This is a genomic window from Agromyces sp. Soil535 (assembly GCF_001428255.1).
Classification (GTDB): domain Bacteria; phylum Actinomycetota; class Actinomycetes; order Actinomycetales; family Microbacteriaceae; genus Agromyces.
Window position 1 is genome coordinate 224,156 of the sequence record NZ_LMRW01000025.1, and the last position, 57,671, is coordinate 281,826.

The 57,671-nt window shown below is 69.4% G+C and carries 50 protein-coding genes and 1 pseudogene (2 of these 51 running past the window's edge); 35 read left to right on the forward strand and 16 right to left on the reverse strand.

Features of this window, described 5'->3' with window-relative positions; genetic code table 11:
* Both ASG80_RS18160 and ASG80_RS18165 read left to right on the forward strand, forming a co-directional pair.
* Positions 1-78 carry the 3' end of a hypothetical protein gene (locus ASG80_RS18160; RefSeq protein WP_156401938.1) on the forward strand. It extends 360 nt beyond the left edge of the window, so the window shows 78 of its 438 coding nt (coding positions 361-438); its start codon lies beyond the left edge, outside the window; the stop codon is at positions 76-78.
* Positions 79-153: 75 nt separating this feature from the next.
* On the forward strand, positions 154-1,341 hold the full coding sequence (locus ASG80_RS18165; protein WP_056733292.1) for a CdaR family transcriptional regulator: 1,188 nt from the start codon (positions 154-156) through the stop codon (positions 1,339-1,341).
* 124 nt (positions 1,342-1,465) lie between these two features.
* Here the strand turns inward: ASG80_RS18165 and ASG80_RS18170 are convergent, their stop codons facing one another.
* Positions 1,466-2,563: a lipocalin-like domain-containing protein gene (locus ASG80_RS18170; RefSeq protein WP_056733294.1), complete on the reverse strand. Its 1,098-nt coding sequence runs from the start codon at positions 2,561-2,563 to the stop codon at positions 1,466-1,468.
* Between the two features lie 52 nt (positions 2,564-2,615).
* On the opposite strand from ASG80_RS18170, the pseudogene ASG80_RS18175 reads away from it, so the two are divergent.
* The 7 genes and pseudogenes from ASG80_RS18175 to ASG80_RS18200 all read left to right on the forward strand — a co-directional run.
* Positions 2,616-2,901, forward strand: a pseudogene (locus ASG80_RS18175) (ribonucleotide-diphosphate reductase subunit beta); the annotation flags it as partial.
* Positions 2,902-3,281: 380 nt separating this feature from the next.
* Positions 3,282-4,862, forward strand: coding sequence for an alpha-amylase family glycosyl hydrolase (locus ASG80_RS18180; RefSeq protein ID WP_235508386.1), 1,581 nt, complete (start codon positions 3,282-3,284; stop codon positions 4,860-4,862).
* A 44-nt stretch (positions 4,863-4,906) separates the two neighbouring features.
* Complete coding sequence (locus ASG80_RS23720) at positions 4,907-5,074, forward strand: hypothetical protein (RefSeq protein ID WP_156401939.1); 168 nt, start codon at positions 4,907-4,909, stop codon at positions 5,072-5,074.
* Between the two features lie 138 nt (positions 5,075-5,212).
* Positions 5,213-6,355, forward strand: coding sequence for a 3-oxoacyl-[acyl-carrier-protein] synthase III C-terminal domain-containing protein (locus ASG80_RS18185; RefSeq protein ID WP_056733301.1), 1,143 nt, complete (start codon positions 5,213-5,215; stop codon positions 6,353-6,355).
* Positions 6,352-7,050, forward strand: coding sequence for an iron-containing redox enzyme family protein (locus ASG80_RS18190; protein ID WP_056733303.1), 699 nt, complete (start codon positions 6,352-6,354; stop codon positions 7,048-7,050). The genes ASG80_RS18185 and ASG80_RS18190 overlap by 4 nt, the downstream gene beginning before the upstream one ends.
* Position 7,051: 1 nt before the next feature.
* Positions 7,052-7,903: a hypothetical protein gene (locus tag ASG80_RS18195; protein ID WP_056733305.1), complete on the forward strand. Its 852-nt coding sequence runs from the start codon at positions 7,052-7,054 to the stop codon at positions 7,901-7,903.
* Between the two features lie 40 nt (positions 7,904-7,943).
* Entirely contained in the window at positions 7,944-8,471 is a 528-nt protein-coding gene (locus ASG80_RS18200) for a DNA alkylation repair protein (RefSeq protein ID WP_235508387.1), read from the forward strand.
* Between the two features lie 135 nt (positions 8,472-8,606).
* Here the strand turns inward: ASG80_RS18200 and ASG80_RS18205 are convergent, their stop codons facing one another.
* A complete protein-coding gene (locus tag ASG80_RS18205) occupies positions 8,607-9,278 on the reverse strand; it encodes a YdeI family protein (RefSeq protein ID WP_056733308.1) in 672 nt (223 codons plus the stop codon).
* 119 nt (positions 9,279-9,397) lie between these two features.
* Between ASG80_RS18205 and ASG80_RS18210 the strand changes: the two genes are divergently transcribed.
* The 3 genes from ASG80_RS18210 to ASG80_RS18220 all read left to right on the forward strand — a co-directional run bounded on the left by ASG80_RS18210 (position 9,398) and on the right by ASG80_RS18220 (position 12,754).
* Positions 9,398-9,679 (forward strand): hypothetical protein, encoded by a 282-nt coding sequence (locus ASG80_RS18210; protein WP_056733310.1) that lies wholly within the window; start codon positions 9,398-9,400, stop codon positions 9,677-9,679.
* 194 nt (positions 9,680-9,873) lie between these two features.
* Complete coding sequence (locus ASG80_RS18215) at positions 9,874-10,785, forward strand: lytic transglycosylase domain-containing protein (RefSeq protein ID WP_082590624.1); 912 nt, start codon at positions 9,874-9,876, stop codon at positions 10,783-10,785.
* A gap of 340 nt (positions 10,786-11,125) precedes the next feature.
* On the forward strand, positions 11,126-12,754 hold the full coding sequence (locus ASG80_RS18220) for a subtype B tannase (RefSeq protein ID WP_056733312.1): 1,629 nt from the start codon (positions 11,126-11,128) through the stop codon (positions 12,752-12,754).
* Positions 12,755-12,923: 169 nt separating this feature from the next.
* Here ASG80_RS18220 and ASG80_RS18225 read toward each other — a convergent pair whose 3' ends face one another.
* The 5 genes from ASG80_RS18225 to ASG80_RS18245 all read right to left on the reverse strand — a co-directional run bounded on the left by ASG80_RS18225 (position 12,924) and on the right by ASG80_RS18245 (position 17,150).
* A complete protein-coding gene (locus ASG80_RS18225) occupies positions 12,924-13,766 on the reverse strand; it encodes an ABC transporter ATP-binding protein (protein ID WP_056733313.1) in 843 nt (280 codons plus the stop codon).
* The gene (locus ASG80_RS18230; protein WP_056733315.1) at positions 13,756-14,529 is read right to left on the reverse strand and encodes an ABC transporter permease; all 774 of its coding nucleotides are present in this window, start codon (positions 14,527-14,529) and stop codon (positions 13,756-13,758) included. Before ASG80_RS18230 ends, ASG80_RS18225 begins: the two co-directional genes overlap by 11 nt.
* A complete protein-coding gene (locus ASG80_RS18235) occupies positions 14,526-15,371 on the reverse strand; it encodes an ABC transporter permease (RefSeq protein ID WP_369816281.1) in 846 nt (281 codons plus the stop codon). Before ASG80_RS18235 ends, ASG80_RS18230 begins: the two co-directional genes overlap by 4 nt.
* Positions 15,368-16,342, reverse strand: a complete 975-nt coding sequence (locus ASG80_RS18240) for an ABC transporter substrate-binding protein (RefSeq protein WP_056733317.1) — start codon at positions 16,340-16,342, stop codon at positions 15,368-15,370. Before ASG80_RS18240 ends, ASG80_RS18235 begins: the two co-directional genes overlap by 4 nt.
* Positions 16,343-16,493: 151 nt before the next feature.
* The gene (locus tag ASG80_RS18245; RefSeq protein WP_235508388.1) at positions 16,494-17,150 is read right to left on the reverse strand and encodes a GntR family transcriptional regulator; all 657 of its coding nucleotides are present in this window, start codon (positions 17,148-17,150) and stop codon (positions 16,494-16,496) included.
* A 175-nt stretch (positions 17,151-17,325) separates the two neighbouring features.
* Between ASG80_RS18245 and ASG80_RS18250 the strand changes: the two genes are divergently transcribed.
* The 11 genes from ASG80_RS18250 (at position 17,326) to ASG80_RS18300 (ending at position 31,661) form a co-directional block, all read left to right on the forward strand.
* Positions 17,326-18,057: a PIG-L deacetylase family protein gene (locus ASG80_RS18250; RefSeq protein WP_056733319.1), complete on the forward strand. Its 732-nt coding sequence runs from the start codon at positions 17,326-17,328 to the stop codon at positions 18,055-18,057.
* 3 nt (positions 18,058-18,060) lie between these two features.
* Positions 18,061-18,765: a 4-carboxy-4-hydroxy-2-oxoadipate aldolase/oxaloacetate decarboxylase gene (locus tag ASG80_RS18255; protein ID WP_056733321.1), complete on the forward strand. Its 705-nt coding sequence runs from the start codon at positions 18,061-18,063 to the stop codon at positions 18,763-18,765.
* Positions 18,762-19,559, forward strand: coding sequence for a DUF1932 domain-containing protein (locus tag ASG80_RS18260; RefSeq protein WP_056733323.1), 798 nt, complete (start codon positions 18,762-18,764; stop codon positions 19,557-19,559). The genes ASG80_RS18255 and ASG80_RS18260 overlap by 4 nt, the downstream gene beginning before the upstream one ends.
* The gene (locus ASG80_RS18265; RefSeq protein ID WP_235508389.1) at positions 19,556-20,653 is read left to right on the forward strand and encodes a 4-oxalomesaconate tautomerase; all 1,098 of its coding nucleotides are present in this window, start codon (positions 19,556-19,558) and stop codon (positions 20,651-20,653) included. Before ASG80_RS18260 ends, ASG80_RS18265 begins: the two co-directional genes overlap by 4 nt.
* A complete protein-coding gene (locus ASG80_RS18270; protein ID WP_235508390.1) occupies positions 20,650-21,630 on the forward strand; it encodes a VOC family protein in 981 nt (326 codons plus the stop codon). The genes ASG80_RS18265 and ASG80_RS18270 overlap by 4 nt, the downstream gene beginning before the upstream one ends.
* Positions 21,631-21,780: 150 nt before the next feature.
* The gene (locus ASG80_RS18275; RefSeq protein ID WP_056733325.1) at positions 21,781-24,270 is read left to right on the forward strand and encodes an FAD-dependent oxidoreductase; all 2,490 of its coding nucleotides are present in this window, start codon (positions 21,781-21,783) and stop codon (positions 24,268-24,270) included.
* A gap of 207 nt (positions 24,271-24,477) precedes the next feature.
* Positions 24,478-29,079, forward strand: coding sequence for a family 43 glycosylhydrolase (locus ASG80_RS18280; protein WP_056733328.1), 4,602 nt, complete (start codon positions 24,478-24,480; stop codon positions 29,077-29,079).
* 115 nt (positions 29,080-29,194) lie between these two features.
* Complete coding sequence (locus ASG80_RS18285; protein ID WP_056733329.1) at positions 29,195-29,524, forward strand: cupin domain-containing protein; 330 nt, start codon at positions 29,195-29,197, stop codon at positions 29,522-29,524.
* A 75-nt stretch (positions 29,525-29,599) separates the two neighbouring features.
* A complete protein-coding gene (locus tag ASG80_RS18290; protein ID WP_056733331.1) occupies positions 29,600-30,106 on the forward strand; it encodes a MarR family winged helix-turn-helix transcriptional regulator in 507 nt (168 codons plus the stop codon).
* 105 nt (positions 30,107-30,211) lie between these two features.
* Positions 30,212-30,718: a bifunctional nuclease family protein gene (locus ASG80_RS18295; RefSeq protein WP_056733333.1), complete on the forward strand. Its 507-nt coding sequence runs from the start codon at positions 30,212-30,214 to the stop codon at positions 30,716-30,718.
* Between the two features lie 37 nt (positions 30,719-30,755).
* Complete coding sequence (locus ASG80_RS18300) at positions 30,756-31,661, forward strand: potassium channel family protein (RefSeq protein ID WP_162256652.1); 906 nt, start codon at positions 30,756-30,758, stop codon at positions 31,659-31,661.
* A 179-nt stretch (positions 31,662-31,840) separates the two neighbouring features.
* Here ASG80_RS18300 and ASG80_RS18305 read toward each other — a convergent pair whose 3' ends face one another.
* Positions 31,841-32,425: a dihydrofolate reductase family protein gene (locus tag ASG80_RS18305; RefSeq protein ID WP_056733338.1), complete on the reverse strand. Its 585-nt coding sequence runs from the start codon at positions 32,423-32,425 to the stop codon at positions 31,841-31,843.
* Positions 32,426-32,561: 136 nt separating this feature from the next.
* On the opposite strand from ASG80_RS18305, the gene ASG80_RS18310 reads away from it, so the two are divergent.
* The 4 genes from ASG80_RS18310 to ASG80_RS18325 all read left to right on the forward strand — a co-directional run bounded on the left by ASG80_RS18310 (position 32,562) and on the right by ASG80_RS18325 (position 36,723).
* Positions 32,562-33,044 (forward strand): SRPBCC domain-containing protein, encoded by a 483-nt coding sequence (locus ASG80_RS18310; protein ID WP_056733340.1) that lies wholly within the window; start codon positions 32,562-32,564, stop codon positions 33,042-33,044.
* A gap of 88 nt (positions 33,045-33,132) precedes the next feature.
* A complete protein-coding gene (locus tag ASG80_RS18315) occupies positions 33,133-33,933 on the forward strand; it encodes an alpha/beta fold hydrolase (protein ID WP_056733456.1) in 801 nt (266 codons plus the stop codon).
* Positions 33,934-33,973: 40 nt separating this feature from the next.
* Positions 33,974-35,353 (forward strand): FAD-binding oxidoreductase, encoded by a 1,380-nt coding sequence (locus ASG80_RS18320; protein WP_056733342.1) that lies wholly within the window; start codon positions 33,974-33,976, stop codon positions 35,351-35,353.
* Positions 35,350-36,723, forward strand: coding sequence for a class I SAM-dependent methyltransferase (locus ASG80_RS18325; RefSeq protein WP_082590628.1), 1,374 nt, complete (start codon positions 35,350-35,352; stop codon positions 36,721-36,723). The genes ASG80_RS18320 and ASG80_RS18325 overlap by 4 nt, the downstream gene beginning before the upstream one ends.
* 38 nt (positions 36,724-36,761) lie before the next feature.
* On the opposite strand, the gene ASG80_RS23725 is transcribed toward ASG80_RS18325, so the two are convergent.
* Positions 36,762-36,917 (reverse strand): hypothetical protein, encoded by a 156-nt coding sequence (locus tag ASG80_RS23725; RefSeq protein ID WP_156401940.1) that lies wholly within the window; start codon positions 36,915-36,917, stop codon positions 36,762-36,764.
* 20 nt (positions 36,918-36,937) lie between these two features.
* Positions 36,938-37,786: an NAD(P)H-binding protein gene (locus ASG80_RS18330; protein ID WP_056733343.1), complete on the reverse strand. Its 849-nt coding sequence runs from the start codon at positions 37,784-37,786 to the stop codon at positions 36,938-36,940.
* Positions 37,787-37,866: 80 nt separating this feature from the next.
* Between ASG80_RS18330 and ASG80_RS18335 the strand changes: the two genes are divergently transcribed.
* A complete protein-coding gene (locus tag ASG80_RS18335) occupies positions 37,867-38,760 on the forward strand; it encodes an AraC family transcriptional regulator (protein ID WP_056733345.1) in 894 nt (297 codons plus the stop codon).
* Between the two features lie 12 nt (positions 38,761-38,772).
* Here the strand turns inward: ASG80_RS18335 and ASG80_RS18340 are convergent, their stop codons facing one another.
* Positions 38,773-39,783, reverse strand: a complete 1,011-nt coding sequence (locus ASG80_RS18340; protein WP_056733347.1) for a LacI family DNA-binding transcriptional regulator — start codon at positions 39,781-39,783, stop codon at positions 38,773-38,775.
* Between the two features lie 147 nt (positions 39,784-39,930).
* Here ASG80_RS18340 and ASG80_RS18345 point away from each other — a divergent pair, with 147 nt between their 5' ends.
* Genes ASG80_RS18345 through ASG80_RS18365 form a run of 4 tightly spaced genes read left to right on the forward strand, consistent with a single transcriptional unit; the run spans position 39,931 to position 48,845 of the window.
* Entirely contained in the window at positions 39,931-41,274 is a 1,344-nt protein-coding gene (locus ASG80_RS18345) for an MFS transporter (RefSeq protein WP_082590630.1), read from the forward strand.
* Positions 41,275-41,333: 59 nt separating this feature from the next.
* A complete protein-coding gene (locus ASG80_RS24605) occupies positions 41,334-46,475 on the forward strand; it encodes a family 78 glycoside hydrolase catalytic domain (RefSeq protein ID WP_235508391.1) in 5,142 nt (1,713 codons plus the stop codon).
* A 7-nt stretch (positions 46,476-46,482) separates the two neighbouring features.
* A complete protein-coding gene (locus ASG80_RS18360) occupies positions 46,483-47,358 on the forward strand; it encodes an alpha/beta hydrolase (RefSeq protein ID WP_056733349.1) in 876 nt (291 codons plus the stop codon).
* 50 nt (positions 47,359-47,408) lie between these two features.
* Complete coding sequence (locus ASG80_RS18365; protein ID WP_082590632.1) at positions 47,409-48,845, forward strand: NAD(P)-dependent oxidoreductase; 1,437 nt, start codon at positions 47,409-47,411, stop codon at positions 48,843-48,845.
* Between the two features lie 109 nt (positions 48,846-48,954).
* Here ASG80_RS18365 and ASG80_RS18370 read toward each other — a convergent pair whose 3' ends face one another.
* The 5 genes from ASG80_RS18370 to ASG80_RS18390 form a co-directional block, all read right to left on the reverse strand.
* Positions 48,955-49,485 carry a YdcF family protein gene (locus ASG80_RS18370; RefSeq protein WP_156401941.1) on the reverse strand — a complete coding sequence of 177 codons (531 nt, stop codon included), beginning with the start codon at positions 49,483-49,485 and terminating at the stop codon, positions 48,955-48,957.
* Positions 49,486-49,638: 153 nt separating this feature from the next.
* Entirely contained in the window at positions 49,639-50,001 is a 363-nt protein-coding gene (locus ASG80_RS18375) for a CHY zinc finger protein (RefSeq protein WP_056733356.1), read from the reverse strand.
* A gap of 75 nt (positions 50,002-50,076) precedes the next feature.
* Positions 50,077-51,852 carry a tannase/feruloyl esterase family alpha/beta hydrolase gene (locus ASG80_RS18380; protein ID WP_056733357.1) on the reverse strand — a complete coding sequence of 592 codons (1,776 nt, stop codon included), beginning with the start codon at positions 51,850-51,852 and terminating at the stop codon, positions 50,077-50,079.
* 207 nt (positions 51,853-52,059) lie between these two features.
* Positions 52,060-52,767 carry a MarR family winged helix-turn-helix transcriptional regulator gene (locus ASG80_RS24610; protein ID WP_235508392.1) on the reverse strand — a complete coding sequence of 236 codons (708 nt, stop codon included), beginning with the start codon at positions 52,765-52,767 and terminating at the stop codon, positions 52,060-52,062.
* 211 nt (positions 52,768-52,978) lie between these two features.
* A complete protein-coding gene (locus tag ASG80_RS18390; protein ID WP_056733358.1) occupies positions 52,979-53,998 on the reverse strand; it encodes a LacI family DNA-binding transcriptional regulator in 1,020 nt (339 codons plus the stop codon).
* 152 nt (positions 53,999-54,150) lie between these two features.
* Here ASG80_RS18390 and ASG80_RS18395 point away from each other — a divergent pair, with 152 nt between their 5' ends.
* The 3 genes in view from ASG80_RS18395 to ASG80_RS18405 are tightly spaced (each overlapping or abutting the next) and all read left to right on the forward strand, a layout consistent with a single transcriptional unit that may run on beyond the window.
* Positions 54,151-56,184, forward strand: coding sequence for a beta-galactosidase (locus ASG80_RS18395; protein ID WP_056733361.1), 2,034 nt, complete (start codon positions 54,151-54,153; stop codon positions 56,182-56,184).
* Positions 56,181-57,098: a carbohydrate ABC transporter permease gene (locus ASG80_RS18400; protein ID WP_056733363.1), complete on the forward strand. Its 918-nt coding sequence runs from the start codon at positions 56,181-56,183 to the stop codon at positions 57,096-57,098. The genes ASG80_RS18395 and ASG80_RS18400 overlap by 4 nt, the downstream gene beginning before the upstream one ends.
* Positions 57,095-57,671, forward strand: the 5' portion of a protein-coding gene (locus tag ASG80_RS18405; protein ID WP_369816282.1) for a carbohydrate ABC transporter permease. 344 nt of this gene lie beyond the right edge of the window; 577 of the gene's 921 nt are visible here — the first part of the coding sequence; its start codon is at positions 57,095-57,097; its stop codon lies beyond the right edge, outside the window. The genes ASG80_RS18400 and ASG80_RS18405 overlap by 4 nt, the downstream gene beginning before the upstream one ends.

A 57,671-nucleotide genomic window follows, 5' to 3' on the forward strand; every position in this document is an offset into this window, starting at 1 on the left:
GCACTTCAGGAGGCGGAGTACGCCATTCTCGACGCCGCCTATGCGAGGGACGAAGCCAACCGGCTGCAGAAGGGCTGACACGACGACGGGTGGGCGTGCCAAGCTTTGAGGTATGTCCACCCGTCCATGCCCGCTTTGAGGTTCGTGCCGGCCATGACCGAATCCGGGCATCTGCCCGACCGGCTGCTCCCGACGTTGGCGTCGTCGCTGTTGCGCGCTTCGGCCGACCTGCCCAGGCAACTTGCCGATTCGATCAAACACAACGTGCCCGAGTATCGGCCGCCGTCGCCGGTTACCGACCAGGAGCTGCACGAATCGTGCGTCGCCCACATCGAGTTCGTCTCTGCCCTCGGCCTGCACGATGCCGAACGCGACGAGCGGACGCGAACCATTGGCGGCATGCGGGCTCGAGCGGGTCTGCCGTTGCCGGCCATGCTCGATGCGATCCGGGTGGGCTCGGAGTTCATTTGGAGCGCGATCCTCGAATACGCGCGCTCGTCGGAGGCGGCCGGCGATGCCGAGCTCGTGGCCGTGGCCGGCCAGGTCTGGCGGATGAACGATGCGTTCGTGAGGCTCATGAGCGAGGGGTACCACCACGAAGAGCAGCTCCGCATCATCGACGGGCAACGTGAACGATTCGCCCTCATCGACACGGTGCTCAGTGGAAGAGATCAGCCCAACGTATCGCTCTGGCAGGCGATCGACCGGATCGGCATTCCTCGCGACCGCCCGTTCGTCGTCGTCGCCGTGGACACGCAGGGGGCGGCGCGCCTCTCCACACCGCGTATCGACCAGCTGCTGCTCGAGGAGCATATGGAGTCGGCCTGGCTCCTGCGTGCCGACGTCGAGCTCGGCATCGTCTCCTGCTTTCACGAGCAAGTGCGCTTCGTCCGCAGCGCACTGGAGCACTACCAAGTCCGCGCCGGGATCAGTCCGGTGACCGACGACTTCAGTCACATGCCCCAAGCCGTGAGACTCGCACGAACATCGCTCGCTGCCGCAGCTCGCGGGCAGGTGAACAGCTTCTCGGACTCCGCGATCGACACCGTCGCCGCGGGTGCACCCGATGTGGCGTCCGAGCTCTCCATGATCGTGCTCCATCCCGTCCTCGACCTACCCGAAGTCGAGCGCGACGTCATGCTCGACACGGCGCAGACCTGGTTCGACACAGGCGGCTCAGTCGCCAAGACGGCGCGGGTGATGTTCGTACACCCGAACACCGTCCGCAACCGCTTGCGCCGCCTCGAGGCCCTCACACTGCGAAGCCTCTCCAACCCTCGCCAAGCGGCCGAGATCTATCTCGCCGTCGTCACGCTCGCCCAGCATCGCCTCAATAGATGAGAAGGCGACCGTCGCTCGTCCTGCGATGCCAGCATGTCGATCTTGGTCATGCGGCGCAGGGGCTCAGGACTGGGACTTCTCGCAGAAGGGCGGCTGTTCGCCGACATCTGGTCCTCGAACGGATTCAGGATGTGGCAGGCGCGCGCGCGTGCCCGAAGTACATCAGCTCCCAGATGGCGTCGTCGGAGAACTCCTCGATCTGCTCGCCCGACCGGAACACCGTCACGGTCATCGAGCCGGCGAAGCGCAGGTACGCGCCGTCGAACCGTGCCAGCCTCGCGAAGAGGCGTTTCACGCGCGGCAATCCGTCGACCATGAGGGCCCGCGTGAGGTCGCGCTTCCGGGTGAATGTGACCACCACCTGCTCGTCGCCCTGCTCGTAGAAATAGCGGACGACGGATGCCACGGGCTTGCCGGTGACGTCGTCGGTGTGGACGCCGTCGGTCTCGAACCGCACGAGCGATGCGTCATCCGCCACGATCTCACCATCGCGCGCAAGCATGAAGACCGGGATCGCCTGGTGGCCGAACTTCTCGACGGCCGTGATGTACGACGCGATGACACTGTACGGGCCGGCCTGGCCACGCGCCCAGTACCAGTCGTGGATGATCTTCAGAAGGCTCACGTTGCCCCAGTTGTGGTCGTGATAGCCGACGCCGGTGACCTGCGTCGTGGCGCCGGCGACGGTGTAACTGCCGGTCACCGCGCCCTGCGGCACCGCGGGCAGCCATGCGAAGTCGAGCTCGCGGTTCGCACCGAAGAGGAAATGCCCCGTCGCCGGCCGCCATGGTCGGATCTGGCCTGTGAGCGTCACGTCGACCGACACCTCTTCGGCCGTCGCCGTGATGCGGTAGGTGTGCAGGTCGCCCTCGAATCGGTTGTCGGCGAGCCGCACGTCGGCCCGGTCGGTCGCGGCAGCCCATGATCCGGCTGGCAGGTTCAGCACCTTCTCGAACGACCGTCCGTCGGGCAGGTCGAGGTTGAGCCGCAGCAGCGGCGACAGGGGTTGGTTCGGGTTGACGGCGTCCTTGTTCTGGAACACCACCACGAGCTTGGCTCCGTCATTGAGGTGCGCGTCGAAGTACCACCATTCGTAGGTGCCCGGACGGTTGTCGGTGCGGGCACCGTCCTCCCACCGTGCGATGGTGCCCGGGTCAATCCCGAAGCGTGCATAGTCGGCGGGGCTGTCGGCCACGGATGCCAGTGTCGTGTCGCTGGCCATGGGGACTCCTTCGTGGGGCGCGGATGCTGTGCGATCGGATGTTTTCACTGTGCTCCTCTACGAGCTCTACGACAATGAGGTGCAGTACACGCAGGGACCTCTACGACGGCGTCGGCCTCACGGAAGACGTCAAGGGGTTCCTGCACTACAACGCGAACAAGGCCCTCATGAACCTCGGCTACGAGCCGATGTTCCCGAAGACCGTCACCGACGTGAACCCGGCGATCCTCTCCGCTCTCGCCGAACGCCGACGAGAACCACGACTTCCTCTCGGGGTCGGGCTCGTCGTACGTGATCAGCAAGGCGGTCAACACCGAGATGAGAACTGGGACTTCTGATCCCTGAGCCATTCGGAGATATCCAGGCTTTGTGCGTCGAGTACTCGTATGTCGCTGAAGTGCTGCGGTTCGTGGAGCGTACCCGCGTTCATTCGTGCGAGGAACGCGAGCGAACCGGTACACGCATCAACAGAGCTCCGCGCGCCTCGGTTCGAGATGTATTGATCATCCCGTCAGCCAAGATTCAGCTGGTAACCGCAACCACCGACCGCGCCTTCGAGCTCGCGGCGCCGCACGTCGGTATCCGGATCTGGCGCTCCTGACTCCACCTCCTCAGCCCACCCTTGCCGTGAGGCCGGCACTGTCCAACTGAGGTCGTCTGGTGCCATGGTTGGGAGTACCTGCAGAGGTCGAGTCCGACGCATGGAGGGAGCCGAGCCGTGGCGTGGTGGCATGATGCGGTGATCTACCAGGTATACGTCCGCAGCTTCGCCGATTCGACCGGCGACGGGGTGGGAGATCTCCGTGGGATCATCGCGAAGCTGCCCTACCTCGCGCAGCTCGGGGTCGACGCGGTCTGGCTGAACCCGTTCTACCCGTCGCCGCAGAAGGATGCCGGCTACGACGTCTCGGACTACCGAGACGTGGAGCCGCTGTTCGGGGATCTGTCGGACTTCGACAACCTGATGGGCGCCGCGCACAGGTTGGGGCTCAGGGTGGTCATCGATCTCGTTCCCAACCACACGTCGTCGGAGCATCCGTGGTTCCGCGCTGCTCTCGCAGCCCCACCGAACAGTCGCGAGCGGGCGCGGTACCTGTTCCGGGACGGACGCGGCGAGTCGGGCGAACTCCCGCCCAACGACTGGCAGTCGATCTTCGGCGGATCGGCGTGGACGCGAGTCGGTGATGGCCAGTGGTACCTCCACCTGTTCGCTCCGGAACAGCCCGACCTCGACTGGACCGATCAGGGCGTCGTCGCGGAGTTCGACGACATCCTGAGGTTCTGGCTCGACCGTGGGGTCGACGGGTTCCGGATCGACGTGGCGCACGGGCTGGCGAAGGACCCGGCCCTCGTCGACATGCCCGACCACCTCGATCCCGATATCCCGCCGTGGGTCGCGCAGTCGCGGCATCCGTTCTGGGATCGAGACGAGGTGCACGAGGTGTACCGCCGATGGCGCAGCATCTTGGATTCCTACCCGGGCGATCGGGTGACCGTCGCGGAAGCCTGGGTGTACGACCCGACACGATTCGCCCGGTACCTGCGTCGCGATGAGCTGCATACGGCGTTCAACTTCACGTTCCTGATGGCGCCATGGGATGCGTCGGCGCTGCGAGGAGCGATCGACGACACGCTCGAGGGCCTGCGGGATGTCGGGGCGCCAGCGACGTGGGTGCTCGCGAATCACGACGTGGCGCGGGAGGTCAGTCGGTACGGCGATGGCGCGATCGGGCTGCGTCGCGCGCGGGCGGCGTGCCTGCTCATGTTGTCGCTGCCCGGAAGCGCCTACATCTACCAGGGCGAGGAACTCGGGCTCGAGGAGGTTCGCGACATCCCGCCCGAGCTGCGACAGGATCCGCTCTACTCCCGGAGCGGTGGCGCAGATCCGGGGCGCGACGGATGCCGCGTTCCCATGCCTTGGACAGGCGACGCTCCGCCATTCGGCTTCAGCTCGAGTCCGAGCCCATGGCTGCCACAGCCGCCGACCTGGGCGGCGAAGACCGCCGAGGCGCAGGAGCGGGACCCGGCGTCGATGCTTTCCCTGTATCGCAACGCGCTGCGAATCCGGAGTTCCCGCGAAGACCTGCGGGCCGGTGGGTTGCAGTGGCTCGATACGGATGCCTCGGTGCTGGCGTTCACCCGAGGCACTGGATTCGCGTGCGTGGTGAACACCGGCCCGGAGCCCGTGCCGCTGCCGGCCGGGCTGGCGTCAGCCCGCGTCCGGCTCGCCAGCGACCCCCTCGGGCGCGGTGGGGATCTGCCCGGCGACACCGCGGTCTGGGTCGAGCTTCCCGCGTGAGGACGCCGGCGGCACCGTGAGGACCTGGTGGGCGAAGCCGATCGGTGCGACTCGGAGCGCCGACGCTCGACCGCACGATCAGCCTCGCCCGCCCCGCGGACGTCGCGCCGACCGCGGCGGTCGAGGTCATGCGGCACACGATCACCGCCAGCGCCACCGCGTTCGCGACCAGGGCGGGGGCGACCATGCGGCTCGCTGATGCGAGCCCGTGACGGTCGGGGAGCGGCCGCGGTGAGGTCGGAGCTCATCGGCAACGCGCCCGTACCCCGAACTCGTCGTGGCTCGGGGCGCGAAATGTGCCGTACACAGGTGCCAGACTGCGGGCGTCCGCGTGCCCTACTGTCATCACCATGGCCACGACCGCGACTGCCTATCTCACGGGCTTCGGCCGCTACCTTCCGGGAGAGCCGGTCGACAACGAGGGGATCGCGGCGCGGCTCGGCGGGAACGATCCGGTCACCGAGCGCATCCGCCGCCGTGTCCTCGAGGCCAACGGCATCCGGCAGCGGCACTACGCACTCGACGAGCACGGCGAGCCGACCGAGCTCAACGAGGAGCTCGCGGTCAAGGCTGTTCGCGCGGCGCTCGACGATCGCGGAGTCGGCGCGGATGAGGTGCGGATGCTGGCCTGCGCGACGACGATGGGCGACGTGCTCGTGCCGGGTTTCGCGTCGATGGTGCACGGTCGCCTCGGCGGCGGACCGATGCAACTGCTGTCCGCATCGGGCGTGTGCGCATCCGGCCTGGCCGCCCTCGATGCGGCGGTGAGCAAGATCAGGCTCGGCGACCATCCGCGCGCCGTGGTCGTCGGTTCGGAACTGGCGAGCCGCAGCCTCCGGCAGCGCCGTTTCGACGGCATCCGCGCCGGCATGGACTCCCACTTCCTCCGCTGGATGCTGTCCGACGGCGCCGGTGCCGTCGTCGTCGAGTTCCAGCCGCACCCCAGCCGGCCGTCGCTGCGGGTCGACTGGGTGCGACATGTCTCCCTCGCCCACGAGCACGACGTGTGCATGCGTGCCGGCATGGACGGCATCGAGCCGAGCGTGGGTCGCACCTGGCAGGATGCGGGCATCGCCGACGCCGAGGCGGCGGGCATGTTCGTGCTGCGGCAGGATGTCAGCGTGCTCGACGAGCTCGCCGAGGCAGGGCTTCGGCAGTTCGAGGAACTCGTCGATATCGGGCTCGTCGACGTCATGCACCTCGACCACGTCGTCTGCCACTACAGCACGAACGTATTCCGCGACCTGGCGTTCGACGGCCTCCGCCGCCGCATCCCGACCCTCGACACCGACCGGTGGTTCTCGAACCTCGAGACCCGCGGCAACACCGGCGCGGCCAGCATCTTCATCGCCCTCGAGGAGGCGTGGAGCTCGGGCCGTTTCGCCCCCGGCGAGACGGTGTTGCTCGCGGTCCCCGAGTCGGGACGATTCTCGTTCGCCTTCGCCCACCTCACCGTGGTCGCCCCACCGAATCAGCAAGGAGCACACACATGACGACCGACACCATGACCGCCGCGGAGGTGCCGCCCGCAGGCGCCGAGACGCTCGCCGACCGGCTCGCGGACGTGTGGATCGAACTCGAGGAGCGCCTCGACGACGTACCCGTGCTGCGCAGGCTCGCCGACGGCACCGTGACCATCGACGACTACCGGCGGCTGCTCTTCAACCTCCGCCAGCAGGTCGTCGACGGATCGCCGTGGATCTCGCGCGCGGCATCCAGCTTCGACATCGACCACTTCGAGCTGCGGTCGGCGGCCATCCGCCACGCCGAGGAGGAGCACCGCGACTACCTCATGATCGAACGCGACTACGTCGCGATCGGGGGCTCGCTCGTCGAACTGCGCAGCGGCCGCAAGAACCTCGGCTCCGAAGCCCTCTCCGGGTACATGTTCCACTACGCCGACCAGCCGAACCCGGTGGGCCTGCTCGGTGCGATGTTCATCATCGAAGGTCTCGGAGCGAAGCGCGCCGCCGGATGGGCCGAGCGGTTCCAGGAGGTGCTCGGGCTCGCCGACAACCAGGTGCACTTCATGCAGTACCACCAGGAGGCGGACGGCGAGCACACCGGCAACCTCGAGGCGATCCTGACCTCGGGGATCATCGACGACGCGGCCGCCGATCAGATCGTCCGCTGCGCGCAGGTCGTGGCCCGGCTCTACGCGCTGCAGCTCGAAGAACTGGACCGCTGAGGTGGCGGAGTTCGTCCGTTCCGACCCGAGCATGTGGGAGGCGGTCTACGCCGACCCGTCCGTGCCGCTCGACCGCGCCCTGGTGCGGCAGATCATCAATGACCAGCGGCGCCTGTCGCGGCGCTGGCTCTACCCGATCGTGCGCGTGATCTCCCGCATCCTGGTCGCGCTCATCTCGATCGTGAAGCGCGTGCTGCCGTTCCGGTGGATGCCGCTCCGAACCATGGACGTGCTGTGCGTGTGGTTCCTGCGACGGTTCGTCTCGCCCGACGCCGTCGACCTGCTCATCCGGCACTTCGTCGTCGAGACGAACCTCGTCAACTTCATCATCCGGAACACGCCGGTCGATATGGAGCCCGTGACGCTGCGACCCGAAGCCCTCACCGGGCTCGGCGACCATGCCGTGGTCGAGCACGACGTCAACGTCTACGACGTACTCATCGCCCTCGACACGGTGCCGCTCACCAGACCCGACAGGCTCGACTTCACGCAGCTCGACATCCCGCCCCTCGACGCCGAGCGACAGCGCCGTCGGTTCTTCCGCCTCGACATCCAGACTGCCCTGTGCTTCATGAACATCCCGTTCTCGATGGCGCTCACGGTCGAGGAGTACCGCCGTGCGGTGCACTCCATCCGGTTCGACGACTCGTTCCTCGAGATCCTCGCGATCGTCTGCGACGACGACACCTTCCGGCACTGGAAGGTGGGCGGACTGAGCCTCTGGATGGACTCCAACGTGGATGTGCCGCAAATGGTCTACCGTCACGCGCTCGTGTGCGAGTACGCCCACGCCCGCCTCGTGAAGCTGGCCCGCGGAGCCTATCCGCGCCAGACCAGCGTCGAATTCGACTGACGGGTTCGTTCGTCGCGGTCACTCGCGACCCAGCCCGGCGATGGGCGTCATCCGCCCCTCGCTCGTCAGCGCGGTGACGCAGAATCGAATGGTGATGTCGCCGGCCGCCGAGTTCATCGACCATACGCTCCAGGTTGAGGGCTCCGGGGCGCGGGCAGCGTCGGACGCGGACCGGATCGGCGGAGGGCTGGGCTTCTACGGCGCCTCGATCGGGGCGGTGCGCGGCACGGTCCGAGACGCGCAGCGGCGGTATCCCGGGATGACGCACGACGAGGTCACGACGCTCGCATCGGAGTTGTGGTCGGAGCCGGTGTACGAGCGCAGGCTCGCCGCGATCGTCCTCCTCCAGCGCCACGTGACGATGCTGCGCGGCAATGACCTCACCCGGGTCGAGCAGTTCCTCCGCGACGCGCGCGTGCCCGAACTCGTTGACCCGCTCGCTGCAGACGTCGTCCGTCCCCTCCTGGTGCGACTGGAGGGCGACGAGGCGACGCGAGGACGACGGATCATCGATCGGTGGGCGGCCGAGGCGGATCCGAACCTGCGCCGGGCTGCCTCATTCCTGTGAACGTCGATGAACGGGAGACTGCGCTGGTGAAGGGGATCGGGCTGGCGCGCATCGCAGGCCGCACCGGGCGTCAACGCACTCAGGCGTCGTCACGCGCGGACCAGCAGGTTAGACCCCAGACGCGACGCGCCGGCGTCACGTACCGGAAGCGGCTGCGCGGGCGGCCGCCGCGGCTCGCTCCACCCACTTCGGCGTCTCGCCGTAGCGCTGGAAGGACACGAGCCGACCCGCCGCGCTGGCTTCGATGAGCTGGGCGAGCCGTCGTTCACGCGTGGACTCCTGCTTGGCGGAGAGCACCCAGTAGATGACCTGGCGGCGGTAGGCCGCGGTTGCGGCGTCCCAGAATGCGGATGCCGCGGCATCCGCTGCCAACCGGGCAGCTGCCTCGGGCGGCAGCTCGCTGTCGGGATTCTCGTGGGAGTACACGCCCGACCGGTCTTCGCGCCGTCGCTCGAAGGCGGTGATGCCGGCGGGGTGCATGCGCCCCTCGGCGGTGAGTTTCTCGACGAGCGCGATGTTCACGCTCGACCAGATGCTCGAGGGCTTGCGCGGGGTCCAACGCTGACGGCGCGCATCCTCGTCGATGCGCTGGGACACCGAGTCGATCCATCCGAAGCACAGCGCTTCGGGCACGGCCTGCTCCCAGGTCAGCCCACGGTCGGGCACGTGCCTCTTGAACAGGCCCATCCACAGTTCGGTTTCGGTGGCGTGGTTCGCCTCGAGCCAGGCGCGGAACTCCTCGGGCGCGGAGAAGAAGATGGCGGGCCGCTCGGATGTGCCACCCGGAGTGCCGATCCTCGTCGTCATGACACGAGTCTGCCAGCAGCCACCGTCCGAGCGACGTTATGCCTGACTCTCGACGGACTCGATGCAGACCTGGCCGCCGGGCGTAATGTTGACTCGGTCGAGGCAACGAAGGAGGCGTCATGTCGGATGCCGAGCTCTCCTACTTGCGGGAACGAGCCGCCCGCGGCGACGAGGACGCAGCCGCGCAGCTCGTGGAGTTGGCCGGTGAGCGGGAAGACGCGTACGAACTGCGGCTGCTTGCCGAGAACGGCAGCACGGACGCGATGGACCAGCGTGTGCAGCTCGTGACCGAAACGGGGGACGTCGACGAGCTCCGACGACTCGAGGCGGGTGGCAATCGAGATGCAGCCGAGGTGCTGGATGACCTCTACGAGGAGGATCCGACCGACGACGGCACCTGAGCCCCGACCGGCGATCTCGGTGGTGCGGCTGCCACTCCCGATGCCGGGATCACGCGGACCGAAGTCCCCGCTCCCGTTCGTCGTTGAGCGAGTAGTCTGATTGGGCGGGTCGGCGACGCGGATCTCGGACGAGAGGGCAACGGTCGACCCGGCGGGCAACCTCTGAACCAACGCCCGAACGGAGCGGCTCACCGATGTCTTGGGATGACGATTCCTACGCCGACGAGTTCGGCGAGCGTCGCCCAGCCCGAGCGAAAGCGCCTGCCACAAGGTGGCAGGTCGCACGGCGTATTGCCGGATATGCGGGCCTCGTGGCCGGGGTCGTCGCATTGGCGGCGGGAGCGGTCTTCGCGGTGAACGCCGTGGGGCTCGCGGCCAAGCCCGCCGGATTCGGGGCGCCGCCGTTGACGGGACCCAGCGTGGCGCTGCCGCCGTTGGTCTCGCAGTCCGAGGATGTCGACGGGGCGGGCGAAGCACTCGAGACGCCGCAGGACGCGACGCAGGTGGAGGAGCCGGCGGCGGTGTCGGGCTCGGGAGTTTCACCGATGTCCCAGATCGATCCCGAGTGGATGTCGCGGATTACTGCGGCCACGGGAATTCCGGCACGCGCGCTCGCCGCGTATGCGTTCGCGCACATCTCGATCGCCGAGGAGCAGCCGGAGTGCGGCGTCGGCTGGACCACGATCGCCGCGATCGGTGCGATCGAGTCGGGTCATGGCAGTCATGCCGATGCAGTGCTCGATGAGAACGGGTATGCCCATCCGGCGATCATCGGCCGGGCGCTCGACGGCGAAGGCGTGGCCAAGATCGAGGACACCGACGGCGGGGTCTTCGACGGTGACGCCACGTGGGACCGGGCGGTCGGGCCGATGCAGTTCATCCCCTCGACCTGGGCCAAGTGGGGGAGCGATGCGAACGGCGACGATGTCGCGGACCCCAACCAGATCGACGACGCCGCTCGGGCCGCCGCACGGTACCTGTGCGCGTCCGGGCCGATGACCAGCCCGGAAGGTTGGCGGGCCGCGGTGTTCTCCTACAACCACGACAACGATTACGTCGACAAGGTCGCGACAGTCGCGAACGAGTACGCGGCAGCAGCCGGGTAGGGCGCTGCAGGCAGGAGCTGTCCGAGCCTCGTCGGCGTCGGCGTCTGCGTCTGCGTCGGCGTCTGCGTGTGCGCGCTCGTGTGACCGAGCCGATGCACGGCGATGATCGTAGCGTGTTGCCAGCGATTCTGTTAACGAAATTGCTTGTGAAAATGTCAACAATCTCAGTAGGGTGCGAGACAGGCTCGGCGTTCCCGGCCGGGCGTGTTCCCCAATGGAGAGGAAGAACATGGCAGGCAATGAAGCCCGATGTGATTCGGGAGTACAGAGCCCTCCATCCGCTCATCGAGCGGCACGCGCAGTCGGTCGGGTCGCGACCGCGATCGGCGCGGCAGTGCTCATGGTCATGCTCAGCGCTTCGCCGATGGCCAGCGCCGAGGCATCCGGAAGCCGATCGGCGCCCGACGTGGAGGACGCGGAGCTCGCCTTCGACGACACCGCATACACCACGATCAACGTGACCGTCGACGGCGTGCCGACACCGGTGCGCTGGTACAAGGAGGTCTGCTACGTGGCGGACCCGATCCTGATGGCGAGTACGCAGGGCGCGAACACCATCGCCAACCCCGCCTGCGGCTACCAGAGCATGAACGTGTTCGTACCTGAGGGGGCCGTCGACGACCAGGACACGGCGATCTACTACGCCGTCAACAACGGCGGATGGTTCGCGAGCTACATCCGCGCGTCGGTGAGGGACGGCGCCTCCTACGACAGCGCGACGAGCAACGTGGGAGCGGCACTGAAGGCCGGCTTCGTCTTCATCGACGTGGCCTCTCGCTCGCGCGGCGTCGTGGCCGCCGACGGCACGTATGCGGGCAAGGCTCCCGCGCCCGTCGTCGACGCCAAGGCGGCAGTGCGGTACCTGCGACTCAACGACGACGTGATGCCCGGGAGCGCCGGGCGGATCGTGATCAACGGCACGAGCGGCGGCGGCGCGCTCGTCTCCATCCTCGGCGCATCGGGCAACAGCACCGATTACGAGCCGTACCTGGCCGAGATCGGCGCGGCCGGCATCTCGTCGAAGGGCAAGAGCACGATCGGCGACGATGTGTTCGCGGTCAACGCCTACTGCCCGATCACCGATCTCGGCAACGCCGACATCGCCTACGAGTGGCTGTACACCACGCTCGGCACGCGGGCGGCGGTCGGTTCGACGGCCGAATCCGCGACGAGTGCTGCGCTCGCGGCGCAGTACCCGGCCTACGAGCAGAGCCTCCACCTCAAGTCCGCAGCAGGGGGGCCGCTCACCGCGGAGAACATGCTCGACGAAATAGAGGCCGAGGTGATCCACTCAGCGGTCACGTACATGGGGGCCGACCCGGCGAACGTCATCCCCGACCTGGGTGAGCAGATCGTCTACACGAGCCCGGGCTCGCCCGGGTCGCCGCCGAAGTCGGGCACCTACACCAACGACTGGATCGACGTCGACAACGACGCGAACACGGTGGTGTCGGTGGACATGGAGCGCTACCTGACCTTCGTCGGGACCCAGGCGACGCTGAAGCCGGCACCGGCGTTCGACCAGACCGGGGTGAACAACCTCACCGCCGGGGAGTCGAACCTGTTCGGCACCTCGACGCAGGTGTACTCGAACTTCACCGAGTACGCCTGGGAGCACAACATCATCGCGGGCGACGGGATCGGCCTCGATGACACCGGGCTCACGTGGGTGCAGCTGACGAAGGACCCGGACACGACCGTGGACGAGCAGGTCGACCTCATCGATCCGATGCAGTACATCGGCACGCAGGCCGACACGGCTCCGTACTGGTACGTGCGGCACGGCACGCGCGACCGGGACACGGCGTTCACCATCTCGCTGAACCTCGACCGGGCGCTCGAGGCCGACCAAGACGTGCGCGACGTGAACTACCGCCTCGCCTGGGATCGGCCGCACTCCGGCAACTACGACGTGCCCGAGGCCATGCAGTGGATCGCCGACGCGCTCGCCACGGCCGACGCGGGCTGACGCCAGGCGACTGATGCGGCGAGAAGCCCCCTCCGCCTCGTGGCGGAGGGGGCTTCGTCCTGCGCGGGGATACCGATCGACGGGGGGCGCAGGCAGACGTCGATCTGCGCCGCACACGAGAACACCTCCGGGCGTGACTCGCCCGGAGGTGCTCAGGTGTCGCAGGCTGTCAGCGACCGGACCCGATGTCCGCCATCGCGCCCGTCATCGTCTTCGCGCGCTGGATCTCCTCCCAGATGCGGGTCCGCAGCACACCGAAGCGTTCGGCCGACCGCGTGGTGATCTGGTCGCGCTCGGCGGGGAGATCGATCGTCACATCGTCGAGCACGACCGTCGGCGAACTGGTGAGCACGATGACACGCTCGGCGAGGTACACCGACTCGTCGATGTCATGGGTGACGAAGAGGATCGTGACGCCGAGGGTCTTCCAGATCCGGCGGATGAGGTCCTCGAGGTCCGCGCGCGTCTGCGCGTCGACCGCGGCGAACGGCTCGTCCATGAGCAGCACCTGTGGCCGATAGGCCACGGCTCGAGCGATCGCCACCCGCTGCTGCATCCCGCCCGACAGCTGCCAGGGGTACTTGGATGCCGCGTGCGAGAGCCCGACGGCCTCGAGCGCCTCGGCGACGCGTTGCCGACGTTCGGCCTTGGGCACCCTGGCGGTCTTGAGCGGCAGTTCGACGTTGGCCTCGACGCTCATCCAGGGGAAGAGGCTGCGCCCGTACTCCTGGAAGACGACCGCCATCGTCTTGGGCGGGCCGACGATGGCCGTGCCCTGGAGCTCCAGCCGGCCGCTGGTCGGCGGCAGGAGCCCCGCGATGCACTTCAGGAGCGTGGTCTTGCCGGCTCCCGAGGGGCCGACGATGCAGACGAGCTGTCCGGTCGGCACCGTGAAGGTCAGGTTGCGCACCGCCTCCACGTCGTCGCCGGTGGGCGAGGAGTAGACCTTCCGCAGCCCGTCGACGACGAGGATCGGCGCCGCGTCGGCGCGCGAGGGTTCTTCAGGATTCACGCTGGACCTCCCTGAGTCCGTGGTACCAGCGCAGGATGCGCCGTTCGATGAGTCGGAAGACGGCGCTCAGCCCCAGGCCGATGAGGCCGAGCAGCAGGATGCCGCTCCACATCTCGGGCACGGCGAAGCTGCGCTGGAACTGCACGATGGTGAAGCCGAGGCCCGACGACGAGGCGAACATCTCGGAGATGACCATGAGGATCAGGCCGATCGACAGGGACTGCCGGACCCCTGTGAGGATCTGCGGGGCCGCCGCCGGCAGCACGAGGTAGCGCAGGCGGAAGCGACCGCCGATCTGGTAGCTGCGACTCGTCTCGCGCATGACCTCGTCGGTGGCGCGGACGCCCTCCACGGTGTTGAGCAGGATGGGCCAGATCGCGCCCGAGATGATCACCACGACCTTCATCTGGTCGTTCACCCCGATGATGAGCATGAGCAGCGGGACGAGCACGGGCGGCGGGATGGCGCGGAAGAACTCGAGCAACGGCTCGAGGATCTGGCGGATGGCGCGGAAGGATCCGATGGCCACGCCGATGACGACGCCGAGCACGATCGCCCAGAAGAGCCCGGTGAAGAGGCGCCCGAGGCTCGGCAGGACGTCCTCCCAAAAGCGCGGTCCGATCCACGTCTCGACGAACGTCTCGATCAGCTGTCCGGGAGTCGGGACGAAGAAGGAGGTGCCGCCGACGGTCGCCGCCCACCACAGGGTGACGAGGATCAGCGGGAGCCCGATGAGGTAGGCGAACGACTTCAGCGCGCTCATGCTTCGAGCTCCGATCGCACCGAGGTGTGCCAGGCGAGGGCTCGACGCTCGACGAGGCGCGCGAGCAGGTTGATGGCGACGCCGATGAGGCCCGTCGCGACCACCAGCGCGTACATCTCCACGACCGCTCCGCCCGACTGCGCGAGGGCGATCTGCTTGCCGAGGCCGGGCGTGCCGATGATGAGCTCCGACGTGATGGCGAGGATCAGGGCCACGGTGGCGGCGAGCCGGACACCGGTCATGAGGTAGGGGAGGGTCGTCGGCCAGACGACGTGTCGGATGCGGCTGAGCCGCCGCAGCCCATAGCTGCGCGCGGTGGCGTCCGCCACCGGGTCGACGTCCTGCGTGCCGTAGATCACCTGCAGGAGCACCTGCCAGAACGCGGCGTAGACGATGAGGAGCAGGCTCGACTGGATCTTCGTGCCGAAGAGCAGCACCGCGAGCGGGATGAGCGCGACCGAGGGGATCGGCCGCAGGAACTCGATGGTCGAGCGGGTCGCCCGCTCGAGGAAGCGGCTCGAGCCGATCAGGAATCCGAGGACCGACCCGGCGACGACCGCGATCGCGAGGCCGATGGCCCAACTCGTCATCGTGGCGGACACGCTGCGCCAGAACGCGAGGTCGAGGAGATCTCGTCCGAGCTGTACGAGCACCTCGCTGGCCGGAGGGAGGAAGCGGGGGTCGACGAGCCCCAGCCGGCACACCGCCTCCCAGAGCAGGAGGAATCCGATGATGCCGGCCGTGCCGAGCAGCGCGGCGCGGCGCGCGCCGGGACGGCGTGCATGACGCCGTCCCGGCACGGCCGCGGCCGCGGTGGTCTGCTGCGAGGTGGTGAGGGTCACTGGAGCAGGGAATCCAGGTCGGGCTCCTGGGTAAGCACGCCGTAGGACTGCGCCGCCTCGGCGAGCTTCTGCAGCGCGTCCTCGTCGATCGCGGTCGGCCAGGTCGGGAGAACGATCTTCGCGAGCGTCTCGGGCGGGGTCTTCGTGTAGGTCGCGATGATGTCGCGCACGGCGTCGGGGTTCTCCTGTGCGTACTCGAGGGACTGCTGCATCGCCGTCTGGAACTTCTCGACGACCTCGGGATCACCCTCGACGTAGTCGCTGGTCGCGAAGTAGGCGGCGATGTCGAGCTTCGGGTCGAAGTCCGCGTAGGCGTAGGAGATCACGCGGTCGCCCGCCTCGAGCGCCGATGTGACGAAGGGCTCGACCACGAATGCCGCGTCGACCTGGCTGTTCTCGACCGCGGCGATCGCGTCAGGGAACGGGACCTCGACGAACGAGATGGTCGACGAGTCGGCGCCCGCGTCGTCGACGAGCGTGCGCACGATCGTGTCGTTGATGTTGCCGAGGCTGTTGCTCGACACGGTCTTGCCTGCGAGGTCGGCGGGCGACTGGATGGGCGAGTCGGCCTTGACGATGATCGCGCCGAAGTCGGCGTCGGAGTCTCCCGTCGTGGCGACCGCTGGGCTGACCGTCTCGAGGCCGAGGCCCTTCTCGTTCGCCACCATCAGCGAGAGCACGTTGCTGAAGCCGAACTGGTAGTCGCCGGCGACGACGGCCGGGACGATGGCGGCGCCGCCGGTGGCGGTCTCGATGGTGAGGTCGAGGCCGGCGCCCTCGAAGAACCCCTGCGCGTCGCCGAGGTAGAGCGGCGCGGTGTCGGCGATGGGAATGACGCCGACGGTGACGGGGGTGAGCTCGGCGGCGCCCTCGCTCGCCGCGGGGCTCTCGGCGCCCGCTTCGGAGTCGGTGCATCCGGAAAGGGCCAGCAGGGCCACCGCGGCGACCCCGATCATGCTGATGCGATTCATGTCACTCCGTTGTGAGGTAGGCGGCCCGGTCAGGACACCGTGTCCGGGCGGGCTGGTTGCCGTGTCTGCGGCGACACTACGGGTGTTCAGGAATCGCTGTCAATAACGTAACCAAAATTGTTAGCAATCTCTCGTCGATCGCTGTCCTCGCTCAGCGAACCTGCGGCATCGAGCGTGCCTGGTCGTCGAGGGTGCGGAGGGTGACGATGACGCTGCCGATGTGTTCGCCCATGAGCCGGCCGGCGCGCTCGGAGTCACGGTCGCAGACGGCGTCGATGATCGCGAGATGCTCGGGGAGCGAGACGCTCGGGCGGCCGGGCACCAGTGAGAGCCGGAACTGATGCCGCACCATCTGGCCGTTGAGCTGCTCGATGATGCGGGTCGCAGTCGCGTGGCCGGCGATCTCGCGCAGCTGCGAGTGCAGCGTGGCGTTCAGGTCGGAGTAGCGCAGGAGCTCGCCCTGCTCCACGGCGAGCGTCATGCTCTCGCCGAGGGCGTGGAGTTCCTCGATCTGGGCGTCGGTCACCTGCTCGGCGGCGCGCGCCGCGACCAGGCCCTCGACGGCCCTCCGGATCTCGGTGATCTCGACCGCCTCGTCGACCGAGATCTCACGGACGCGCGCGCCCCGGTTGGGCTGCAGTTCGACGAGGCCGTCTGCAGCGAGCTGGAGCAGCGCATTTCGAATGACGAACCGGCCGGCACCGTAGCGCTCGGCGAGTTCGGCCTCGATGAGGCGCTGGCGCGGCGCGAAGTCCCCGCGCAGGATCGCATTTCGCAACTGGGCATGGACGTCCTGGAGGTCGCTCACCGACCGCCCCCTTCTCTGCATCGACATCGACGATGATGCGATTCTCTGTCACGACGGTGCGACATTCACGCAGGTTCGCCTGGTTCATTGTGTCGTCATCCGAGTCGTCAGCAAAATTGTTGACAATAACTGCCACAGTCGGCAGAGTGGTGTCGCACATCGATCTGGAGGTTCAATGTCGAATCAGTCCCCGCTTCTCGTGGTCACCGCACACCCCGGCGACTTCGTCTGGCGTGCCGGCGGCGCGATCGCCCTCGCCGCGTCGCGAGGCGAGCGCGCGGTGATCGCCTGCCTCTCCTTCGGGGAACGGGGCGAGTCCGCCAGCGCCTGGCGGTCAGGCAAGGGCCTCGCGGAGATCAAGGAGCTCCGCCGCGCGGAGGGGCAGACCGCGGCCGATGCGCTCGGCGCCGAGGTGCAGTTCTTCGACGCCGGCGACTACCCGCTCCGCGAGAGCGACGACCTCATCGCGCGGCTCATCGACCTCTATCGGGAGGTGCAGCCCGCGGTCGTGCTCACCCACGCTGCCGCCGACCCATACAACATGGACCACCCGAAAGCTGCCGAGATCGCGCTGCACGCCCGGGTGCTCGCCCAGGCGCCCGGCGTCGCCGGTCCCGGCGAGGTCATCGGCGCGCCGCCCGTGTTCGCCTTCGAGCCCCACCAGAGCGAGGTCTGCGGTTTCGTGCCGAACGTGCTGCTCGACATCAGCGAGGTGTGGGAGAAGAAGGTCGCCGCCATGAACGCACTGGGCGCCCAGGGGCACCTCGTGGAGTACTACACCGACCTCGGCAAGCGCCGTGGCGTCCAGGCCAAGCGCAACAGCGGCCCGAACCTGGGCCTGCCCGTGCACGCGTTCGCCGAGGCGTACCAGCGGTACTACCCGCAGGTCACGTCGGAACTGGCCTGAAGCATGAGCGCCCACCGCATCGTCCGCGACATCGACCGCGCACCGGTGGAGGTGATCGACCGGCTCGCCCGCGCCGGCGTCGCGAGCGTCCACGAAGCAGCAGGTCGCGTCGGTCTGGTGGGTCCCCGGGTCCAGGCCCGGCTCCAGGGGGCGGCGGTCGGCGGCTCCGCCGTGACGGTGCTCAGCCACCCGGGCGACAACCTCATGCTCCATGCCGCGGTCGAGGTGTGCCGGCCCGGCGACGTGCTCGTCGTGGCGACCACGAGCGACTCCACCGACGGCATGTTCGGCGACCTGCTCGCCACCTCGCTGCGCTCACGCGGGGTGCTCGGCCTCGTCATCGACGCGGGCGTGCGCGACATCGCCACGCTGCGCGAGATGGGATTCCCGGTGTGGTCGCGTGCGGTGCACGCCCAGGGCACGGTCAAGGCGAGTCCGGGGTCGGTCAACGTCCCGGTCGTGATCGCGGGCCGGGTGATCGCACCGGGCGACATCATCATCGCGGACGACGATGGCGTACTCGCCCTGCCGATCGGCCGCGGCGCCGAGGTGGCGGATGCCGCCGACCAGCGCCTCGCGAACGAGGAGGCCAAGCGCACCGCGCTCGCGTCGGGCACGCTCGGCGTCGACCTGTACGGACTGCGGCCGCTCCTGGCCGACCTCGGCGTGGAGTACGTCGACCGGCTTCCCGGGAACGCCCAGCGATGAGTGCCCGGATCGCGGTCCTCGGTCTCGGTGAGGCGGGAAGCACGTTCGCGAGATCGCTCGCGGTGCACACGGCCGTGACCGGGTGGGATCCATTCGCGGCCGCCGAGGTGGAGGGCGTGCGACTCGCGGCATCCGGGGAGGAGGCCGTCGCCGATGCCGACGCGGTGCTCGCATTCACGACCGCGGCCCACAGCGCCGATGCCCTCACGACCACGATCGCCGCGGCGCCGCGCGCGGCCGTGCATGCCGACTTCGCCACGGCCGCGCCCGTCGCGAAGGTGGAGCTGGCCGACCGGGCTGCGGCCGCGGGCATCCGGTTCGCCGATGCCGCGATCATGGCGCCGGTCCGCAAGGGCGCCGATCGCACCCCCGTCCTGCTGTCCGGCGACGCTGAGGCGACGGCGGACCTGCGGGCGATCCTCCGCGATGCGGGCTACCTCGTCGAGGTGCTGGACGGCCCGGCCGGGACATCCGCCGCTCGAAAGCTGCTGCGCAGCATGCTCGTGAAGGGGCTCACCGGCGTGATGGTCGAATCGCTCCGCGCCGCCGAGGCCCAGGGCCTGTCCGACTGGTTCGCCGAGCACCTCGTCGAGACGCTCGCCGGCCTCGACCGTCCGACGCTGGCGGGGCTGCTCGATGGCACGCGGCAGCACAGCGGGCGGCGGATCGAGGAGATGGAGGCGGCGGCCGAGATGGCCGAGGCGACCGGCGGTCGTGCCGACATCGCACGCGCCGTCGCCGAGGTGCTCCGCTCCGTCGCGACGGACGGCGTTCCGGACGGAGGACGTCTGTGAGCGGCGGCATCCGGTGCATGCTCATGCGCGGGGGCACCTCGAAGGGGGCCTATTTCCTGGCTGCGGACCTGCCCGACGATGCGGCCGAGCGCGACGACATGCTGCTTCGGGTGATGGGCTCGCCCGATCCCCGCCAGATCGACGGGCTCGGGGGTGCGCATCCCCTCACGAGCAAGGTCGCGGTCGTCGGCCCGTCGGCAGGTGGCGACGCCGACGTCGACTACCTCTTCCTCCAGGTGGTGCCCGACCAGCCCATCGTCAGCGACCGTCAGACGTGCGGCAACCTGCTGGCAGGCGTGGGGCCGTTCGCGATCGAGCGAGGGCTCGTGCCGGTCGGCGGCGACGAGACCCAGGTGCGCATTCGCATCGTGAACCCGACACCGACCATCGTCGTGGCCCGCGTGCAGACCCCGGGGGGCGCCGTGCGCTACTCCGGCGGGACGGAGATGGCGGGCGTCCCGTTCCCCGCGGCCGCCATCCCGCTCGACTTCCCCGGAGACGGCCGCCTCGCGTTCCCCACTGGCCGCCTCGTCGACCGGTTCGACGACACCGACGTGACGTGCGTCGACGCCGGGATGCCCGTCGTGCTCATGAGGGCGGCCGACCTCGCGCTCGAGGGCGACGAGTCGCCGGCGTTGCTCGAGGCGAACGCGCCGCTCCGCGCGCGTCTCGAGCGGATCCGCCTCGCGGCCGGCGCGGCCATGGGGCTCGGTGATGTCCGCGCCACGACGGTGCCGAAGCTCACGATCGTCTCGGCGGCGCGCGCCGGCGGCCTGGTGACCACGCGAACGTTCATCCCGCATCGCGTGCACGAGGCGATCGGCGTGCTCGGCGCGGTCTCCGTCGCGGTCGGATGCCTCGCGCAGGGCACGATCGCGACGGTCGACCACCTGGCACCGGGCCCGTACCGCGTGGAGCATCCGACCGGCTCGTTCGACGTCGACGTCGATCTGGTGGGAGCGGGGGCGGCCACGTCCGTCGCCCGCAGCACGCTCGTTCGCACCGCCCGGAAGATCATGGATGGGCAGGTCTGGCCGCGCGACCCTGAAACCCCGGAAACCCCTGAATCCCCGTCCCGTGAAGGAACCCCGTGAACGACCTTGCAGCTCCCCGCCTGACGCACGATCCCGAGACGCGCCGTGACATCGCGCACGTCGGCCCGATCGAGCTCTACACCCCGGTGCTCGAGCAGAGCCGCGACTTCTTCGTCGATCTCATGGCGATGCGCGAGGTGCACCGCGACGAGGCATCCGTGTACCTGCACGCCTGGGACGACTACCAGTCGTACACCGTGCGCCTCATTGAACGCGAGCAGGCGGGCATCGGGCGCACCTACCTGCGCGCCGCGAGCCCGCAGGCGTTGGAGCGGCTGCGCGAGCGGATCGAGGCCGCGGGCCTCGCACGAGGCACGGATGACTCGGTGCACGGGCTCGGCGAGGTACTGCGGTTCGACGACCCCGACGGGCATCCGATGGGCCTCTACTGGGACGTCGACTGGTACGAGGCCGACGCGACGGACACGCCGGCGCTCAAGAACCAGGCGGCCGCCTTCCCCGGTCGCGGCGCGAACATCCGCCGCCTCGACCACGTGAACTACCTCACGGGCGACGTGCCCGAGACGGCCGAGTTCCTCGGCGACGTCCTCGGCGCGCGCTGCACCGAGCGCATCGTGACCGACGAGGGCGACCCGGCCGCGATCTGGTTCAACCTGGGCAACAAGACCTACGACCTCGTGTACACGCAGGACTGGACCGGGTCGCACGGGCGCCTGCACCATGTCGCCTTCGCGACCGACACCCGCGAGGACATCCTTCGAGCCGCCGACGTGTTCCTCGAGGCCGGCGTCCACATCGAGACCGGCCCGCACAAGCACGCCATCCAGCAGACCTTCTTCCTCTACGTCTGGGAGCCGGGCGGCAACCGGATCGAGCTGTGCAACGCCGGCGCCCGCGTCATCCTCGCCCCCGACTGGAAGACCATCAGCTGGACCTCCGCCGAGCGGGCGAAGGGCCAGGCGTGGGGACTGAAGACGATCGACTCGTTCCATACGCATGGGACGCCGCTGGTGTGATGCGCTCACGACCTGCGGATCACCCGATCGCTGAATCGACACGTGGGGCCGGAGGTCCCTTGCCTGGCGGTTTCGGGCGCCTACCATCGGCATGCAAGCCGGCGGAGCCCGACGGGTGGCCGCATTCGTGCAGACGAGGGGAAGCCCGCCATGAAGATCGTCGTCGTCGGGGGAGTCGCAGGCGGAGCATCCGTCGCCGCACGTGCGCGCCGACTGGACGAGTTCGCCGAGATCATCGTGTTCGAGAAGGGCGACTACGTCTCGTTCGCGAACTGCGGCCTGCCGTACCACATCGGCGAGGTCATCACGGATCGCAGCCGGCTGCTGCTGCAGACCCCCGAGAGCCTGCGCGAGTCGCTCGACATCGACGTGCGGGTGGGCACCGAGGTGATCGCCCTCGACCGCGTCGGGAAGACCGTCACCGTGCGCGAGCTCGGGAGCGGGCGCGAGTACACCGAGTCGTACGACCGGCTCGCGCTGTGCCCGGGCGCCGACCCGCTCCGTCCGCCGCTGCCCGGCGTCGACCTGCCGGGCGTGCACGTGCTGCGCAACGTCCAGGACATGGACGAGATCAAGGCGCAGCTCGACGCGGCGCTCGAGCGCGCGGCATCCGCTCGGGGCCGCACGGTGCACGCGGTCGTCATCGGTGCGGGATACATCGGCGTCGAGATGGCGGAGAACCTGCGGCACCGTGGGGCCGCCGTGACCATCGTCGAGCTGTCCGACCAGATCCTGCCGCCGCTCGACAAGGAGGTCTCCATCCCGGTCGAGCAGCACCTGCGCAGTCGCGGGGTCGATCTGAACCTCTCGACGGCGGCGGCCGCGTTCGCCGAGCGCGCCGTCGGCGGCGTCACCGTCGAGCTCCAGAACAACCGCTTCCTCGATGCCGACCTCGTGATCCTGTCGGCGGGCGTGCGGCCCGCCGTCGGCCTCGCTAGGGAGGCCGGCCTCGAGATCGGCCCCCGCGGCGGCATCGTCGTCGACACGCACATGCGCACCTCCGACCCGAACATCTGGGCGGCGGGCGACGCGGTCGAGACCGCGCACACCGTGCTGCCCGGCTCGTGGCTCACCCCGCTGGCCGGTCCCGCCAACCGCGAGGCACGGGTCGCCGCCGAGAACATGTGCGGCCGCGACACCGAGTACCGCTCGTCGCAGGGCACGTCGATCGTGAAGGTGTTCGACATGGTCGCCGGCGGCACCGGCGCGACCGAGCGGCAGCTGGTCGCCGACGGCGTCGACTACCGCACGGTGCACATCCACCCGTCGGGGCACGCAGGGTACTACCCGGGCTCGGCGATGATGCACTTGAAGCTCCTGTTCGCGCCCGGCACCGGGAAGATCCTCGGTGCCCAGGTCGCCGGCTTCGACGGGGTCGACAAGCGCCTCGACGTGCTCGCCACCGTGCTCCGGCTCGGCGGCACGGTGCATGACCTCGAGCAGCTCGAGCTCGCCTACGCCCCGCCGTTCGGATCGGCGAAGGACCCGGTGAACATGGCCGGCTTCGTCGCGACCAACGTGCTGAAGGGCGACCTGACGCTCTGGTACGCCAAGGACTTCCCGGCCGCGACCGAGGGCGCGCGGCTCGTCGACGTGCGCACGCCCGAGGAGTACGGCATCTGGCACATCCCGGGCGCGGAGAACGTGCCGCTGGCCGCTCTGCGCACCGCCTGCGAGGGCTGGGACCGGTCCGTGCCCGTGCGGCTCTACTGCGCGGTCGGATTCCGGAGCTACCTCGGCTACCGCATCCTCGTCCAGCGAGGGTTCACGGATGTCGCGACGCTCTCGGGCGGCTCCAACACGTTCCGCTATTGGTACGACGTCGAGCCCGCGTCGCCGGCGGCGCCCGCGCCCGAGATCGCCTACGCCGAGGCGGTCGACCTCATCGCCGCGCTGAAGGGCACGGGGAAGTCCGTCGACCTGGACTGCACGGGGCTCGCCTGCCCCGGCCCGATCATGCGGCTGTCGAACACGATGGGCGAGCTCGCCGCCGGCGACGAGGTCGTCGTGCACGTCTCCGACCCGGGCTTCGCGAGCGACGGGCCTGCCTGGGCCGCGAGCCACGGACACGAGCTGCTCTCGATGACGCCCGAGGGTCCCGGCTACGTCGCCGCGTTCCGCAAGGGCGGCGCGGAGCCGGCGGCGACCGGCTTCGCCGTGGCGCCGAAACAGAACCAGACCTCGTTCGTCGTGTTCTCGGGCGACCTCGACAAGATGCTCGCGGCGTTCATCATCGCGAACGGCGCGCTCGCCATGGGCCAGCAGGTGTCGATGTTCTTCACGTTCTGGGGCCTGAATGCGCTCCGCCGCGCGCACGCCCCGAAGCGCGACCACTCGGCACTGGAGCGGGCGTTCGGCATGATGATGCCCTCGGGCCCCGACAAGCTCCCGCTGTCGCAGATGAACATGGCCGGCGCCGGCCCAGCGATGATCAAGCACGTGATGAAGGAGCACGACGTGCAGTCGGTCCCCGACCTCATGACCGCGGCACGCGAGGGCGGGGCGCGCCTGATCGCGTGCACGATGACGATGGACCTGCTCGGCATCGCCGAGTCCGACCTCATCGACGGCATCGAGCTCGGCGGCGTCGCGACCTTCCTCGGCGAGGCCGAGAAGTCGGGAACGACGCTCTTCATCTGACCCCGCTGTCACCGCCGAGCTGCTCCGCAGGTGACACCGAGTGTGAGGGTTCACATCCGCACGCCCGCAAGGCTGCACCGCAGCACGTCAGCGCGCAGACACCAAGCTTCGACACTTGTGAAATTCCGATTGTGAGCGATAACATCACCCGCAGTCACTTACTGCGATCCCGGCCGTGATGCCGGGGCACGTCCGAAGGATTGCGCAATGAAGCACAACGTCGTTCGACGAACACTGGCGGGGCTGACCGCCGCCCTCCTCGGTCTCACGGCCGCCGCCACCGCGACCGCGCCCGCGTTCGCGGCGGTGGACGACCGCCTCGTCGTGAACTACGCGCTCGACGAGACGAGCGGAACCGTCGCGGTCGACGCATCCGGCAACGGCCGCGACGCGACGATCACCGGCGGGCCGACGCTCACCGGCGGTGAGGGCGTGCGCCTCGACGGTGTCGACGACCACGTCAAGCTGCCGAACGACATCATGGCCGGGCTCACGTCGATCACGGTGAGCACCGAGGTGCTCATCCGGTCGACGCAGTCGACGCCGTACTTCATCTACGGGCTCGGCAACACGAACTCGTCGGGGGCCGGCAACGGCTACCTGTTCTCCACGGGCAACGCGTACCGGTCGTCGATCGCCACCGGCAACTGGTCGACCGAGCAGACCGTCAACAGCGGCGCCAACCTGGCCCGCGGCGTGTGGAAGACCATCACCTACACGCTCGACGACTCGTCGAACACGGCACGCATCTACCTCGACGGCGTGCAGGTCGCCCAGAACACCAACGTCACCATCACGCCGGGTTCGATCGGCAACGGCGTGACGACCGCCAACTACCTCGGGCGCTCGGTGTACACCGCCGACAAGTACCTCACGGGAAGCCTGCGCGACTTCCGCATCTACGACGTCGCGCTGACCGCCGAAGAGGTGGCCGCGCTCCATCCGTCCGACCAGGTGAAGGTCGACCGCGACCTCGCCGCGCTCGATCTCGGCGACCTGTCCGCCGTCGAGGGGAACCTGACCCTTCCGGCGACCGGGGCCAACGGTGCGGCCATCTCATGGGCGTCCAGTCACCCCGAGGTCATCTCGGAGACGGGCGCGGTCACACGGCCCGCGGCGGGCGACGGCGACGCATCCGTCACCCTCACCGCCACCGTGTCGAAGGGCGGCGCGAGCGGAACCAAGGACTTCACCGCGACCGTCCTGGCGGACCCCGACGACCAGAGCGTCGTCGACGCGGCGGCCGCCGGACTCGCCATCACCAACATCGACGACGTGCGCGGCAACCTCACACTGCCCGCCGCGCCCAAGGGCACCGAGATCTCGTGGTCGTCGTCGACCCCCGAGATCGTCGCGACCGATGGCGTCGTCAACCGGCCCGCGGCCGACACCGACGTGACCCTCACCGCCACGGTCACGAGGAACGCCACATCCGCCACCCGCGAATTCGTCGCGAACGTGCCCGCTGCGGTCGAGCTCGACGAGTTCGAGGGCTACGCGTTCGCCTACTTCACGGGCAACTCACTCGCCGGCGAGAACATCTCCTTCGCGGCGAGCGAGGGCAACAACGCGCTCGACTGGCGGGAGCTCAACGGCGGGCAGCCCACACTCACCTCGAACTACGGCACCAAGGGCCTTCGCGATCCGTTCATCATCCGGTCGCCCGAGGGCGACACGTTCTACCTGATCGCCACCGACCTCTCGATCGGCAGCGGCACCAGCTGGGATGCCTCGCAGCGCACCGGCAGCCAGTACCTCGAGGTGTGGGAGTCGCGCGACCTCGTGAACTGGTCGGAGCAGCGTCATGTCAAGGTCGCGCCCGACACGGCCGGCAACACGTGGGCGCCCGAGGCGTACTACGACGAGACGATCGGCGCCTACGTCGTGTTCTGGGCGTCCAAGCTCTACGCCGAGAACGACCCGGGCCACACGGGCAGCACGTACAACAAGATGCTGTACGCCACCACGCGCGACTTCGTCACCTTCAGCGAGCCGCAGATCTGGCAGGACCAGGGCATGTCGCGCATCGACTCCACGGTGATCAAGGCCGGCGACGTCTACCACCGGTTCACCAAGGACGAGGGCGCAGGCGGCACCGGATGCAGCGACATCATCCAGGAGACCTCGACCGAGCTGCGCGCCACCCTCGAGGCGTGGACCATGATCGACTCGTGCATCGGACGTGACGCGGGCACGAGCGCCGTCGAGGGTCCGACCGTGTTCAAGTCGAACCCCGGCGACGTGAACGGCGACAAGTACTACCTCTTCGTCGACGAGTACGGCGGACGCGGCTACATCCCGCTCGAGACCGCGGACATCGCTAAGCCCGACTGGCAGGTGGCGGCGCAGTACGACCTCCCGGCGAGCCCGCGTCACGGCACCGTCATCCCGGTGACCGCAGCCGAGCTCGCGGCGTTCTCCGCCGGTCCGCCGCCGGTCGACGCCAACGAGGACGGCGAGATCCTGCGCTATGACTTCACGGATGCCGCGGGCTCGGTCGTCGCCGACCGCTCGGGCAACGGGTACGACGGCACGATCGTCGGTGGCGCCACATGGCAGCAGGGCGGTTCGCTCCGCCTCGACGGCACCGACGACTACGTCGACCTGCCCGACCACATCCTGACGGGCGTCGAGGACCTCACGGTCGAAGCCGAGGTGAAGATCGACGTGGCGCAGTCGGGCTCGTATTTCATCTACGGGCTCGGCAACACCGACGCATCCGGTGTCGGGAACGGCTACCTGTTCACGACGGGCAACAACTACCGCACGAGCATCGCGTCGGGCAACTGGTCGACCGAGCAGACGGTCAACTCGGGGGCGCCGCTCACACGTGACCGTTGGGCGCACCTGACGTACACGCTCGAGGGCACCACGGCGAGGCTGTACCTGGATGGCGTCGAGGTCGCGAAGAACACGAACGTGACGCTCGACCCAGGCGACATCGGCGGCGGGCAGACGTTCGCGAACTACCTCGGCCGCTCGCTGTACAACGCCGACTCCCGGTTCCGCGGCGAGTTCCGCGAGTTCGCGCTCTACAACCGGGCGCTCAGCGCGAGCGAGGTGGTGTCGCGATCGGGCAACACCTCCGCGCTCGCCGGCGTGACGCTCGCCGACCCCGACGAGCTGAAGATCGCCCCGATCGTCGATGCCACCGCGCGCACCGTGGTGTTCCCGGTGGTCCCGGGTACGGATGTCACGGAGCTGGCGCCGGTGTTCGACGCCGCCGAGGGCGTGACGGTGTCGCCGGCGTCGGGCGACGCGGTCGACCTCAGCGAGCCCGTCACCTACACGCTCACGGCACCCGACGGCTCGAACGAGACGTGGAGCATGCAGGCCCGAGTGATGAAGAGCCCGGTGCTGCCGGGACTGTACGCCGACCCGAACATCGCGGTGTTCGGCGACACGTACTACATCTACGCCACGACCGACGGCTTCGCCGGCTGGGGTGGGAAGGAGTTCTACGTCTGGAAGTCGAAGGACCTCGTCGACTGGGAGCGCTCAGCCGAGCCGTTCCTGACGCTCGACGGCGCTGACGGCGACGTGCCCTGGGCGACCGGGAACGCGTGGGCGCCGACCATCATCGAGCGCGACGGCAAGTTCTACTTCTACTTCAGCGGCCACAACCCGACCGTCAATCGCAAGACCATCGGCGTCGCGGTGGCGGACTCCCCCGAGGGCCAATTCGTCGCGCAGCCCACGGCGATGATCACCAACGGCGAGGCGGTGAAGTCGGGGCAGGCGATCGACCCCGCCGCGTTCCGTGACCCGGTGAGCGGCAAGTACTACCTCTTCTGGGGCAACGGCACGCCGCTCTTCGCGGAGCTGAACGACGACATGCTCTCGGTCAAGGCGGAGACCATCTCCACGATCAGCGGCCTGACGTCGTTCCGGGAGGGCACGTTCGTGAACTACCGCGACGGGCTCTACCACCTCACATACTCCATCGACGACACCGGATCGGAGAACTACCGGGTGGGCTACGCGACGGCGACGAGCATCACGGGGCCGTGGACGTACCGCGGCGTCATCCTGCAGAAGGACACCTCGCTCGGCATCCGCGGCACCGGCCATAGCTCGATCGTCAACGTGCCCGGCACCGATGACTGGTACATCGCCTACCACCGGTTCGCGATGCCCGACGGCAACGGCACCAACCGCGAGACGACGATCGACCGGATCGAGTTCGACGAGAACGGCCTGATGAAGACCGTGACGCCGACGCTCGAGAGCGTGGACCCGCAGACGGTGGTCGACCCCGAACCGCTCGCGGTCGCGATCGGGGGCGAAGCCGAGGTCGGCCAGACGCTCTCCGCCGGGGTCGCCGATCCGTGGACGGCGTCGAGCTACCGCTGGACCCGTGACGGTGTCGAGATCCCGGATGCCGCGGGCGCCGAGTACCCGCTCACCGACGCGGATCTCGGAGCCGTGATCGGCGTGGAGGTGACGGCATCCAAGCCGCTGTGGAGCCCGGCGACCGCGTCGGCGGAGGTCGGACCCGTGCGGCCCGCGCCGACGGCGCCGGAGCAGCCTACTGCCCCGATGGTGTCGGGTGGCCCGTCGTCCGTGACCGTGCGCTGGGAGGCGCCCGCCGATGGCGGCGCGCCGATCACCGGCTACACGGTGACGTTGACGCCCAAGTCCATTGACTTCCCGACGGTGGTGAAGGAAGTCGGCGGCGCATCCCTGATGGTGACCTTCACCGACCTGCAGTACGGCGCGAAGTACCGCGCGACGATCGTGGCGGACAACGAGGTCGGCTCCTCGCCGGCGTCGGCCGCGTCGGCGGAGATCCTGGTCAGGAAGAAGTAGCGGGTTCGCACAGGAAGGGCGGGGCGACCTCCGGTCGTCTCGCCCTTCCTGGGAGTTCCGGCATGGCAGGCCCGAAGGCCCATAGCCGGCCGAACGACGCGCCTACGGTCGGTGCATGGAGATCCTCAACATCCATGCGGTGGCGCCCTACGACCCCGAGCGGTTCGTCGCACAGGCTCTCGCCGGGAGCGAGCAGGGCAACGTGCGCATCATCCGGTTGAGCCCCGGGCAGGACCTGCCGCCGCACACGCACGGCGACTCCGACCTGTTCCTCTTCGTCGTCGAGGGGGAGGGGCTGATCGAGACCGAGGCGGGTCCGCGCCCGTTCCCCGCGGGGTTCCTCGCGCAGCTGCGGGGGAGCGAGGAGTTGCGCGTGTCCAACCCGGGCCACGAGGGAATGACGCTGCTCGCCTTCTTCGCGCCGCCGTTCCCGCCCGCGGCCTGAGAAGTTCGGAGCGACGCACGTCATTTGCGGTTGCCGGTGTGGGATGAAGGTGCCTTGCCGGGATACCGTCGAGGTATGCCCCCCAGCGCGCGGGATCGCGATGACGAGGTCGACCTGATCATCGACGCATGGTCACGCCGCCTTCCCGATGTCGACCTGACCCCACTGGACGTGATGTCGCGCCTCCGGCGCGTGTCGAACCGACTCGGCCGACTGCGAGCGAACGCCTTCAGCGGCGCCGGGCTTGCGGCATGGGAGTTCGACGTGCTTGCGGCGCTGGGACGAGCAGAACCTCCGCACGAGCTCAGTCCCGCTCAACTGATCGAAGCCACCATGATCGGGAGCGCGGCGATGACCAATCGACTCGAGAACCTGTCGCGTCGCGGCCTCGTCGAGCGGCGCCCCAACCCGCGAGACAGGCGCAGCGTGCTCGTGCGCCTCACCTCCGAAGGGGCGATGCGCGTGGATGAGGCCATGCGGCGACTCGCGCAGCGTGAAGCCGAGGAGTTGCGCGGCCTCACCCGTGAGGAGCAGGCGACGCTGGCCAGATTGTTGCGTCGCCTCGCGGAGGGCTCCGAGTAGGTCGCGGATCGATCGCAGCTCAGTGGCATCCGCCAACTCGCGGGCGCGCCCTCGACGCCCCGACATACGATGGAGTGTCACCCCGATCGTTCGACGGGAGTCGCCATGGTTCAGGTCCGCGTACTCGGCATCGCGCTCGACGCTGCGCGGCAGCACATCGTCCTCCTGAAGCCCCTGCTCGAGGAGCCGGGCACTGGGCGCATCCTGCCGATCTGGATCGGCGAACAGGAGGCGACCTCCATCCTCATCGCCCTCGGGGGCGGGGAGGCGCCGCGGCCGCTGTCGCACGACCTCATGAAGACGCTGCTCGAGACGCTGGGTGCCGAGGTCGAGAAGGTGGAGGTGACCCGCATCGAGGACGGCACCTTTTTCGCCGAGATCACCCTGACGACGCCCTCGGGCCGTCGGGTGGTCGATGCGCGCCCGTCGGACTCCGTCGCGCTCGCCGTGCGGTTCCAGGCACCGATCTGGGTCGCCGACGAGCTGCTGGACGAGGCGGGTATCCCGGCCGAGATGGTCGACCAGGGCTCCGATGAGGAGGAGGAGAAGGAGAAGCTCGACGAGTTCAAGCGATTCCTCGAGGACGTGGATCCGGAGGACTTCCAGGGCTGACGGGAGGCACCATGGGGCATCCGGAGGGATCAGCGACGTGAGTTGGATCTGGACTGTGGCCGGTGTGGTCCTCATCGCGATCGGCCTCAACGAGGTCTTCCATACGGTCCTGCACCCCACGGGTCGTGGACGCCTCACCCACGTGGTTGCGAACACGACCTGGCGGCTGTCGTCAGGATTGGGACGGAGGGGTCGCTCGGTCGCCGGTCCGCTCGCCATGGTTGCCGTCGTGACGCTCTGGGCGGCGCTCCAGCTCGTGGGGTGGACGCTCGTCTACCTCCCGCATGTGCCCTCGGAGTTCGCCTACCCACCCGAGATCCGACCGGAGACTCATCCTCAGATCGTCGAGGCGTTCTACTACTCAGCGGTCAGCATGGCCACGCTGGGCCTCGGCGACGTGTACCCGATCAACCCGTGGCTGCGCCTCTTCGCACCATTTCAGGCGTTGATGGGGTTCGCCCTGCTGACGGCAGCGGTGTCGTGGTTCATCGAGCTCTATCCGGGGCTCGGCCGACGTCGTGCACTCGCGTTGCGGATCGCGCTGATGGAGCGGGCGGACATGGCACGTTACTTGAGCGAGATGGAACCGGTGTTGGCCAGCGCGCTGCTCGATCCGCTGACCGCCGATCTCGCACAGTCGCGCGTGGACCTGTGGCAGAACGCCGAGTCGTACTACTTCACCGAGGACGACCCCGACACCTCCCTCGCGGCCAAGCTCCCGTACGGCCTCCACCTGGCGAGGGTCGCTCGGCGCTCGCCCGATGACACCGTTCGGAGCAGCGGACACATGCTCGAGGCCGGGATCGACGACTTCGCCCGCGTCCTCCGCAACCGGTTCATTCGCACCGGCGAGGGCACCGACGAAATCCTGCGGGAGTACGCCCGTCAACACCGGCAGCCGCCGGCGTCACCGGGCGAAGCCCCGGAATCGTCGGCGGGCTGAGGAACGAGGCCAGGCGTGGACCGGGCGCGGGCGACGCGAGAGGGCGGCGGGCTCGCCGCGGCATCCGCTGACCAAGGAGGAGAAGCTCGACGAGTTCAAGCGATTCCTCGAGGACGTGGATCCGGAGGACTTCCAGGGCTGACGTCGCCCCGGGCGGGCGCGCCCTGGTCACGGGCGAGTCACCGGATGACGCGGTAGCGGAGGTGCGTCGCGGTATCCGTGCTGATCACCTCCGTTCGCTCGAGCTTCACGTGCTCGTCGAGCGAGTCGCCGTCGCCGAACAGCGGCGTGCCGCTGCCGAAGAGCACCGGCATGAGGTGGATCGAGATCTCGTCCACGAGCCCTGCGCGGAGGTACTGCCGTGCGATGTCGGCGCCGCCCATGATGCCGATGTCGGCGTCGCCGGCGGTCGTGCGCGCGGCATCGAGCGCGCTCCGGATGTCGCCAACGAAGGTGTAGACCCCGTCGGCAGGCACCTCGTCGGGCGTGCCATGACTGACGACGAACAACGGGATGCGGGCGGGGCCGGTCGGGCCATCCGCTCCCCACCACGTGATCGAGTTGTCGTAGGTGCGGCGGCCCCCGATGACCGCGCCGAGGCTCGCACCGGCGCGCTCGAGCAGTGCGCGGTCCTGGTCGTCGCCGGCGAAGGCCCAGTCGTGCAGCACCTCGCCGCCGACGCCCATCCCCTCGTCGACGGTCATGCCGCTCGCCGAGATGAAGCCGTCGAGCGACATACTGATGTCGAAGATGACCTTGCCCATGATGTTCCCCTCTCGTTCGCTCGATCTCTTCTCACTCACGCGTCGAACGGGGGGTGCCCGAGATCGACACGGAATAGGGCGCAGACCTACGCAGTTGCCTCCCTCAGACTCTGCACGTGGCTGATAGGGGACGACGATGGCCGATGATGCCAGGCACGAGACGATCGTGGTGACGCGGGATCTCGAGTTGCCTCCGCCGACCATCTTCGCGGGCTTCGCCGATGACGCGGTGAGGCGGCGTTGGTTCCGGCTGCCAGGATCGGATGCCTCGTACGAAGCCGAGTTCCGGGTGGCCGGCGGCGAGTCGGCGCGGAGCACCTTCCGGCACCTCGACGGCCGCACGGAGGAGCTCGAGTACCGCTCGCGCTACATCGACCTCACGACCGACCGGCGGATCGTGTACGCCTATGAGTCCATCGTCGACGGTCTCGTGCGCTGGGCGTCGCTCGTGACGGTCGAGCTCGCAGAGAACGCCGGCGGCGGCACCAGGCTGAACTGGACCGAGCAGGTCGCGTTCCTGAAGGCCTCCGGAGACGGCAGTGCCGACCTTCCACACCTGCGCGGCGCAATCGCGCTCCGACTGAACGGTCTCGCTGCAGCACTCGCATCCGCGGCGTGAGCGTCGCCCTCTTGGGCTCGCCGCGGCATCCGCTGACCAATATGGCCTTTTGCAGCGCGCGCGCCGCGCGACCGGAAGAATGGCCGACATGAGTGCCGCGATTCGAGCCCTGACGCAGATGCCGTCGCCGCAGTACGTGATGTCGGCCGAAGGGCGCCGCATCGCCACCTATCTCTGGGGCGACGAGGATGCGCCGGTGGTGCTGTGCGTGCACGGGTTCGCGTCGAGCTGCCGCGACAACTGGGTCGACACCGGATGGGTGCGCGACCTCACCCGGGCGGGGTTCCGCGTGCTCGGCGTCGACCAGCTCGGCCACGGCGCGAGCGACAAGCCGCATGTCGCGGCGGCGTACGGCATGGACGCGCTCGTCGACGACCTGATCACGGTCCTCGACACGTACCTGCTCGACACCGTCCTCTATGCCGGCTACTCGCTGGGCGCGCGGGTCGGCTGGCAGCTCGCGGTGCAGGCGCCCGAGCATGTCCAGCGTGCGGTGCTCGGCGGCATCCCCGATGGGCGCCCGCTCGCGCGGCTGCAGATCGAGCAGGCCCGCGCCTACGCGCAGCACGGCACCCCGGTCGAGGACCAGGTGACCCGCAACTACGTGACCCTCGCCGAGCGGGTCGCGGGCAACGACCTGGGTGCGCTCGTCGCGCTCGCCGAGGGCATGCGCCTGGGTGACGCCGACCCCGATCCGGCGCATCCGCCGACACAGTCCATCCTGTTCGCCACGGGCAGCGAGGACGCGATCCTCGAGCGGTCGAAGGTGCTCGCGCATGCCACGCCGAACGGCACGTTCGTCGAGCTGCCGCACCGGCACCACTTCAACGCGCCCGGGTCGCGGGTGTTCCGACAGGCGGCTGTGGAGTTCTTCACCGAGCGCAGCTGACGTTGGTGCGGTCGCATCCGGTGCGGACTAGCGTGGAGGCGTGCCCGTTCCGGTCGCTGACGCCCGGACCGCTCACGCCACCGGCGTGGAGCGCCTTCTCGAGAGCTATCGGGCCGTCCCGGCGACGGCCCCGGTTCGGCTCGCCAAACGCACCTCGAACCTGTTCCGGGCACGAGCGAAGTCGGATGCGGCGGGCCTCGACACCTCGGGACTGACGCACGTCATCGCGGTCGACCCCGCGGCGCGCACCGCCGACGTGGCCGGCATGTGCACCTACGAGGACCTCGTCGCCGCGACACTGCCATACGGGTTGGCGCCCCTGGTGGTGCCGCAGCTGAAGACCATCACCCTCGGCGGCGCGGTGACGGGCCTCGGCATCGAGTCGACGGCGTTCCGCAGCGGGATGCCGCACGAGTCGGTGCTGGAACTGGACATCCTCACCGGCGCCGGAGAGGTGCTCACCGCATCGCGCGACGAGCGCTCCGACCTGTTCCGCGCCTTCCCGAACTCGTACGGGACACTCGGCTACGCGGTGCGCCTGCGCATCGAGCTCGAGCCGGTGCAGCCGTTCGTCGCGCTCACGCATCTGCGGTTCCATGCGCTCGTCGACCTCGTCGCCGCGATGGATCGCATCATCGAGACCGGCCGCCTCGACGGGGTTCAGGTCGACTACCTCGACGGGGTCGTGTTCAGCGCCGACGAGAGCTACCTGTGCGTGGGCGTGCAGACCGGGGCATCCGGACCCGTCAGCGACTACACCCGCCAGCAGATCTTCTACCGCTCGATCCAGCACGACGAGGGTGCCACGCACGACCGCCTCACCATCCACGACTACCTGTGGCGGTGGGACACCGACTGGTTCTGGTGCTCGAGGGCGTTCGGCGCGCAGCATCCGCTGATCCGCCGGTTCTGGCCGCGACGGTACCGGCGCAGCAGCTCCTACTGGAAGCTGATGAGCCTCGAACAGCGGTTCGGCATCGGCGATCGCCTCGAGCGGCTCAAGGGCCGTCCGCCGCGCGAGCGCGTCGTGCAGGATGTCGAGGTGCCGATCGAGCGGTGCGCGGAGTTCCTGGACTGGTTCCTGGCCAACGTGCCGATCGAGCCGATCTGGCTGTGCCCACTGCGCCTGCGTGACGATGGCGGCTGGCCGCTCTACCCGCTCCGTCCGCACCGGACGTACGTCAACGTCGGCTTCTGGGCGACGGTGCCCGTCGGGCGCAGCGACGGTGAGACGAATCGCCTGATCGAACGCAAGGTCGGCGAGCTCGACGGGCACAAGTCGCTGTACTCCGAGGCCTACTACTCCCGCGAGGAGTTCGACGAACGCTACGGCGGTGAGACCTACCGGGCCGCGAAGCAGCGGTACGACCCGGATTCACGACTCCTCGATCTCTATGCGAAGGCGGTGCAACGACGATGACCACGATCAAGGGACATGCGGCGCAGACGGCAGAGCAGCCGGACACGCCGGAGAAGCTCGAGACGCCGGATGCGGCTGAGAAGCCGGAAGGGGCGGGGAAGCTCACCCTCGCCGAGATCCTGGAGCTCTTCGCCGGCGGTCGGCTCCCGCTGCGGTTCACCGCCTACGACGGAAGCTCGGCGGGACCGCCCGACGCCGCGTTCGGGTTGGAGCTGAAGACGCCGCGGGGAACGACCTACCTCGCCACTGGGCGCGGTGATCTCGGCCTGGCCCGCGCCTACATCGCCGGTGACCTCGAGATCCACGGGGTGCACCCCGGCGACCCCTACGAGCTGCTCAAGGCCCTGGCCGACGAACTGGTCTTCCGGATGCCGCCGCCGCGTGTGATGGCACAGATCGTCCGCTCCATCGGCGTCGAGCACCTGCGCCCGATCGCGCCACCGCCGCAGGAGGTGCCGGCCCGCTGGCGTCGCGTCGCCGGGGGACTCCGGCACAGCAAGGCTCGAGACGCCGAGGCGATCCACCACCACTACGACGTCTCGAACACCTTCTACGAGTGGGTGCTGGGGCCGTCGATGACCTACACGTGCGCGTGCTACCCGCGGCTTGACGCATCGCTCGACGAGGCCCAGGAGAACAAGTACCGGCTGGTGTTCGAGAAGCTGCGGCTGAAGCCCGGCGACCGGCTCCTCGACGTCGGGTGCGGGTGGGGCGGCATGGTGCGCTACGCGGCTCGCCGCGGCATCCGGGCCATCGGCGTGACGCTGTCGCAGGAGCAGACGTCGTGGGCGCAGCACGCCATCGCCGAGGAGGGCCTGGCCGACCTGGCCGAGGTCCGCTACGGCGACTACCGCGACATCCGGGAGGCCGACTTCGACGCGGTCTCGTCGATCGGCCTGCTCGAGCACATCGGGGTGCGGAACTACCCGTCGTACTTCCGGTTCCTGCAGTCCAGGCTCCGCATCGGCGGGCTGCTGCTCAACCACTGCATCACCCGTCCAGACAACCGGTCCGAACCGCCGATCAACGGGTTCATCGATCGCTACGTCTTCCCCGACGGGGAGCTCACCGGCTCGGGCCGCATCGTCAGCGAGGCCCAGAACGTCGGCCTGGAGGTGCTGCACGAGGAGAACCTGCGTCCCCACTACGCGATGACCCTGCGGGACTGGTGCGCCAACCTCGTCGAGCACTGGGACGAGGCGGTCGCCGAGGTCGGGCTTCCGACCGCGAAGGTGTGGGGTCTGTACATGGCCGGATCACGGCTCGCCTTCGAGAAGGGCGGGATCCAGTTGCACCAGGTGCTGGCGGTCAAGCCCGATGACCGTGGCGGCGTCAGCGACCTGCCGCTGCGGCCGTGGTGGACGCCTTAGCCTCCGTTGGTACGTGCCCGGGGGCGCACAACGCCTGTTTACACGACGAATGGCGGCTCGCCCGGCGCCGGCTTCAGTTGCCGCACGACCTCGGCGACGCAGTCGCCGTGCACGAGGTTCGGCTCGCGCCAAGCGACGCCGATGAAGAAGTCAACGTCGAGGTCGCGCACGGGAAGGCTGACGAGTTCGGTCAAGCCCGATGACCGTGGCGGCGTCAGCGACCTGCCGCTGCGGCCATGGTGGACGCCCGAGCCTCCGGAGCCAGTTCTTCCTGCGCCCACCGCTCGAACGTCGTGGCCCCACGCCCGAGGACCCGATCGACGCCATCCGAGAGGTACTCGTCACGACCTCCGGCGATCCCGTCGAGCATCGCCATCCGCCACGTGATGTACGTGTCGGGCGCGCCGGACTCGCGCAGTCGGCGAACATGAGCGTCGCGATCGTCGGTGACGTACTCGACCTGTTCGCCGCGCGCGCGTGCGAGCACCGCTGCCGCCTCGCCGAAGCCGAGGGCGCGAGGGCCGGAGAGTTCGACGATCTCACCCTCCCATCCGGCCTCGACGAGGATGCTCGCCGCGACATCGGCGATGTCGCGGACGTCGATGAACGGATGCCTGGCCTCGCCCACGGGTGCGTGAATCCGCCCGTGCTCGGGCACGAACATCGCCTCGCTGAAGTTCTGGGCGAAGTGCGTCGGACGAAGGATCGTCCAAGGGATGCCGCCCGCCGCCAATGTTTGTTCCGCTCGGGCCACAACGCCATCGGGGAGGAACTCCACGCCCCGCGCCGACAGGAGCACGACGCGGCGCACACCGGCGTCGACAGCCGCGGCGAGCAGCCGTGCGAGGAGCGCGCTCCAATCGGTCGCCGATCCAGGCCCGACGATGAAGATGCCCTCCACGTCACGCACGGCGTCCGCATAGGTGGAGGCGTCGTGCCAGTCGAATCGGACGTCGCCGGATGACCGGCTGGCGACACGGGCGGTGTGGCCGAGCGATGCGAGGCGGGTACCAAGGCGTCGGCCGACCTTGCCGGTGCCGCCGAGGATGAGGAAGAGAGCCATAGCTGCAGCCTACGAGGGGCGGTGCGACGAAAACACAGCGAATTGCTCAATGAATTGTATGAACGTCTAGAGTGGTGCCCATGGATGCCCTCTCAGAGGTGTTGGCACGAGCTCGGGCTCGCGGGGCGGTCTTCTCGGTGCTCGGCCGGAATACGCCGTGGGGACTCGACTTCTCCGGGGGACGGCCGCTCGTCATCCACGTCCTCCAGCGAGGAAGCGCCGTGCTCACTCGGGCCAATGGATCGCACCGGGTCGGTGAGGGCGATGTCGTGCTGGTGCGGGGCGGCACGCCATACTCCCTCGCGAGCGCGCCTGGGGCGACATCCGAGCCCATCGAACTTGCCCGCGCCCGCGGATCGCATGCGACGGGCGACGACGACGCCGTCGTGCTCTGCGGCGCGTACACGATCGGGGGCAGCCCCGGGGCCGACCTGCTCGACTCGCTGCCAGACGTGCTCGTGGTGGCGGCAGGCGAGCAATCTGCAGGACTCGGCCTGCTGGTCGGTCTCCTCGCCGCAGAGGCGGACAGGGCCGCGCCGGGTCAACAGGCGGTGCTCGACCGTGCACTCGACCTCGTACTCGTCCAGGCCCTGAGGGACGCGTTCACGATCGGCACGTGGGAAGCTCCCGGCTGGTACCGCGCCCTCGGCGATCCGGCGCTCGCGGCGGTGCTCGACGTTGTGCACAGCTCGCCGGAAGACCGGTGGACCGTCGAGTCGATGGCGCGGCTCGCCCACCTGTCACGGGCGGGCTTCGCGCGCCGATTCGCGGCGACCGTAGGCGAGACCCCCGCCGCGTACGTGACCCGCTTGCGCATCGAGCGGGCGGAGGACCTGCTGCGAGGCACGACCGACACCGTCGCGGCGGTCGCCGCGATCACCGGATTCGCATCCGAATACTCGCTGGCCGCCGCGTTCAAGCGGCGACATCGCATCTCGCCCGGACGCTGGCGACGTCAGGTCCGGTCCGCGTGAGCGTCGCGACTGCTAGACGGCGGGGGGCGCGGCGGTCGACGCGCGCGACACGAGCGCGACCTGCAACTCCGGGCCCGCGGTCGGCACGGGCCGCGTTTCGACGACACTGAGCGCGAGACCCGCGAAGTAGCGGCCGAGCCCGACCGTGTTCACGCTGATCGTCGAGAGGCGCGGCTCGAACATCGACGCGAGCGGGGTGTCGTCGTGGCCGATGACGGAGAGGTCGCGGGGGAGTGAGAGTCCCATCCGCAGGCCGGCGCCGACGAGTGCGGCGGCGACGTCGTCGTTGTACGCGGCGACCGCGGTGACGCCCGCGGCACGCCAGCGGGCGATCGCGGCGCTCGCCGAGGCATCCGTCAGCTCGATGTCGGTCGTCGGCAGCGGCAGCGGGGCGAGGCCGAGCGATGTCGCCGCGTCGTTCGCGCGGCGGCGGCGCACGGTCACGAGGTCGGCCACGCGCGGATCCGCCGAGCCCGCGAATGCGATCGCCCGGTGCCCGAGGTCGTACAGGTGCTGAACCTGCAGCACCGGGCCGTCCTCGGGGTACTCGTCGGCGATGGGCGCGTCGGGGTCGGGGATGAGCCGCGTCACGCCGGCGGCGCGGATCGACTCCGCCTGGCCCGGTGCGAACGGCGTCATCGACATGACGACGTCGGGCTGCAGGGTCTCCCAGAGCGGGCGGGCCTGGCCGGTGGGGTGCGGCGTGTAGGTGATGAGGGCGTAGCCGGCCTCATCGAGGGCGAGGGACGCCTCCTCGATGTTGCGGCGCAGGTTGAAGTCGAGCGGCCAGTCGGGCAGAACGAGCAGCACGATGCGCGTGCGGCCGCTGGCGAGGGCGCGCGCCGCGATGTGCGGGCGGTAGCCGAGGCGCTTGGCTTCGTCGAGCACGCGAGTTCGCGTCGCCTCCGAGATGGTCTGGCCCGGGGTGTCGTTGAGCACGAACCCGACGGTCGCGCGCGAGATGCCGAGGGAGTGCGCGATGTCGGCCGCCGTGACCCGACGGGTGCTGGTCGTCTGCGACATCCGCTGCCTCTCGCTCGAAACGCGACTTGCGCGCGCTAGTTCTTCACTGTAGCATCGTCGGCATCCGCTAGCACGCGCTAGTACTCTCCCCAGAGAATGAGCGCGAGCGGATGCCACAGCCACACCCCACACGACAACGGAGTCCCCATGAACCCGACCGACCGCGACGACGAGCCGATCGTCCCCCCGGTGCCCTCCCCGTTTCCGACCGCGACCGTCGATCCCGACGTGATCCTCGAGGAGCACGAGCCTGCGCCCGACCTGCCCAAGGTCAACGCCCGCTACATCTGGTTCATGGTCCTGGCGCAGTTCGGCGTCTTCATGGCCTTCATCACCCCGCTCGCGATCTCCCTCTCCATCCGGGTGAACGAGCTGGCACCCGGCCGGGAGGAGGTGCTCGGGTACATCACGGGCGCCGGCGCCCTGTTCGTCATGCTCAGCGCCCCCTTCATGGGCGTGTGGAGCGACCGTACCCGCACCCGCCTCGGCCGCCGCCGGCCGTTCATGATCGGCGGCATGGTCGTCGGAGTCGTCTCGCTGGTCGTGATGGCGCTCGCGCCGAGCGTGCTGGTGCTCGGCTTCGGCTGGGTGCTCGCGCAGTGGGGCTGGGGCACTGTGCTCAGCAACCTGCAGATCTCGACGGCCGACCGCCTGCCCGAAGAGCAGCGCGGCAAGGTCGCCGGGCTCACCGGTTTCGCCACGCAGGTCGCCCCGGTCTTCGGTGTCATCCTCACGGTGGGCGTGACCGGCAACGCGCTGCTCCTGTTCCTCATCCCCGGCCTCGTCGGCGTCGTGCTCGTCACCCTCTTCGTCGCGCTCGTGCACGAGGCCGACAGCCGGGACCTCCCGAAGGACACGCTCACGGTCGGTGGACTGCTGCGAAAGTACCTCTACAACCCCGCCAAGTACCCCGACTTCTCGCTGAATTGGCTCGGCCGATTCCTCTTCTACTTCGGCCTCACGCTCAACACCACCTTCACGGCGTTCTTCTTCGCGAACCGGCTCGGCATGCAGGTCACCGAGGTCGCAGGCCTCATCGCCTCGCTCGGCGGCGTCGGCGTGCTCGCGGTGACCGCCGGTGCGCTCGGCGGCGGGTTCCTCTCCGACCGGTTCCGCCGTCGCAAGGTGTTCGTCGTCGCCGGCGGTGCGCTCATGGCGGGCGGCATGGTGCTGATGGCGTTGTCGTCTGAGCTTCCCGCCCTCATCGCGGGCTCGCTCATCGTGTCGGCCGGCATCGGCATGTTCTCGGCGGTCGACCAGGCGCTGCTGCTCGACGTGCTGCCCGAGAAGTCCACCGACGCGGGTCGCTTCATGGGCATCACCGGCTTCGCCACGTCGATCCCGCAGTCGGCGGCACCGCTCGTGGCCTCCGCGATCCTGCTCGTCGGGGTCTCCGGCGACGAGAAGAACTACTCCCTGCTCTACCTCATCGCCGCGGCGCTCGTCCTGGCGGGTGGCCTCGTCATCCTCCGCATCCGCTCCGTGCGCTGAGCCGCACCCCGACCTCCGCGCCCGCATCGCCACTCGACGCCACCTCCGAAGGATCAACCGTGAGCATCACCGTCACTCCCGTCCGCTTCGAGCACCACCGCGAAGCCCTCGGCATCGGCGAGGCCGAACCTCGCCTCAGCTGGGTCGTCACGTCGGCGCCTGCCGGCTGGCGGCAGGCGCGTTACGAGGTCGAGGGGCGTGCAGCGGATGCCGCGGCGTCGGCCGGTCCGGTTGGAGCCGCGGCCTTGGTCGCGGTCGACAGCCCCGACTCGGTGCTCGTGCCCTGGCCGTTCGCCCCGCTGGCCTCGCGCGAGCGCCGCGAGGTGCGCGTGCGGGTGATCGGCGAGGACGGCGCGGCATCCGAGTGGGGCGAGTGGGCGGCGGTCGAGGCCGGCCTGCTCGAGGCGGGCGGCTGGGCGGCGCGCATGGTCGGCCCTGACTCCGAGGGCGCGTTCGCGGCCGAGCGGGCACCGCGCGTGCGCGGCGTATTCGAGGTGAGGGATGCGCCGATCCGCCGTGCCCGCGTCTACGCGACCGCGCACGGACTCACCGAGCTCGAGTTCAACGGGGCGCGCATCGGCACCGAGGAGCTCGCGCCTGGCTGGACGGCCTATGCCGACCGCCTCCGCTATGCGACCTACGACGTGACCGACGCATTGCGTCCGGGCGCGAACGCGATCGGCGCCTGGCTCGGCGACGGCTGGTACCGCGGACGGCTCGGATGGGACGGCGGAAGTGCCCTGTACGGCGATCGGATCGGCGTGCTCGTGCAACTCGAGATCGAGTACGCCGACGGCGAGCGGCAGGTCGTGGCATCCGGCCCCGACTGGAAGGTCGGGTCCGGCCCGATCCGTGCCGCCGACCTGTACGACGGGGAGGACTTCGACGCGCGGTTGCACGACCCGGCGTGGTCGACGCCGGAGTTCGATGACGACGGGTGGGAGGCATCCGTCGCGCTCGATCGCGACCCGGCGACGCTGGTCGCGCCCGACGGACCCCCGGTGCGGCACGTCGAGACGCTGCCCGTGATCGACGTGCTCACGAGCCCGTCGGGCAAGCGCATCCTCGATTTCGGCCAGAACCTCGTCGGCCGACTCCGCATCCGCGTCAGCGGAGCAGCGGGCGACGTCGTGACCCTGCGGCACGCCGAGGTCCTCGAGCACGGCGAGCTCGCCACTGCTCCGCTGCGCACCGCGAAGGCCACCGACCGCTCCACGCTGCGCGGCGACGGCGAGGAGTCCTGGGCGCCGCGGTTCACGTTCCACGGCTTCCGCTACGCCGAGGTCACCGGCTGGCCGGGCGAGTTCGATCCGGCAGCGGTCGTCGCCGAGGTGCTGCACAGCGACCTGGAGCGCATCGGCACGTTCGCGGCTTCCGACCCGCTCGTCGACCGGCTGCACGAGAACGTGGTCTGGGGCATGCGCGGAAACTTCGTCGACGTGCCCACCGACTGCCCGCAGCGCGACGAGCGGCTCGGTTGGACTGGCGACCTGCAGGTGTTCGCGCCGACGGCCTCGTTCCTCTACGACAGCGCCGGGTTCCTCGCGTCGTGGCTGCGCGACCTGGAGTCCGAGCAGCGCCGGCTCGGCGGTGTGCCGATGATCGTGCCATCACCCATCGAGGTGGCGGGTTCGGGCGCGATGGCCGGGTGGGCGGATGCCGCAACCGTCGTGCCCTGGACCATCTACCAGCGCTTCGGCGACGTCGAGGTGCTGCGCCGGCAGTACGCCAGCATGACCGACTGGGTCGACCAGGTCGACGCGCTCGCCGGTGAGAGCCGGCTCTGGAACACCGGGTTCCAGTTCGGCGACTGGCTCGACCCACTCGCCCCCGCCGCTCGCCCCGAGGCGGCGCAGACCTACTCCGAGATCGTCGCGACCGCCTACTTCGCCCGCTCGGCTCGCATCGTCGCCGACGCAGCGGCGCTGCTCGGGCGCGACGATGACGCCGCGCGCTACGGCGCGCTCGCCGACGAGGTGCGCGCCGCATTCCGGCGCGAGTACATCTCGCCGTCGGGCCGCCTGCTGTCGGACTCGGCCACCGCGTACTCCCTGGCCCTGCAGTTCGACCTCGTCGACGGCGACGACGAGCGCCGTCGCTCCGCGGCCAGGCTGGCGGTGCTCGTGCGCGACAACGCCTACAGGATCTCCACCGGGTTCATCGGCACGCCGCTCATCACCGACGCGCTCAGCGCCAACGGCTACGCGGGTGTCGCGTACAAGCTGCTGTTCCAGACCGACGCGCCCTCGTGGCTGTACGCGGTGCAGCAGGGCGCGACGACGATCTGGGAGCGGTGGGACTCGCTCCTGCCGGACGGCACCGTCAACCCGAGCGGCATGACCTCGTTCAACCACTACGCGTTCGGCGCGGTCGCCGACTGGATGCACAGGGTCGTCGCCGGCCTCGCGCCGGCGGCGCCGGGCTACCGGCGTCTCCGCATCGCGCCGCAGCCGCCGCGCTGCGGGCTCTCCGAGGCATCCGCAGCACTCCGTACCCCGTACGGAGAGGCGAGCTCGGCCTGGACGCTCGCTGACGGAGCCATCGAACTGCGGGTGACCGTGCCGGTCGGCGCGACCGCCGAGGTGGTGCTGCCCTCGGGCGCGTCGTACGCCGTCGAGCACGGCGCGCATGTGTGGACGGAGCCGTTCGAGGTCGACTCGGAGGAGCGGCCCGTGATCACGGTCGACACGCCCATGGGCGAGCTCGTCGACAGTGCCGAAGCGCTCGCGGTGCTCACGGGTGTGGTCACCAAGTACATCCCGGAGGCCGCCGAGCACATGCAGGCAGGCCTGAACGGTCGCGACGACGTGACCCCGCGCCAGATCGCGGGCATGCTGCCGCAGTCGGACGCGGTGCTCGCCGACTTCGAGCGCGGCTTCGCAGCCGTGTCGGCGGGCGAGGAGGTGCCGGCCGACGTGCTCACCGCGCCCGAGCCGACGGCCGAGGAGGCTGCCGCCGAGGACGCGGAGCTCGCGGCGATGGCCGCTCTGCTCACGGGCAAGGACTTCTGGCGCACCCGTGAGGGAAGCGGCATCCGCTCGCTCACCGTCAGCGACGGGCCGCACGGCATCCGCCTGCAGCGTGAGGGCGAGGACCACCTCGGCCTCAACGAGAGCGCGCCCGCGACCTGCTTCCCGCCCGGGGTCGCGCTCGGCTCCAGCTGGGACCCGGCGCTCGCGCGTGAGATCGGCGCCGCGATCGCACGCGAGGCCCGTGTGCTCGGCGTCGACATCCTGCTCGGACCGGGCGTCAACCTCAAGCGCTCGCCGCTCGGGGGCCGCAACTTCGAGTACCTCTCGGAGGATCCCCGCCTCGCGGGCGTGATCGCGACCGAGTGGGTTCGCGGGGTGCAGGGCGAGGGCGTCGGCACGTCGCTCAAGCACTTCGCCGTGAACAACCAGGAGACCGCCCGCATGCGCGTGAGCGCCGAGGTCGACGCGCGCACCCTGCGCGAGATCTACCTGCCCGCGTTCGAGCGGGTGGTCACGGATGCTGCGCCGACGACCGTGATGAGCGCATACAACGCGGTCAACGGCGTGTTCAGCTCTGAGAACCGTTGGCTGCTCACCGAGCTGCTGCGCGAGGAGTGGGGCTTCGACGGGCTCGTCGTCTCGGACTGGGGCGCGATCAAGGACCGCGTCGAGGCGCTCGCCGCCGGACTCGACCTCGAGATGCCGGGAACCGGCGACGAGGGCACGGCCGCGATCGTCGCCGCCGTGCGCGAGGGCCGGCTCGAGCGCGTGGTCGTGGAACGCGCGGTCGAGCGGCTGCGACGGCTCGCCGAGCGCACGGCTCCTGCCGACGGCGCCTCCGAGCCCGGCGACGTCGTTCCGGCCGACGCCGAGGCGCACCACGCGCTCGCGCGGCGTGCCGGCGCGGCCTCCGTCGTCCTGCTTCGCAACGAGGGCGAGACGCTGCCGCTGCGCGCCGGCCAGCGCGTCGCCGTCATCGGCGAGTTCGCGGTCGACCCGCAGTACCAGGGGGGCGGCAGCTCCCACGTGAACGCGATCCGCGTCGACCGCCCCCTCGACGAACTGCGCCGCGCCCTCGGCGATGCGCACGTCGTCTACGCGCCCGGCGTCTCGTGGACCGCCGACGCCGATGCCGAGGCGCTGCTCGCCGAGGCACGCGATGCGGCATCCGTTGCCGACGTCTCCGTGGTCTTCGTCGGCCTGCACGAGCACGACCAGTCGGAGGGCTTCGACCGGGATCACCTCGACCTGCCGGCCGAGCAGGTCGCGCTGATCGAGCAGGTCGCGGCGGTCGCGCCACGCACGGTCGTCGTGCTCATGAACGGCGCCGTCGTCTCGCTCGAGCCGTGGCACGACCGGGTCGACGCGATCGTCGAGGGGTGGGTGCTCGGCCAGGCCGTCGGCGGCGCGCTCGCCGACGTGCTCACGGGTGCGGTCAACCCGTCGGGTCGCCTCGCAGAGACCATCCCACTCGCGCTGTCGGACACCCCGACGTACCTCAACTTCCCCGGCGAGCACGAGATGGTCCGCCACGGCGAGGGCGTGTTCGTCGGCTACCGGTACTACACGTCGGCCGGCCGTACCGTGCGGTACCCCTTCGGCCACGGGCTCAGTTACACGACCTTCGCGTACGAGGGCGTCGACGTGGAGGCCACCGGCCCCGACACCGCGGTCGTCCGCGTGACGGTGCGCAACACCGGCGGCGTCGCCGGCGCTGAGATCGTGCAGCTCTACGTCGCGCCCGCGCCGTCGGCCGTGCGCCGGCCGGTGCGCGAGCTCGCGGGGTTCGCCAAGATACACCTCGCACCCGGCGAGGCATCCGTCGTCGAGATCGCGCTCGAGCGTCGCGCGTTCGCGTTCTGGGACGTCACCAGTGACCGCTGGTGGGTCGAGCCCGGCACCTACGCCGTGGAACTCGGCCGATCCGCCGCCGACATCGTCGAGCGCCGCGAGCTCACGCTCGAGGGCGACGTCGACCGGCCCACGCCGCTCAGCCGCGAGTCGACGGTGAAGGAGTGGTTCGGCCACCCGGTCGTCGGCCCCGCGCTCATGCAGGGCATGATGGCGAACGCCACGCCCGAGCAGGAGGCCGCCGCCGAGTCCAACGGCAACATGCTCAAGATGGTCGAGTCCATGCCGATGGGACAGTTCGCGCGGTTCCCCGGCGTCGAGATCCCCGACGAGGCGCTCGAGCAGCTCATCGCGCTGAGCCTCGCTGCGGCGCAGTAGGCCGGACATGGCGCAGCATGTCGAGCGAGCCGCCGGATCGGCCACCGCGTCGTTCATCGACGACGCGCTCGCCGGTCGACACGGGCCGATCCCCGTTCGCCGCTACGAGCCATCGGCCTCTGTGTCGACCCGGCACGGAGACCTGGTCTGGCTGCACGGCGGTGCGTTCTCGCACGGCGGACTCGACCAGCAGGAGTCGCACGCCGTCGGCCTCGCGCTCGCCGAGACCGGCTTCGCGGTCGTCGCCGTCGACTATCGCCGCGTGCCGCCGTGGAGCTGGTGGCGGCGCCCGCGGCCCGGCGTGCTCGGCGGCATCCGCTACCCGGTGCCCCTCGACGACGTGATCGACGTGGTGCGGTGGGCTCGGCGCGAAGCGGATGCCGCGGGGCGCGAGCTCGTGCTCGGCGGCGCCAGCGCCGGGGCGTGCCTCGGCGCGGCCGCCGCACTACGCCTACACCGCGAGGGCATGCCCGGACCGGACCGGCTTCTGCTCGCCTACGGCACGTTCCACGCCGCGCTCCCGCCCGTCCCGGAGGAGCTGCGGGCGCGGATCCGAGGACGCCACGGCCTCGTGCAGTTCCGGCCGGACACGGTCGAGAAGATGAACCGCAACTACGCCGGAAGCGTCGAGGCGATGGCCGACCCGTTCGCATTCCCCGGCGGGCATGACCTCACCGGGATGCCGCCGACGCTCGTGCTCGACGCGGACCGGGACTCGCTGCGAGCGTCGGGCGAGGCGTTCGCCCGCGAACTCGCGGCAGCGGGCGGCAACGTGTCGCATGAGGTCGTGCCGGAGACGTCGCACGGGTTCCTCGACCGGCCCGGCAGTGCGGCGTTCGCCGACGGCATCCGTCGCGCCGCGTACTGGCTGCGGGGTCGGTGACGTACGTTCACCCCTGGAATCCACCGGAGAATATGCGTGAAGGAGAACCCATGATCGACCGCGTCGCACGCACGCGCGTGCTGCTCACCGGAGCCACCGGCAACTGGGGGCGCGCCGCCCTACGCGAGTTCGCGAGGCGCGCCGACCGGATGACGGTGCTCGCGTTCGCGATGCCCACCGACCGCGACAGAGAGACCCTCGCCGAGTTCGACGGCATGGAGAACCTCGAGGTGGCGTGGGGCGACCTGACGGATGCCGCGGCCGTCGCGGCCTGCGTGCGCCGGGTCGACGTCGTGCTGCATGTGGGCGCGGTCGTCTCGCCGCTCGCCGACGAACAGCCCGAGCTCGCCCACCGCGTCAACGTCGGCAGCATGCGCAACCTCATCGCGGCGGTGAAGGCGCTCCCCGATCCCTCCGCCGTCGCGGTCGTCGGCATCGGCACCGTCGCCCAGACCGGAAGCCGCAACCCGCCGCACCACTGGGGGCGCGTCGGGGACCCGATCCGCGTGTCGCAGTTCGACGAGTACGGGCAGAGCAAGGTGATCGCCGAGCGCCTGCTCGTCGACTCGGGCCTGCCGAAATGGGCGCAGCTGCGGCAGACGGGGATCTTCCACCCGGGCATGCTCGAGATCCGCGACCCGATCATGACGCACCCGCCGCTCGGCGGCGTCATGGAGTGGGTGAGCGGCGAGGACTCCGCGCGCCTGCTCGCGAACCTCTGCGAGCCCGATGTGCCCGACGAGTTCTGGGGCGGGATCTACGACATCGGCGGGGGCGAGGGATGGCGCCTGACGAACTGGGAGCTGCAGAGCGCGATCGGCGGCGCGATGGGCGTGCGCGACATCCGCCGCTGGTACGACCGCGACTGGTTCGCGCTGAAGAACTTCCACGGCCAGTGGTACTCCGACAGCGACCGGCTGGAGGAACTCGTGCCGTTCAGGCAGGACACCTGGGATGCCGCGCTCGAGCGTGCGATCGCGGCCGCGCCGCCGTCGGTGCGGTCGGCCGGACGCGTGCCGCCCTGGATCGTCAAGCACCTCGTGATGAAGCCCCTCACGCGGAAGCCGCGCGGCACGATGCACGCGGTTCGCGCGGGCGACGAAGCCGAGATCGCCGCGCACTTCGGCTCGCTCGAGGCGTGGAGGTCGATCGGCGACTGGTCGACGTTCGAGCCGCCCGCGCCGTCGGGGCATCCGTCGACCCTCGACCACGGGTACGACGAGACGAAGCCGCGGTCCGAGTGGTCGTCGCTCGACTACGCCGGCGTGGCCGGCCACCGAGGCGGGACGCTGGTCACGACGGAGGTGCAGCGCGGCGACCTCGCCACCCTGCTCACCTGGTCATGCGCGGAAGGCCACGAGTTCGACGCGAGCCCCCGGTTGGTGCTGACCGCCGGGCACTGGTGCCCGGCCTGCGTGAAGGATGCCGCGGGTTACGCGCGGCAGGCCGAGCACAACCGCTTCCTCGCCCAGGTCGTCGACGCTTGAGTGGGCAGCGCCAGGCACGGGAACCGTCACAGTCGATGCGTCGAGCGAGCGGTTGGGGTCGTCACGGCTCGAGTCGGCGATCGGGGAATGACACGTTCACGAGGCCCCGCTACGGTTCGGAATCGTCGGTACAGGGCGTCAGCCAGGACTTCATGAAGGCCGCGGTCTGATACAGGTACTGGTACGTCCACGCGGCAAGCGATACGGGATGTTCCGCGGCCATCACCGTGACCGTCGCCTCGGAGCACCGGTCGAAGACGAACCGCGTGCGCGCCACGTGCGGCGTGAACGTGATGACGACCACATCGTCTGCCTCTGGAGCGAGCTGGCTCAGCAGGCCTGCTTCGCCTTTCGTCGTGAACGGTTCAGGGTGTGCGCATTCGACCGCGGGTTCGGTGCAGATGTCGAAGGATGCCGCTGATTCTGGTCCTTCGGCGGCCACCGAGATGAGAATCCGGTCGGCCACGCCTGCGTCGCGGAGCTCCTCAGCGAGGTCGAGCCGCGGATTCGTGACCGGGCCGATCACGTAGATGAGGTCGGCACGCTCCACCTGATCGACGGGCGGGAACACGTAGATCGGAAGGCCGACACCGACGACAACGGCCAACGCTGCGACCACCACCCACGCGGCGTTTCGCATCCGCCTCCACCACATGGCGCCTCCGCTCAGCGTCACGATGAGCGAGTGGCGCCGTCGGCTCACCCATCGTCCGACCCGGCGTGACGAGCCGGCCGGCGACATCCTACGCCCGCGGCACGAAGCCGCGATAGCGTCGGCACTGCAGTTCTCAGGTCAGTCTCGGGTTTCGAAGTAGAGGTGGGTGTGCAGGCGGCAGCGTTCGTTGAACGCCGACCCGCAGTTCGGGCACTCGCTCGTCGCGAGGTAGGACGCGATCGTGAGCTCCGTGCCGCATGCACCGCAGAGCACGGCCTCCCGGTCGCGTTCCGATAGCTTCCACTGCTGAGCGGCGTGGTCGGCGGTCTCCTCGTGGCACAGGTGGCACGGGTAGTACTCGTTGCAGCACGCGAACTTGATCGCGACGATGTCCACCTCGGTGCGGTAGTGCACGCATCGCGTCATCTCGTCGACCACCGGGCCGAGCACGCGCGGCGATGCTCGGGACTCGGAGTGGTCGGATGCGGGCACGAAGACCATCATCGCAGCGGATGGGGCGCAACGGCTCAGGCGGTCGCGGCATATCGGCCGAGACAGACGACGCCGCTGCCCGTCCTAGCCGTTCGAGTCACGGTTGTCCTTGCCGACCGAGCTGTTCGCGCACACGAAGCTGTCCGCGCTCTCGATGTCCCCCTCCGCGTACGTCGCTACGAGGGGGTACGGGCACAGGGGGCGCGTCCGAGTGGGCGACCAGCTCGTCGGAAGGTCGGTGTTCACGCCTCCAGGGTTGCCGTCACCTCGTGCCGACGCGACGATGCGATCGGGCGCCTGGCCGTACTCGACCCAATCGATCAGCGCCGTGAGGCCGTCGAACTGATCGGTGGCAGGCCCGCCTCGCACGTGGCCCATGCCGGGCACCTCGAAGTAGCGGACGAACTCGTCGGCCTGCTTGTGGTAGGCCGCCTGCAGATCCTGGTACCACGCCGCGGTGTCATCTGGAGAGAACACGCCGTCTGAGGCGCCATGGACGACGATCATCTTCCCGCCGGTGTCGCGGAGCGTGTCCAGCTGGGTCGGGTTCGGCGGCGTCATGAAGGACATGGCGCTTTCCGTGTAGATGCCGTCGCTTGCGTAGATCTTCGGAGCCTGAGTGTCCACGTCGTAGTTCAGCGCGTAGCCCAGAGTGTCATTCAGGATGCTCGCGTCTTCCGGCGGCGAGGAGAAGATGAAGGCCACCGCGACCGGGTCGCGCTGCGCGCCGACCGAGCTGGAGAACTTCCAGCCTGCCCATCCCGGCTGGACGATGCCCGGGTCGAAGGGAAATGAGCTGTACAGCTCGTCGCCGTTGCTGTTGCGCGCACCCGCGAAGACGTCGCTCACGACCCCCTTCTGGCTGAGGGTGAGGCACGTCCCGTCTCGCTCACCGGTGCAGGTCGGAACGTCACGGTCGATGTCGAAGATGTTCTGGCACGCTTCGCTGTTCTGGACCATTCCATCGACAAGGCGATCAAGCCGATCGCAGCGAGCGAGGATCGCGTCCGCGATGACCTGGCGCTCCTGCCGAGGGAGTGCTGTCTCGAGGTTGGACGTGGTGGTTGCGACCTTCGCCCACTGTTGTGCGCCCCACAACTGCGCGACCGCCGCTTGGGGCAGATTGAAGCCGGGCGCGACGGCAAGGAACCCGTCGTACTGGTCGGCGTAGCGTGCGGACGCGACCATCGTGTGTCGTCCGCCATTCGACCCACCTGCGATGTAGGAGCGGTCAGGCCCGCGCCCGTACGCCGCGACGATGAGTTCCTTCGCCATCGGCGTGAGTGCTCCCACAGCCTGGTAGCCGTAGTCGAGCCGAGCTTGAGGGTCGAGACCGAAGAGCGGGTTCTGGCTCTCGTTGTGTCCGGCATCCGAGCTCAACACGGCGAAGCCCATCTGCAGCCCGTTCTGCAGTTGCCCGCCGGTGATGGCCCCCGTCGCCGCGGCGATGCGACCATCGGTGCCTCCGTTCGCCTGGTACAGGAAGCGACCGCTCCAGTCCGTGGGGAGCCGCATCTCGAATCCGATGGAGTACGTCTGACCGTCCACGGGACTCGTGCGCTTGTTCATCGCACCCTGCACGCGGCAGTGCTCACCCACCGGCTCGCCTCCGTTCGTGAGTGCGCCGGCGGCCACCGTGGATGCCGCGATGATCTCGGTGTTCGCGAACTGGAAGCCCGTCAAATCCTCGCATTGGAGGAGCGGTCCGGGCTGCGCGGGTTCTCGTTGGGGCATCACCGACGCGGATGCTGGAGTACCCCAAGGCAGTGCGGATGCCGGGGTCACCGCACCCACCAACGCGAACGACGCGACCGCAGCGCCCGCGAGTGCGCCGATCGTGCGACGAGCGTGGGTGCTCATGGCAACCCCCGCGCGAGTTCGCCGCCCGATGCGAGGCGTTGGTTCCCCAGTTGACTTGAGCATGCTCGTCCCTTCATCGGGTACGCGGGCAGCACGTCGCTCGAGAGCTCGCGTGCAGTAGACACGTCGTTGCGTCCTGACGCAATTATCAAGGTTCTTGAACGTTTGTCAACGCTCGGGCGGACGATGCGACGCTCGCGACAGTCTTCAATCTGCGACGAGGGGGCGCGGGGAAGCCTCCAGCGCTCTCCGACCATGGGCGAGCCATTGGCTCAGCTGCGCCCGCTCCTGAGGGGAAAGCTCACCGAACGCGATGTCCTCGATCTGGTCCACCGCTTCGCGGCACTCTTCCAGCATCGACAACGCCCTCGATGTGAGCGAGATGACGATCTGTCGCCGGTTGTCGGCGTTGCGATGCCGCTCGATGTACCCGGACGCCTGCAGAGCTCGCACGACGCCGTCCATCGCCTGCGCGGAGACGAAAGCGTGTCGCGCAAGTTGCGCGGAGGTCATCTCGGGATGCCGCTCCAGCACGGTGAGCGCGGTGTATTGGGGAACCGTGATCCCATGCTTGCGCAACGCGACATCCAGCCGCGCGCGGATCGCGAGCTCGAGCTGCTTCACCAAGTACAACAAGCGGGGCGCCGGAACTGCTGCGTCCACGGTGACCCTCCTACGATCGTCCAGCGACCGGCGGGCCGCCTGTTCCACTGAACCTATCCGAACACGAACGGACCGGCCTTCTCGACGCAGGCACTCCGCACCGCGCGGCGACAACTCGTAGCCGACCTCGAGGCTGCGCGTGAGGCCGAGCTCCTTGAGGCGGCGCACGCGGCGCTTGAACGCGAGCAGTTCGAGGTCGCCGCGGAGGCGGTCGGCCAGCGTCCGCGGATGGTCGCGGATGAGGAGCAGCACGTCGTGGGTCCATGGGCCGGCGGGGCTTCGGCGGTCGAAGCCGGCGAGCGTATCGGAGAGGGCCGCGACCTCCGTTGCGGTGAGGTTCGCGTCGGCGGCGAGGGCGTGCCTCCGGCCTTCACCCGCGGCTCGGCCCACCTGCGGAACACGACCGAGACCGAGCCATCGGCGATGGCACGGGCGATCGATCCAGTGAGGAGCATCGACCGATTCAGGCGCTCTCGCGCCAGACCACCGGGCTCTCGAGCAGGATTCCGCCGAGCTCGGGGAGCTCGCCGCGGATCTGTGCCAGCACGCTCTCCGCAGCGGCGCGACCCAGGCCGCCGGCCGGCTGGTGCACCGTCGACAGCGCGGGTTGGCATCGACGCGCCCAGGCGCTGTCGTCGAAGCCGACGAGGCCGACGTCCTCGGGCACGCGCCTTCCGAGCTCGCGAAGGGTCTCGAGTGCGCCGGCCGCCACGGCATCGGATGCCGCGAACACGCCGTCGACGTCGGGCGCTCGCTCCAGCAGTGCTCGCATGGCGGCCGCCCCCTCAGTGTACGAGTAGTGCGAGATCGGCTCGACGAGGGCGGGGTCGAATCGATCGCCCAGGGCCTCGCGGAAGCCGGCAAGTCGGTCGACGCCGGAGTCGCGATCGAGGGCGGCAGCGATCATCGCGATCCGCGAACGGCCCGTGGCGAGCAGGCGCTCGCTGATCGCCCGTGCTGAGCCGTGGTTGTCGATGCCGACCCACGCCGCGGTGACGCCCGGGGGGTGCCCGACGAACGCGGTCGGCAGGTCGAGCCGTTCGACGACGCGCGTGATCGGGTCGTCCTGCCGGGCCGAGACGATCACGGCCCCGTCGGCGAAACCGCCCTGAAGGTATCGGGCGACCCGTGCGGTGTCCTTCTCCGAGTCGACGACGAGGCTCACCATCTGGTAGTCGGCGTCCGAGAGTGCGGCGTTCGCACCGAGCAGGATCTCGCCGATGTTCGGGTCCTCGACGAACAGGCGGTCGGGCTCGTGCACGATGAAGGCGACCGCCTGGGTGCGCTGCATCACGAGGCTGCGCGCGGCCGTGTTCGGCACGTAGCCGACCTCGACGATCGCCTTCTCGATCGCCTTCCGAGCCTCGTCGGAGACGTAGCGCTCGCCGTTGACCACACGGCTCACCGTGCCGCGCGACACGCCGGCGGCCATGGCGACGTCGTGGACGGTCGCACGCTTGCGGCGTGGGCTCGCTTTCCCCATGTCTTCACCATAGCCGCGCATTCGCAAGCGGGCATGTTTGACAAACGCGCGACACGCTGGCTATTCTGTGCACGTTCACAGACTCTCAACGCGGAGTTGTCGCTCCCTGATCTGTGCACGTTCACAGAACCGCCCGAAGCGATCAGGGAGCCATGGAGACCAGAGTCGAGCAGCAGCGGTCCCGACCGGGATTCCGCCCGTTCCGCCATGACGGAATCGCGTTCGGGTGCGACTACAACCCCGAGCAGTGGGATCCCGAGGTCTGGAGCGAGGACGTCCGGCTCATGCGCGAAGCGGGCGTCGACCTGGTCGCGATCAACATCTTCGGCTGGTCCCAGGTCAACCCGCGGAAGGGCGACTTCGAGTTCGGTGCGCTCGACACCGTGATCGGGCTGCTCCATGACGCAGGCATCCGCGTGAACCTCGGCACGGCGACCGCGTCGCCGCCGCCGTGGCTGACGGCGCGGCATCCGGAGATCCTGCCTGTGGCCGATGACGGCACCACCCGCTTCCCCGGCGGTCGCCAAGCATGGTGCCCGAGCTCGCCGGTCTTCCGGCGCTACGCGCTCGAACTCGTCGAGCAGGTGGCCCGCCGCTACGGCGATCACCCCGCCGTGGCACTCTGGCACGTCTCCAATGAGCTCGGATGCCACAACGCGCACTGCCACTGCGCTGAGAGCACCGCGTCATTCCGCCGGTGGCTCGAACGCCGCTACGGCAGCGTCGCCGAACTCAACCGGGCATGGGGCACGAGCTTCTGGAGCCAGCGCTACGACGAGTGGACCGAGATCCTCACGCCGCTGCGAACGCTCTCGACCCGCAACCCGTCGCAGGTGCTCGACTTCCACCGCTTCAGCTCGGACGAGATGCTCGACTACTACCGGGCCGAGGCCGAGGTGATCCGCCGGCACAGCGAGGTCGCGATCACCACGAACTTCATGGTCACCGCGCACATCCGCACCCAGGATTACTTCGGCTGGACCCCCGAGGTCGACCTCGTCGCGAACGACCACTACCTCGACCACCGCCTCGACGACCCCACCGCCGAGCTCGCGTTCGCGGCCGACCTCACCCGCGGGCTCGCGGGAGGAGCGCCGTGGCTGCTCATGGAGTCGTCGACGGGTGCCGTCAACTGGCAGCCGCACAACCTGGCCAAGGCGCCGGGGGAGATGACGCGCAACGCCGTGCAGCACCTCGCCCGTGGCGCCGACGGGATCTGCTTCTTCCAGTGGCGTGCGTCGGCGCAGGGCTCGGAGAAGTTCCACTCCGCATTGCTGCCCCACGCCGGCACCGACTCCGGTGTCTGGCGGGAGGTCGTCGCCCTCGGCGGCCTCCTCGACCGCGTCGGCGAGCTCGCCGGCACCCGCGTCGCAGCCGACACCGCCCTGCTCTTCAGCTGGGACGCATGGTGGGCCTTCGACGCCGACATCCGGCCGAGCAATTCAGTCTCCTACCTCGACCAGGTGCACGCCCTGCACTCCGCCCTGCGGGCCGCGGGGGTCACGGCCGACGTGGTCCATCCCGCCGACGACCTGTCGAAGTACCGGCTCGTCGTGGTGCCCGGACTGTACGCGGTCACGGATGCCGCGGCCGACGCGCTCGACGCGTACGTGACGGCGGGTGGCACGGTGCTGGTCACGTGCTACAGCGGCATCGTCGACGAACACGATCGGGTGCGGCTCGGCGGGTACCCCGGCGCATACCGGGACCTCGTCGGCGCGCGCGCGGAGGAGTTCGCCCCGGTCCTTCCGGGGGCCGCGCTGACGCTCGAGTCCGGTGCCGCCGCAGGGCGCTGGAGCGAGCGCATCCGGGTCACCACGGCCGAGGTCGTCGATCGCTTCGCGGACGGACCGTCCGCAGGCGGGCCCGCGATCACGCGTAATCGGCGCGGAGCCGGCACGGCGTGGTACCTCGCGACCCTGCTCGGCGAGGAGAGCCTGCTCCGCCTCGTCGAGCGCATCGCGGACGAGGCCGGTGTGACCCGAGCCGAGGGTGCGAGCGCCGAGGTCGAGGTGGTGCGACGGATGTCCGCCACCCATGCCTACCGGTTCGTCATCAACCACGGCGACATCGACCTCGAGCTCCCCGCCACCGGCGAGGAACTCGTGACCGGGGCATCCGTCGCCGGTCGACTTGCGGTGCCGGCCGGCGCCGTTCGCATCGTTCGAGAGGAGGCCGTCGCATGACCACCGCAAGACCCATGACCACCGCAAGCCCCATGACCGTTCGACGATTCAAGGTGCCGCACAAGGGCGCGATCGTCGCGTTCATCCTGCCCTTCGCCGTGCTGTTCGCGATCTTCTACCTCGCGCCCATCCTGTACGCGATGTGGCAGTCCCTGCTCGTGGTGGAGCGCGACGGCACGTTCGGCGAGGCCCACGAGGTGTTCGGCGGGTTCGCGCAGTACGCGCTCGTATTCCAGAGCGAGCCGTTCTGGGCGTCGGTCGGGCGTGTGCTGCTGTTCGGCATCGTGCAGGTGCCGGTCATGCTCGGCCTCGCACTGCTGTTCGCCCTGCTGCTGGACTCCCCGCTCTTGCGTGGCAAGCGATTCTTCCGCCTCGCGTTCTTCGTGCCGTACGCCGTGCCCGGCGTGATCGCCGCGATCATGTGGGGGTTCCTGTTCTCGCCGAACCTCTCGCCGTTCACGGCGCTGACGAAGAACGTCGACTTCCTCGGTGCAGACCTGGTGCTCTGGTCGATCGCGAACGTCGTGACCTGGGTGTTCGTCGGCTACAACATGCTCATCATCTATTCGGCGCTGCTGGCCATCCCGCAGGAGGTCTACGAGGCCGCGCGGCTCGACGGCGCCGGCCAGGCGCGGATCGCCTGGTCGATCAAGATCCCGCTCGTGCGGCCGGCGATCCTCCTGACCGCCGTGTTCTCGATCATCGGCACCCTCCAGCTGCTCGCCGAGCCGCAGGTGTTCCGCTCGTTCAGCTCCGCGGTCATCAGCACCTACACGCCGAACATGACGGTGTACGCCACGGCGTCCGTGCCGAACCCGAACCTCGCCGCGGCGTTCTCGATCGTGCTCGCGCTCGCGACGTTCGTGCTGTCGTTCACGTTCCTCAAGATCACCCAGCGGAAGGATGCCTCATGAGCACCGCAACCAGGGCAGCGACCGTGCCCGCTCAGGTGAGCCGACCCACCGAGCCCCCCTCGGGCCGTCGAGGCGGCCCCAGCGAGCGCCTGATGAGCCGCACCGCCGCGATGCTCGTCATGGGCGTCTTCACGCTCTACTTCCTCGTGCCGATCTGGTGGCTGTTCGTGTCCTCGACGAAGAGCTCGGCGCAGCTGCTCACGACCCCGGCACTGTGGTTCGCGGACTTCAACCTGCTCGCGAACATCGAGGACCTCGTCACGTACCGCGACGGCGTGTACCTGAAGTGGATGCTGAACTCGGTGCTCTACGCCGGCCTCGGCGGCGCGCTCGCGACCCTGATCGCGGCCATGTGCGGCTACGCGCTCGCCAAGTACCGGTTCCCCGGCCGCGAGACGATCTTCAACGTGGTGCTCGGCGGAGTGCTCGTGCCCGCGACCGCCCTCGCGCTGCCGCTCTTCCTCATCCTCAGCCAGGTGCAGCTCACGGACACGTTCTGGGCGGTGTTCCTGCCCTCGATCGTGAGCCCGTTCGGGGTCTACCTGACGCGCATCTTCGCGGCGTCGTCGGTGC

Bases quoted from the DNA above. Each gene is read 5' to 3' on its own strand.
- ASG80_RS18165 (WP_056733292.1), top strand. From the start codon at position 154: ATGACCGAATCCGGGCATCTGCCCGACCGGCTGCTCCCGACGTTGGCG.
- ASG80_RS18170 (WP_056733294.1), bottom strand. From the start codon at position 2,563: ATGGCCAGCGACACGACACTGGCATCCGTGGCCGACAGCCCCGCCGAC.
- ASG80_RS18185 (WP_056733301.1), top strand. From the start codon at position 5,213: ATGGCCACGACCGCGACTGCCTATCTCACGGGCTTCGGCCGCTACCTT.
- ASG80_RS18190 (WP_056733303.1), top strand. From the start codon at position 6,352: ATGACGACCGACACCATGACCGCCGCGGAGGTGCCGCCCGCAGGCGCC.
- ASG80_RS18200 (WP_235508387.1), top strand. From the start codon at position 7,944: ATGGGCGTCATCCGCCCCTCGCTCGTCAGCGCGGTGACGCAGAATCGA.
- ASG80_RS18205 (WP_056733308.1), bottom strand. From the start codon at position 9,278: ATGACGACGAGGATCGGCACTCCGGGTGGCACATCCGAGCGGCCCGCC.
- ASG80_RS18210 (WP_056733310.1), top strand. From the start codon at position 9,398: ATGTCGGATGCCGAGCTCTCCTACTTGCGGGAACGAGCCGCCCGCGGC.
- ASG80_RS18215 (WP_082590624.1), top strand. From the start codon at position 9,874: ATGTCTTGGGATGACGATTCCTACGCCGACGAGTTCGGCGAGCGTCGC.
- ASG80_RS18220 (WP_056733312.1), top strand. From the start codon at position 11,126: ATGGTCATGCTCAGCGCTTCGCCGATGGCCAGCGCCGAGGCATCCGGA.
- ASG80_RS18230 (WP_056733315.1), bottom strand. From the start codon at position 14,529: ATGAGCGCGCTGAAGTCGTTCGCCTACCTCATCGGGCTCCCGCTGATC.
- ASG80_RS18240 (WP_056733317.1), bottom strand. From the start codon at position 16,342: ATGAATCGCATCAGCATGATCGGGGTCGCCGCGGTGGCCCTGCTGGCC.
- ASG80_RS18250 (WP_056733319.1), top strand. From the start codon at position 17,326: ATGTCGAATCAGTCCCCGCTTCTCGTGGTCACCGCACACCCCGGCGAC.
- ASG80_RS18255 (WP_056733321.1), top strand. From the start codon at position 18,061: ATGAGCGCCCACCGCATCGTCCGCGACATCGACCGCGCACCGGTGGAG.
- ASG80_RS18260 (WP_056733323.1), top strand. From the start codon at position 18,762: ATGAGTGCCCGGATCGCGGTCCTCGGTCTCGGTGAGGCGGGAAGCACG.
- ASG80_RS18275 (WP_056733325.1), top strand. From the start codon at position 21,781: ATGAAGATCGTCGTCGTCGGGGGAGTCGCAGGCGGAGCATCCGTCGCC.
- ASG80_RS18280 (WP_056733328.1), top strand. From the start codon at position 24,478: ATGAAGCACAACGTCGTTCGACGAACACTGGCGGGGCTGACCGCCGCC.
- ASG80_RS18285 (WP_056733329.1), top strand. From the start codon at position 29,195: ATGGAGATCCTCAACATCCATGCGGTGGCGCCCTACGACCCCGAGCGG.
- ASG80_RS18290 (WP_056733331.1), top strand. From the start codon at position 29,600: ATGCCCCCCAGCGCGCGGGATCGCGATGACGAGGTCGACCTGATCATC.
- ASG80_RS18295 (WP_056733333.1), top strand. From the start codon at position 30,212: ATGGTTCAGGTCCGCGTACTCGGCATCGCGCTCGACGCTGCGCGGCAG.
- ASG80_RS18305 (WP_056733338.1), bottom strand. From the start codon at position 32,425: ATGGGCAAGGTCATCTTCGACATCAGTATGTCGCTCGACGGCTTCATC.
- ASG80_RS18310 (WP_056733340.1), top strand. From the start codon at position 32,562: ATGGCCGATGATGCCAGGCACGAGACGATCGTGGTGACGCGGGATCTC.
- ASG80_RS18315 (WP_056733456.1), top strand. From the start codon at position 33,133: ATGAGTGCCGCGATTCGAGCCCTGACGCAGATGCCGTCGCCGCAGTAC.
- ASG80_RS18325 (WP_082590628.1), top strand. From the start codon at position 35,350: ATGACCACGATCAAGGGACATGCGGCGCAGACGGCAGAGCAGCCGGAC.
- ASG80_RS18330 (WP_056733343.1), bottom strand. From the start codon at position 37,786: ATGGCTCTCTTCCTCATCCTCGGCGGCACCGGCAAGGTCGGCCGACGC.
- ASG80_RS18335 (WP_056733345.1), top strand. From the start codon at position 37,867: ATGGATGCCCTCTCAGAGGTGTTGGCACGAGCTCGGGCTCGCGGGGCG.
- ASG80_RS18340 (WP_056733347.1), bottom strand. From the start codon at position 39,783: ATGTCGCAGACGACCAGCACCCGTCGGGTCACGGCGGCCGACATCGCG.
- ASG80_RS18345 (WP_082590630.1), top strand. From the start codon at position 39,931: ATGAACCCGACCGACCGCGACGACGAGCCGATCGTCCCCCCGGTGCCC.
- ASG80_RS18360 (WP_056733349.1), top strand. From the start codon at position 46,483: ATGGCGCAGCATGTCGAGCGAGCCGCCGGATCGGCCACCGCGTCGTTC.
- ASG80_RS18365 (WP_082590632.1), top strand. From the start codon at position 47,409: ATGATCGACCGCGTCGCACGCACGCGCGTGCTGCTCACCGGAGCCACC.
- ASG80_RS18370 (WP_156401941.1), bottom strand. From the start codon at position 49,485: ATGCGAAACGCCGCGTGGGTGGTGGTCGCAGCGTTGGCCGTTGTCGTC.
- ASG80_RS18375 (WP_056733356.1), bottom strand. From the start codon at position 50,001: ATGGTCTTCGTGCCCGCATCCGACCACTCCGAGTCCCGAGCATCGCCG.
- ASG80_RS18380 (WP_056733357.1), bottom strand. From the start codon at position 51,852: ATGAGCACCCACGCTCGTCGCACGATCGGCGCACTCGCGGGCGCTGCG.
- ASG80_RS18390 (WP_056733358.1), bottom strand. From the start codon at position 53,998: ATGGGGAAAGCGAGCCCACGCCGCAAGCGTGCGACCGTCCACGACGTC.
- ASG80_RS18395 (WP_056733361.1), top strand. From the start codon at position 54,151: ATGGAGACCAGAGTCGAGCAGCAGCGGTCCCGACCGGGATTCCGCCCG.
- ASG80_RS18400 (WP_056733363.1), top strand. From the start codon at position 56,181: ATGACCACCGCAAGACCCATGACCACCGCAAGCCCCATGACCGTTCGA.